This is a genomic window from Mesorhizobium sp. CCNWLY176 (assembly GCF_037153935.1).
Taxonomy (GTDB): domain Bacteria; phylum Pseudomonadota; class Alphaproteobacteria; order Rhizobiales; family Rhizobiaceae; genus Mesorhizobium_M; species Mesorhizobium_M zhangyense.
The window spans coordinates 1-55,974 of the sequence record NZ_JBBBDZ010000009.1 but is presented as its reverse complement, the minus strand read 5'-3'; the positions used below and the strand labels follow the sequence as shown (position 1 = coordinate 55,974).

General features: G+C 62.7%; 58 protein-coding genes and 1 other RNA gene (1 of these 59 only partly in view). 32 read left to right on the top strand and 27 right to left on the bottom strand.

Annotated elements, in window-relative coordinates; genetic code table 11:
• A protein-coding gene (locus WBQ96_RS16230) for a sugar-binding transcriptional regulator (protein ID WP_165119464.1) crosses the window boundary here: on the bottom strand, nt 1-286 show its start. It extends 683 nt beyond the left edge of the window; 286 of the gene's 969 nt are visible here — the first part of the coding sequence; its start codon is at nt 284-286; its stop codon lies off the left edge, out of view.
• Nucleotides 287-637: 351 nt separating this feature from the next.
• Nucleotides 638-2,962 (bottom strand): Tex family protein, encoded by a 2,325-nt coding sequence (locus WBQ96_RS16225; protein ID WP_336552057.1) that lies wholly within the window; start codon nt 2,960-2,962, stop codon nt 638-640.
• 197 nt (nt 2,963-3,159) lie between these two features.
• On the opposite strand from WBQ96_RS16225, the gene WBQ96_RS16220 reads away from it, so the two are divergent.
• Nucleotides 3,160-3,513 (top strand): DUF423 domain-containing protein, encoded by a 354-nt coding sequence (locus WBQ96_RS16220; RefSeq protein ID WP_336552059.1) that lies wholly within the window; start codon nt 3,160-3,162, stop codon nt 3,511-3,513.
• Between the two features lie 4 nt (nt 3,514-3,517).
• On the opposite strand, the gene WBQ96_RS16215 is transcribed toward WBQ96_RS16220, so the two are convergent.
• Nucleotides 3,518-4,180, bottom strand: a complete 663-nt coding sequence (locus WBQ96_RS16215) for a DedA family protein (protein WP_336552061.1) — start codon at nt 4,178-4,180, stop codon at nt 3,518-3,520.
• A gap of 109 nt (nt 4,181-4,289) precedes the next feature.
• Nucleotides 4,290-4,592 carry a hypothetical protein gene (locus WBQ96_RS16210; protein ID WP_336552063.1) on the bottom strand — a complete coding sequence of 101 codons (303 nt, stop codon included), beginning with the start codon at nt 4,590-4,592 and terminating at the stop codon, nt 4,290-4,292.
• On the opposite strand from WBQ96_RS16210, the gene WBQ96_RS16205 reads away from it, so the two are divergent.
• The 6 genes from WBQ96_RS16205 to WBQ96_RS16180 all read left to right on the top strand — a co-directional run bounded on the left by WBQ96_RS16205 (nt 4,587) and on the right by WBQ96_RS16180 (nt 10,923).
• Nucleotides 4,587-5,231: a hypothetical protein gene (locus tag WBQ96_RS16205; RefSeq protein ID WP_336552064.1), complete on the top strand. Its 645-nt coding sequence runs from the start codon at nt 4,587-4,589 to the stop codon at nt 5,229-5,231. The genes WBQ96_RS16210 and WBQ96_RS16205 overlap by 6 nt on opposite strands.
• 243 nt (nt 5,232-5,474) lie before the next feature.
• Nucleotides 5,475-6,575: a siderophore-interacting protein gene (locus WBQ96_RS16200; protein WP_336552065.1), complete on the top strand. Its 1,101-nt coding sequence runs from the start codon at nt 5,475-5,477 to the stop codon at nt 6,573-6,575.
• Between the two features lie 65 nt (nt 6,576-6,640).
• Nucleotides 6,641-8,356 (top strand): ABC transporter ATP-binding protein, encoded by a 1,716-nt coding sequence (locus tag WBQ96_RS16195; protein WP_336552066.1) that lies wholly within the window; start codon nt 6,641-6,643, stop codon nt 8,354-8,356.
• Between the two features lie 211 nt (nt 8,357-8,567).
• Nucleotides 8,568-9,584, top strand: coding sequence for a tonB-system energizer ExbB (gene exbB, locus WBQ96_RS16190; protein ID WP_442920845.1), 1,017 nt, complete (start codon nt 8,568-8,570; stop codon nt 9,582-9,584).
• A gap of 14 nt (nt 9,585-9,598) precedes the next feature.
• Nucleotides 9,599-10,048, top strand: coding sequence for a TonB system transport protein ExbD (gene exbD / locus WBQ96_RS16185; protein WP_165121455.1), 450 nt, complete (start codon nt 9,599-9,601; stop codon nt 10,046-10,048).
• A complete protein-coding gene (locus WBQ96_RS16180; RefSeq protein WP_336552069.1) occupies nt 10,045-10,923 on the top strand; it encodes an energy transducer TonB family protein in 879 nt (292 codons plus the stop codon). Before exbD ends, WBQ96_RS16180 begins: the two co-directional genes overlap by 4 nt.
• A gap of 43 nt (nt 10,924-10,966) precedes the next feature.
• Here the strand turns inward: WBQ96_RS16180 and WBQ96_RS16175 are convergent, their stop codons facing one another.
• Entirely contained in the window at nt 10,967-11,728 is a 762-nt protein-coding gene (locus tag WBQ96_RS16175) for a GGDEF domain-containing protein (protein WP_336552070.1), read from the bottom strand.
• A gap of 160 nt (nt 11,729-11,888) precedes the next feature.
• Here WBQ96_RS16175 and WBQ96_RS16170 point away from each other — a divergent pair, with 160 nt between their 5' ends.
• Nucleotides 11,889-12,599, top strand: a complete 711-nt coding sequence (locus WBQ96_RS16170; RefSeq protein WP_336552073.1) for a pyrimidine 5'-nucleotidase — start codon at nt 11,889-11,891, stop codon at nt 12,597-12,599.
• A gap of 72 nt (nt 12,600-12,671) precedes the next feature.
• A complete protein-coding gene (locus WBQ96_RS16165) occupies nt 12,672-13,556 on the top strand; it encodes a DUF817 domain-containing protein (protein ID WP_336552075.1) in 885 nt (294 codons plus the stop codon).
• A 9-nt stretch (nt 13,557-13,565) separates the two neighbouring features.
• Here WBQ96_RS16165 and WBQ96_RS16160 read toward each other — a convergent pair whose 3' ends face one another.
• The 3 genes from WBQ96_RS16160 to WBQ96_RS16150 form a co-directional block, all read right to left on the bottom strand.
• Nucleotides 13,566-14,528 (bottom strand): DUF1775 domain-containing protein, encoded by a 963-nt coding sequence (locus tag WBQ96_RS16160; protein WP_336552077.1) that lies wholly within the window; start codon nt 14,526-14,528, stop codon nt 13,566-13,568.
• A gap of 60 nt (nt 14,529-14,588) precedes the next feature.
• Nucleotides 14,589-15,008, bottom strand: coding sequence for a hypothetical protein (locus WBQ96_RS16155; protein WP_336552079.1), 420 nt, complete (start codon nt 15,006-15,008; stop codon nt 14,589-14,591).
• A gap of 306 nt (nt 15,009-15,314) precedes the next feature.
• Entirely contained in the window at nt 15,315-16,154 is an 840-nt protein-coding gene (locus tag WBQ96_RS16150; RefSeq protein WP_336552081.1) for an LOG family protein, read from the bottom strand.
• A 147-nt stretch (nt 16,155-16,301) separates the two neighbouring features.
• Between WBQ96_RS16150 and dapD the strand changes: the two genes are divergently transcribed.
• The 3 genes from dapD to WBQ96_RS16135 are packed head-to-tail and all read left to right on the top strand — an operon-like array spanning nt 16,302 to nt 18,279.
• Nucleotides 16,302-17,156 carry a 2,3,4,5-tetrahydropyridine-2,6-dicarboxylate N-succinyltransferase gene (dapD, locus tag WBQ96_RS16145; RefSeq protein ID WP_336552083.1) on the top strand — a complete coding sequence of 285 codons (855 nt, stop codon included), beginning with the start codon at nt 16,302-16,304 and terminating at the stop codon, nt 17,154-17,156.
• A 13-nt stretch (nt 17,157-17,169) separates the two neighbouring features.
• Complete coding sequence (locus tag WBQ96_RS16140) at nt 17,170-17,532, top strand: DUF805 domain-containing protein (protein WP_165121463.1); 363 nt, start codon at nt 17,170-17,172, stop codon at nt 17,530-17,532.
• 33 nt (nt 17,533-17,565) lie between these two features.
• Nucleotides 17,566-18,279 carry a hypothetical protein gene (locus WBQ96_RS16135; RefSeq protein WP_165121464.1) on the top strand — a complete coding sequence of 238 codons (714 nt, stop codon included), beginning with the start codon at nt 17,566-17,568 and terminating at the stop codon, nt 18,277-18,279.
• Here the strand turns inward: WBQ96_RS16135 and WBQ96_RS16130 are convergent, their stop codons facing one another.
• Nucleotides 18,280-19,002, bottom strand: coding sequence for an HAD family hydrolase (locus WBQ96_RS16130; RefSeq protein WP_336552085.1), 723 nt, complete (start codon nt 19,000-19,002; stop codon nt 18,280-18,282).
• 84 nt (nt 19,003-19,086) lie between these two features.
• Nucleotides 19,087-20,109 (bottom strand): 2-dehydropantoate 2-reductase, encoded by a 1,023-nt coding sequence (locus WBQ96_RS16125; protein ID WP_336552088.1) that lies wholly within the window; start codon nt 20,107-20,109, stop codon nt 19,087-19,089.
• Between the two features lie 116 nt (nt 20,110-20,225).
• Here WBQ96_RS16125 and dapE point away from each other — a divergent pair, with 116 nt between their 5' ends.
• Entirely contained in the window at nt 20,226-21,419 is a 1,194-nt protein-coding gene (dapE, locus tag WBQ96_RS16120) for a succinyl-diaminopimelate desuccinylase (protein WP_336552091.1), read from the top strand.
• Between the two features lie 4 nt (nt 21,420-21,423).
• Complete coding sequence (locus WBQ96_RS16115; RefSeq protein ID WP_336552176.1) at nt 21,424-22,020, top strand: transporter; 597 nt, start codon at nt 21,424-21,426, stop codon at nt 22,018-22,020.
• Here WBQ96_RS16115 and truA read toward each other — a convergent pair.
• From truA to def, 5 genes are read right to left on the bottom strand one after another with little or no spacing between them, the layout of a single operon-like run.
• On the bottom strand, nt 22,014-22,757 hold the full coding sequence (gene truA, locus WBQ96_RS16110) for a tRNA pseudouridine(38-40) synthase TruA (protein ID WP_336552093.1): 744 nt from the start codon (nt 22,755-22,757) through the stop codon (nt 22,014-22,016). The two genes, WBQ96_RS16115 and truA, sit on opposite strands and share 7 nt — an antisense overlap.
• A 9-nt stretch (nt 22,758-22,766) precedes the next feature.
• On the bottom strand, nt 22,767-23,267 hold the full coding sequence (locus WBQ96_RS16105; RefSeq protein WP_336552094.1) for a GNAT family N-acetyltransferase: 501 nt from the start codon (nt 23,265-23,267) through the stop codon (nt 22,767-22,769).
• Nucleotides 23,264-24,199 (bottom strand): methionyl-tRNA formyltransferase, encoded by a 936-nt coding sequence (gene fmt, locus WBQ96_RS16100; protein ID WP_336552095.1) that lies wholly within the window; start codon nt 24,197-24,199, stop codon nt 23,264-23,266. Before fmt ends, WBQ96_RS16105 begins: the two co-directional genes overlap by 4 nt.
• Before the next feature lie 2 nt (nt 24,200-24,201).
• Nucleotides 24,202-24,387 (bottom strand): hypothetical protein, encoded by a 186-nt coding sequence (locus WBQ96_RS16095; protein ID WP_336552097.1) that lies wholly within the window; start codon nt 24,385-24,387, stop codon nt 24,202-24,204.
• A gap of 57 nt (nt 24,388-24,444) precedes the next feature.
• Nucleotides 24,445-24,975, bottom strand: a complete 531-nt coding sequence (def, locus tag WBQ96_RS16090) for a peptide deformylase (RefSeq protein ID WP_336552099.1) — start codon at nt 24,973-24,975, stop codon at nt 24,445-24,447.
• Between the two features lie 103 nt (nt 24,976-25,078).
• On the opposite strand from def, the gene WBQ96_RS16085 reads away from it, so the two are divergent.
• Nucleotides 25,079-26,314, top strand: a complete 1,236-nt coding sequence (locus WBQ96_RS16085; protein WP_336552101.1) for a DNA recombination protein RmuC — start codon at nt 25,079-25,081, stop codon at nt 26,312-26,314.
• Nucleotides 26,315-26,467: 153 nt separating this feature from the next.
• Complete coding sequence (locus WBQ96_RS16080) at nt 26,468-29,128, top strand: patatin-like phospholipase family protein (protein ID WP_336552103.1); 2,661 nt, start codon at nt 26,468-26,470, stop codon at nt 29,126-29,128.
• Nucleotides 29,129-29,166: 38 nt separating this feature from the next.
• On the opposite strand, the gene WBQ96_RS16075 is transcribed toward WBQ96_RS16080, so the two are convergent.
• On the bottom strand, nt 29,167-29,571 hold the full coding sequence (locus WBQ96_RS16075; protein WP_336552105.1) for a GFA family protein: 405 nt from the start codon (nt 29,569-29,571) through the stop codon (nt 29,167-29,169).
• A gap of 30 nt (nt 29,572-29,601) precedes the next feature.
• Nucleotides 29,602-30,558 carry a cation diffusion facilitator family transporter gene (locus tag WBQ96_RS16070; RefSeq protein ID WP_336552107.1) on the bottom strand — a complete coding sequence of 319 codons (957 nt, stop codon included), beginning with the start codon at nt 30,556-30,558 and terminating at the stop codon, nt 29,602-29,604.
• A gap of 32 nt (nt 30,559-30,590) precedes the next feature.
• Between WBQ96_RS16070 and WBQ96_RS16065 the strand changes: the two genes are divergently transcribed.
• Nucleotides 30,591-30,815: a hypothetical protein gene (locus WBQ96_RS16065; protein ID WP_165121446.1), complete on the top strand. Its 225-nt coding sequence runs from the start codon at nt 30,591-30,593 to the stop codon at nt 30,813-30,815.
• Nucleotides 30,816-30,897: 82 nt separating this feature from the next.
• Here the strand turns inward: WBQ96_RS16065 and WBQ96_RS16060 are convergent, their stop codons facing one another.
• Complete coding sequence (locus WBQ96_RS16060; protein ID WP_165121477.1) at nt 30,898-31,323, bottom strand: DUF6481 family protein; 426 nt, start codon at nt 31,321-31,323, stop codon at nt 30,898-30,900.
• A 225-nt stretch (nt 31,324-31,548) separates the two neighbouring features.
• Between WBQ96_RS16060 and WBQ96_RS16055 the strand changes: the two genes are divergently transcribed.
• The 3 genes from WBQ96_RS16055 to WBQ96_RS16045 all read left to right on the top strand — a co-directional run bounded on the left by WBQ96_RS16055 (nt 31,549) and on the right by WBQ96_RS16045 (nt 34,939).
• Complete coding sequence (locus WBQ96_RS16055; protein WP_336552110.1) at nt 31,549-32,604, top strand: LLM class flavin-dependent oxidoreductase; 1,056 nt, start codon at nt 31,549-31,551, stop codon at nt 32,602-32,604.
• 112 nt (nt 32,605-32,716) lie between these two features.
• On the top strand, nt 32,717-33,871 hold the full coding sequence (locus WBQ96_RS16050) for an AI-2E family transporter (RefSeq protein WP_336552112.1): 1,155 nt from the start codon (nt 32,717-32,719) through the stop codon (nt 33,869-33,871).
• A gap of 66 nt (nt 33,872-33,937) precedes the next feature.
• Nucleotides 33,938-34,939 carry an LLM class flavin-dependent oxidoreductase gene (locus WBQ96_RS16045; protein WP_119813535.1) on the top strand — a complete coding sequence of 334 codons (1,002 nt, stop codon included), beginning with the start codon at nt 33,938-33,940 and terminating at the stop codon, nt 34,937-34,939.
• 145 nt (nt 34,940-35,084) lie between these two features.
• Here the strand turns inward: WBQ96_RS16045 and WBQ96_RS16040 are convergent, their stop codons facing one another.
• From WBQ96_RS16040 to ffs, 5 genes are all read right to left on the bottom strand, one after another.
• Nucleotides 35,085-36,272 carry a lytic murein transglycosylase gene (locus WBQ96_RS16040; protein WP_442920848.1) on the bottom strand — a complete coding sequence of 396 codons (1,188 nt, stop codon included), beginning with the start codon at nt 36,270-36,272 and terminating at the stop codon, nt 35,085-35,087.
• Nucleotides 36,273-36,549: 277 nt separating this feature from the next.
• Nucleotides 36,550-37,155, bottom strand: coding sequence for a recombination mediator RecR (gene recR / locus WBQ96_RS16035; protein ID WP_091917365.1), 606 nt, complete (start codon nt 37,153-37,155; stop codon nt 36,550-36,552).
• Between the two features lie 182 nt (nt 37,156-37,337).
• A complete protein-coding gene (locus WBQ96_RS16030; protein ID WP_336552119.1) occupies nt 37,338-37,661 on the bottom strand; it encodes a YbaB/EbfC family nucleoid-associated protein in 324 nt (107 codons plus the stop codon).
• Between the two features lie 19 nt (nt 37,662-37,680).
• The gene (locus WBQ96_RS16025) at nt 37,681-39,486 is read right to left on the bottom strand and encodes a DNA polymerase III subunit gamma/tau (RefSeq protein WP_336552120.1); all 1,806 of its coding nucleotides are present in this window, start codon (nt 39,484-39,486) and stop codon (nt 37,681-37,683) included.
• A gap of 104 nt (nt 39,487-39,590) precedes the next feature.
• Nucleotides 39,591-39,688: signal recognition particle sRNA small type (gene ffs / locus WBQ96_RS16020), an RNA gene on the bottom strand.
• 138 nt (nt 39,689-39,826) lie between these two features.
• Between ffs and WBQ96_RS16015 the strand changes: the two genes are divergently transcribed.
• Nucleotides 39,827-40,249 (top strand): HIT family protein, encoded by a 423-nt coding sequence (locus tag WBQ96_RS16015; protein WP_336552121.1) that lies wholly within the window; start codon nt 39,827-39,829, stop codon nt 40,247-40,249.
• Between the two features lie 26 nt (nt 40,250-40,275).
• Nucleotides 40,276-41,211, top strand: a complete 936-nt coding sequence (gene nudC / locus WBQ96_RS16010) for an NAD(+) diphosphatase (RefSeq protein WP_336552123.1) — start codon at nt 40,276-40,278, stop codon at nt 41,209-41,211.
• An 18-nt stretch (nt 41,212-41,229) separates the two neighbouring features.
• Here the strand turns inward: nudC and WBQ96_RS16005 are convergent, their stop codons facing one another.
• A complete protein-coding gene (locus tag WBQ96_RS16005; RefSeq protein ID WP_336552125.1) occupies nt 41,230-41,781 on the bottom strand; it encodes a dihydrofolate reductase family protein in 552 nt (183 codons plus the stop codon).
• A gap of 173 nt (nt 41,782-41,954) precedes the next feature.
• On the opposite strand from WBQ96_RS16005, the gene WBQ96_RS16000 reads away from it, so the two are divergent.
• Nucleotides 41,955-42,836 (top strand): bifunctional helix-turn-helix transcriptional regulator/GNAT family N-acetyltransferase, encoded by an 882-nt coding sequence (locus WBQ96_RS16000; protein WP_336552127.1) that lies wholly within the window; start codon nt 41,955-41,957, stop codon nt 42,834-42,836.
• A 267-nt stretch (nt 42,837-43,103) separates the two neighbouring features.
• Here the strand turns inward: WBQ96_RS16000 and WBQ96_RS15995 are convergent, their stop codons facing one another.
• Together WBQ96_RS15995 and WBQ96_RS15990 are read right to left on the bottom strand one after the other, a co-directional pair.
• Nucleotides 43,104-43,967, bottom strand: a complete 864-nt coding sequence (locus tag WBQ96_RS15995) for a prephenate dehydratase (protein ID WP_165121609.1) — start codon at nt 43,965-43,967, stop codon at nt 43,104-43,106.
• A gap of 2 nt (nt 43,968-43,969) precedes the next feature.
• Nucleotides 43,970-44,710 (bottom strand): 3-deoxy-manno-octulosonate cytidylyltransferase, encoded by a 741-nt coding sequence (locus tag WBQ96_RS15990; protein ID WP_336552130.1) that lies wholly within the window; start codon nt 44,708-44,710, stop codon nt 43,970-43,972.
• 201 nt (nt 44,711-44,911) lie between these two features.
• On the opposite strand from WBQ96_RS15990, the gene WBQ96_RS15985 reads away from it, so the two are divergent.
• The 9 genes from WBQ96_RS15985 (at nt 44,912) to WBQ96_RS15945 (ending at nt 55,089) form a co-directional block, all read left to right on the top strand.
• Nucleotides 44,912-45,589 (top strand): c-type cytochrome, encoded by a 678-nt coding sequence (locus WBQ96_RS15985; RefSeq protein WP_336552132.1) that lies wholly within the window; start codon nt 44,912-44,914, stop codon nt 45,587-45,589.
• Between the two features lie 147 nt (nt 45,590-45,736).
• Entirely contained in the window at nt 45,737-47,617 is a 1,881-nt protein-coding gene (locus tag WBQ96_RS15980) for an extracellular solute-binding protein (RefSeq protein WP_336552134.1), read from the top strand.
• The gene (locus WBQ96_RS15975) at nt 47,617-49,500 is read left to right on the top strand and encodes an extracellular solute-binding protein (RefSeq protein ID WP_336552137.1); all 1,884 of its coding nucleotides are present in this window, start codon (nt 47,617-47,619) and stop codon (nt 49,498-49,500) included. The genes WBQ96_RS15980 and WBQ96_RS15975 overlap by 1 nt, the downstream gene beginning before the upstream one ends.
• A 57-nt stretch (nt 49,501-49,557) precedes the next feature.
• A complete protein-coding gene (locus WBQ96_RS15970) occupies nt 49,558-50,661 on the top strand; it encodes a microcin C ABC transporter permease YejB (RefSeq protein WP_336552138.1) in 1,104 nt (367 codons plus the stop codon).
• Nucleotides 50,661-51,797, top strand: a complete 1,137-nt coding sequence (locus WBQ96_RS15965) for an ABC transporter permease (RefSeq protein WP_336552140.1) — start codon at nt 50,661-50,663, stop codon at nt 51,795-51,797. Before WBQ96_RS15970 ends, WBQ96_RS15965 begins: the two co-directional genes overlap by 1 nt.
• A gap of 49 nt (nt 51,798-51,846) precedes the next feature.
• Complete coding sequence (locus WBQ96_RS15960) at nt 51,847-52,095, top strand: type II toxin-antitoxin system VapB family antitoxin (protein WP_336552142.1); 249 nt, start codon at nt 51,847-51,849, stop codon at nt 52,093-52,095.
• Complete coding sequence (locus tag WBQ96_RS15955; protein ID WP_336552143.1) at nt 52,092-52,484, top strand: type II toxin-antitoxin system VapC family toxin; 393 nt, start codon at nt 52,092-52,094, stop codon at nt 52,482-52,484. Before WBQ96_RS15960 ends, WBQ96_RS15955 begins: the two co-directional genes overlap by 4 nt.
• Nucleotides 52,481-54,109: an ABC transporter ATP-binding protein gene (locus WBQ96_RS15950; protein WP_336552144.1), complete on the top strand. Its 1,629-nt coding sequence runs from the start codon at nt 52,481-52,483 to the stop codon at nt 54,107-54,109. Before WBQ96_RS15955 ends, WBQ96_RS15950 begins: the two co-directional genes overlap by 4 nt.
• Nucleotides 54,110-54,147: 38 nt before the next feature.
• On the top strand, nt 54,148-55,089 hold the full coding sequence (locus tag WBQ96_RS15945) for a 2-hydroxyacid dehydrogenase (RefSeq protein ID WP_336552146.1): 942 nt from the start codon (nt 54,148-54,150) through the stop codon (nt 55,087-55,089).
• A gap of 16 nt (nt 55,090-55,105) precedes the next feature.
• Here the strand turns inward: WBQ96_RS15945 and WBQ96_RS15940 are convergent, their stop codons facing one another.
• Complete coding sequence (locus tag WBQ96_RS15940; protein WP_336552148.1) at nt 55,106-55,504, bottom strand: ester cyclase; 399 nt, start codon at nt 55,502-55,504, stop codon at nt 55,106-55,108.
• Nucleotides 55,505-55,974: the final 470 nt, after the last annotated feature.

Here is a 55,974-nt window from a genome sequence, read left to right as displayed (position 1 = left end):
CCGGCACTTCGGCCGCGGCGTCTGGCCCGTCGCGCTCTGGCGAAACCACCCAGACGGTGTCGAGGCCGAAGGCGTCCTCGACCTCGCGCGCCAGCACGTCCTGGCTGAAAAGCTGCGTCGAAGTCGATATGGTGACGATGCCGGTATCGCGCGCCTTGCGCAGATACATGGCGACCGAAGCGCGCGAGATGCCGAGTTGCTTTGCGACCTCGTCCTGGCGAAGGCCATGCGTATAATAGAGCCATGCGGCCTTATGGATGATCTGATCTGTCGCCCGGATCGCCATCGCTCCGCTCTCCCATTTTTTACATTATTCATTGAGGCTGACAAAAGTCAATCGATCGCGCTTCTGTCGTGCGAAGGGCTGTCGCAGGTGGGTTCTCTGATGGCCCTAGCGGCGGAACCACCCCCACCCCTAACCCCTCCCCACAAGGGGGAGGGGACGATTTTCGTCGTTTTAGCCACTACGAATCTCGGTTGGCTGGGCGTGCAACAAAGTCCCCCTCCCCCTTGTGGGGAGGGGTTAGGGGTGGGGGTGCTTCCGAAGGCGATCGCTCTCATGTCGGGCGCAACATTCCAGAGCAACAAACGCCGGCAGGTTTCCCGGCCGGCGCTGCTTCATTGCGAAGTATGTGCGTTACTTCCGCTTCATCGCCTCAGCCAAAGCCGCGCCGAACGCGCCCTGCGAAGCCTGCCCGCCCTTGTCGGATGAAGGCGGCTTGCTGAACGATTTCCCACCACCGCGCGGCGGCGAGCGATCATCGCGGGACGGCGCAGCAGGTCTCGCCGCGCCATCGTCATGCTTGCGCATGGTCAGGCCGATGCGTTTGCGCTTGATGTCGACATCGACGACGCGCACCTTGACGACGTCGCCGGCCTTCACGACCTCATGCGCGTCCTTTACGAAGCGGTCGGCTAGTTGGGACAGGTGCACCAGCCCATCCTGATGCACGCCGATATCGACGAAGGCGCCGAAGGCGGCGACGTTGGTGACGGTGCCTTCCAGAACCATACCGGGCTTCAGGTCCTTGATGTCGTCGATACCGTCGGCAAAGGTTGCGGTCTTGAATTCCGGACGCGGGTCGCGGCCCGGCTTTTCCAGCTCGGCAATGATGTCGCGCACGGTCGGTAGGCCGAAGCGCTCATCGACGAAGACACGCGGGTCGAGCGCCTTGAGGGGGGCGCTGTCGCCCATCAGGGTGCGCAGGTCGCGGCCGCAGGCGGCGACGATCTTCTTGGCAACGCCATAGGCTTCCGGGTGGACGGCGGAAGCGTCGAGCGGCTCGGCGCCGTTGGGAATACGCAGGAAGCCGGCGCATTGCTCGAAGGTGCGCTGGCCGAGGCGGCTGACCTTCAACAGATCCTTGCGGCTGGCAAACGGCCCCGTCGCGTCGCGATGGGCGATGATGGCTTCGGCAAGCGAAGAGCCGACGCCCGACACACGCGCCAGCAGGGCGGCGGACGCCGTGTTGAGATCGACGCCGACGGCGTTCACCGCATCCTCAACCACGGCTTCCAGCGAGCGGCCGAGACGATACTGGTCGACGTCGTGCTGGTATTGCCCCACGCCGATGGACTTCGGCTCGATCTTGACGAGTTCGGCCAACGGGTCCTGCAAACGCCGCGCGATCGACACCGCACCGCGCAGCGACACATCGAGATTAGGGAACTCGTTGGCGGCCATTTCAGATGCCGAATAGACAGACGCGCCGGCCTCGCTGACGATCACCTTCAGTGGCTTGGGGGACGGCATGTCCGTCAGCATGTCGGCGACGAGGCGCTCGGTCTCGCGGCTGCCGGTGCCGTTGCCGATGGCGACCAGCTCGACCTTGTGCTTTGAGATCAGCCGCGCCAGTTCGGCCTGCGTGCCGCGCACATCGTTGCGCGGCGGGAAGGGATAGACCGTCGTGGTGTCGAGCAGCTTGCCGGTCTGGTCGATGATGGCGACCTTGACGCCGGTGCGGATGCCGGGATCGAGCCCCATCGTGGAGCGCGAGCCTGCAGGGGCTGCCAGCAGCAGGTCCTTGAGGTTGCGCGCGAAAACCCTAATCGCCTCTTCCTCGGACTTTTCGCGCAGCTCGCGCATCAGGTCGAGCGACAGCGACAGGGACAATTTAACCCGCCACGTCCAGCCGGCGACTTCGGCCAGCCACTGGTCGCCTGCGCCCTGCCGGCCGATGCCATAGGCGTCGGCGATCATGCGCTCGACCGGCTTGACCGGCGAAGTGTCGTCGGCATCGACTTCGATATCGAGCGACAGGAAATCCTCGTTGCGGCCGCGCAGCATGGCGAGCGCGCGGTGGCTCGGCACATTCGCCCAGCGCTCGACATGCTCGAAATAGTCGGAAAACTTTGCGCCGGCTTCCTGCTTGCCGTCCACGACCCTGGCGCGCAGGAAGGCGCGTTCCTTCATGTGGTTGCGCAGGCGTCCCAGCAGCTCGGCGTTTTCGGCAAAGCCTTCAGCAATGATATCGCGAGCGCCATCCAGTGCCGTCTTCACGTCGGGCACATCGTCGGTGAGATAGGCCGCCGCCAGTTCAGCCGGCACCGCCGCACGGTCGGCCAGGATCGCCTCGGCCAGCGGCGCAAGGCCACGCTCGCGGGCGATTTCGGCGCGGGTGCGGCGCTTGGGCTTGTAGGGGAGATAAATATCCTCCAGCTCGGCCTTGGTGGTGATGGCGGCGATTGTCGTTTCCAGTTCCTCGGTCAGCTTGCCCTGGCTGCGGATCGATTCGATGATGGTGTCGCGGCGCGCATCGAGCTCGCGGACATAGATCAGCCGCTCGGCCAGAAGCCTGAGCTGCGTATCATCGAGCCCGCCTGTCACCTCCTTGCGGTAGCGCGCGATGAACGGCACGGTCGCGCCCTCGTCGAGCAGGCCGATGGCTGCCGCGACCTGTTCGGCCCGCGCGTTGACTTCCGTGGCGATGATTGCGGCGATGCGCTTGACGTCTGCGGCCATGTCTTTCTCACTGTCGGCAATGGGGCGGCGACCATAGGTCGGTTCGCGGGCGAAAGCCAATCACACAAAAGCGCCGTCAAAATCCCGTTCCACAGGAAAGCGCCGCGACATCGTGGTCGCTCGTCGGCAGGTGCCAGCGTTCCGAGGCCGGGCTATAGCTAAGACGACCCTTCACCTGCACGCAAACGAGGCCAGTCATGCAGAAAGACCGTTTTCTTGTCGGGGCCGGCGGCCTGTGCGGCATGGCCGGCGTGGCGCTCGCGGCATCCGCTGCCCATAGCGGCGGCGCGTTCACCGGCACGGTGTCGTCCTTCCTGATGACGCATGCGCCGGTGTTCCTGGCGATCGGCCTGTTTGCCGGCGGGCGGTTCCTGCGCATCGGCGCAATCGTGCTTCTGGTCGGGCTGGTGCTGTTTGCCGGCGATCTTCTGGCGCGCGATTTTCTCGGCGGCCGGTTGTTTCCGTTTGCAGCACCCGTCGGCGGGACGCTGCTGATTGCCGGCTGGGTTCTGATCGCCGCTTCGGCTTTGCTGCCGTCCAGAGCTGAATAGAAGCCTACTCGGCTCGCGCCAATCCGCGTCTGGCGCGGCGCTTCGGCCGCCGCCCGAGAAGCTTTACGCCGACGATTGCCGCCACCGTGCCGCCGACCGTCATGAATATGGCAAGGCCGAGCCAGCCCGTCTCGGACACGCTTCCTATATTGGCCTCCATCATCCCGTGAACGGCCAAAAACCCCGGCGCGATCATCACCGGAGCCCAGACGGCGGCTGAAAACATGTTGGCCAGTTGAAACCGCCGGCTGTCCATGCCCATCATCCCGGCCACGACGGGGATGGTGCAGCGGATCGGTCCGAAGAAGCGGCCGAAAAACACCGCCGCAAAACCATAACGGCGAAAGAACAGCCGCGCCCTGGCGATGCCTTCGCGATAGTTGGACAGCGGCCAGCGATAGACAAGGCCGGGGCCGAAACGGCGGCCCAGGAGATAGCCGACGAAGTCGCCGGCCACCGCCCCGGTAAACGCGCCGAGCAGGACCGGCAGCGGGTCGACCACGCCGGAGGCGATCAGACCGCCGATCAGCAGCAGGAACGGCGTCGCCGGAATAAGCACGCCGACGATGATGGTCGATTCGCCGAAGGCGACCAGCGCCATGACGACGCCGGCCCAGGCCTTGTTGGCCTCGATGAAGGTTCCGAGATCGGCCGCTAGTTCCTGCACAGTCTTCCATTCGACGTTTCGCGAGCCAGAATGATCCGCGTTCGCGGCAGACAATCGGGAAGCGCACCCGCCGCGTCAAGGCGCCATAGGACGCACCGCCGTCGCCGACCTACCGTCGAATGCCTATCTGGAGACAGGCATAGTGAAAGGCCTGCGAAAGTGCTGCAAGCTTGACCGCCTGCCAGGAGCGGTAAGCCCGGACGAGTTCGGGGGATACCCAGCAGTCGCCCCTGTTGCTGTTCTTGGCCCAGCCGAGAAGACCGGCTTCCCGCGCCTGCCGAAAGATGCGGGCTACATGGGTTCTGGAAATGCCGTAGCGTTTGGCGAACACATTGGGCGACACCTTTCCGATCCAGATCGGGGACGTCATCTCCGCAGACGGCATGAGGATGCCGGAGATCAGATCATGCACGACGCTGCTTCCGGAATCGGAGCGGACGATTTTTGCGATGCTGGCCGGCGGCTGGCACCAGGCATCGTCGGAAAGCAGAAGCCATGCGAAACGCGGCTGTGCATATTGCAACAACTCAGGATGTTCGCGGAATTGAATATGGCGTTGTCCGTCATCGATGATGTCGAGACCCCTCAGGTGAATATCGAAATAACGCCGGATGAGTTGTTCGGTCATTTCCGTCGTCTGCATCGTCTGCTGTCTTTTGTCCGCGCTCTGCAGGGGAGCGATGAACTGGTAGCGCTTCATCTCCATCAAAAAGGCATGGATCGTGTTCCGGCTCGCAATGCCGTTTGCCGCCAGCGTCCGAACGACATTGCTATGAGAAACGGGCGGAGATTCCGGGTTGAGCTGATGCTCATAATGCATGGCGACCACAACCTGGCTGAGAAGCCATCTTTGCAGATCCGCGACATAGCGAACCTCGCGAGGCAGAGCCAGATGGGTTTCAAGAAGCCACTGTGCGGCCAAAGCAAGACCATCCGGGAGCCGATCCATCGCGACAAGACACTCGGCAGAGTAGAAAAGCGGAGATTCGGCGGGCGTCTGGAGAGGCGCGAGCATTTGAAAATCTCTGGGTCGTTTCGACTAAGTGCTTAATCCCTCATACATATCAGGCTAGTTGAATGAAACTCCTGCGCGGTAACATTTTTGGGATGCAATCTTTGGTCGAGTGGCCGGGTACGAGCGCATTGCGAGGGGTCGATCTGAAATCCACCACACCGGATGGCCGCATGCACCGCAATCAAACTTGACTTATCAACACAAGTTTTCGTAGTACTCGCCCGCTGCTCAGCCTTCGGGCCGACCGCCTCCCATTTTGCCAAGATGAAAGCCTGCCGGATGCGCAACGAACCGACCTTCAAGGCTACAGCTCGCGTCCTCCTGACGGCACCGGACGACGTCATGAAAAGGCTTTGCGACCACATGGCCGAGCATGGCGACGTCTCCTTGAGCGACCGCAAGGCGCGCATCGACACGTTCTACGGCTCCGCCGCGCTCGAGGCGCATGACGACGCGCTGACGCTTCATGCCGAGGGCGACGACGAGGTCAACTTCGCCTATGTGAAGCTGTCGCTGGCCGAGCACCTGCTGGAATTCGCACCGGGCGAAAATCCCAGCATCATATGGTCCGGCGACAGCTTTGCCGGTACGCCCCTGCCCTATTTCCGCGAAATGCGCGTCGTCGGCGCGCGCAACCTCACCCCGCATATGCGCCGCGTGACGCTTGCCGGCGAAAATCTCGCCCGCTTCGAGACCGGCGGCCTGCATATTCGGCTGCTGTTTCCGCCCAAGGGCGTCGAGACGCCGCAATGGCCGGTGACCGGCGAGGACGGCCGCCCGAGCTGGCCGAAAGGCATGGAGCGCCCGGCTGCGCGCGTCTACACCATCCGCTCCATCGACGCTGCCAAGGGTGAGGTCGAGATCGACATGGTCCTTCATGAAGGCGCGGACACGCCCGGCGCGACCTTTGCCGCCAACGCCGTTGCCGGCGACATTGTCGGCATGACCGGTCCGGGTGGCGGCTGGGTCGAGGAAGCCGACTGGCATCTTCTGGCCGGCGACGAGACCGCACTTCCGGCAATCGGCCGCATCCTCGAGCAGTTGCCGGAGACGGCCAGGGTCACCGCGCTGATCGAAATCGCCGACGCGACGGAAGAACAGCCATTGCCCACATCCGCGAAGCTCGACCTGCGCTGGCTGCACCGCAACGGCGCGGAAGCCGGCACGACTACACTTCTGGAAGATGCCATCCGCTCCCTGGAATGGCCGGCCGCCGAGGACGGCAAGCGCGCCTTCGCCTGGGTCGGCTGCGAACACAAGGCCTTCCGCGCCATCCGCAAATATCTGCGCACCGAGCGCAAGCTTGCCCGGGAAGATCACCTCGTCGTGGCCTATTGGCGGCGCGGTTTCGATGGTGACAATGCGAGGAATGAAGAATAAGGCCTGTCCGGCCGCTTTACGGACGCAGCCACATTCCAGCCAATCCGGACTGCCGAAACCGCATCATGCTTCGTCGATTCTTCTCCTACTACAAGGCCTACAAAGGGCTGTTCATCCTCGACTTCTGCTGCGCGGTCCTTTCGGGACTGCTGGAACTCGGCTTTCCGATGGCGGTGAAGCTCTTCGTCGACGAGCTTCTGCCATCGCAGGAATGGACGTGGATCATCGCCGCCTCGGCGGCACTGCTGGCGATCTATTTCGTCAACACCGGCCTGATGGCGGTGGTGGTCTATTGGGGCCATATGCTGGGCATCAACATCGAAACGGAGATGCGCCGCAAGAGCTTCGACCATCTACAGAAGCTGTCCTTCCGATTCTACGACAACCACAAGACCGGCCATCTCGTCGCCCGCGTCACCAAGGATCTGGAAGAGATCGGCGAGGTCGCCCATCACGGGCCGGAAGACCTGTTCATCGCCATCATGACCTTCTTCGGCGCTTTCGCGCTGATGTTCACCGTCAATGCGAAGCTTGCGCTGATCACGGCGGCGATTGTGCCGGTGGTCGCCTGGGTGACGAGCCGCTACGGCGCCCGCATGACGCGCAACTGGCAGGCGCTTTACGGCCGCGTCGGCGATTTCAACGTCCGCATCGAGGAGAATGTCGGCGGCATGCGCGTCGTCCAGGCCTTCGCCAACGAGGACCACGAGCGCAGCCTGTTTGCCCGCGACAACGCCAATTACCGCCGCACCAAGCTCGACGCCTACAAGATCATGGCAGCGTCGACCTCGCTCAGCTACATGAGCATGCGGCTGATCCAGCTCGTCGTCATGATCGCCGGCAGCTATCTCGTGCTGACCGGCGAACTCAGCAATGGCGGCTTCGTCGGCTTCCTGCTGCTGGTCAATGTGTTCTTCCGCCCGATCGACAAGATCAACTCGGTGATCGAGACCTATCCGAAGGGCATCGCCGGCTTCCAGCGCTACACCGCCTTGCTCGACACCGAGCCCGACATTGCCGACGCACCGGACGCCATCGTCGCACCCCAACTGACGGGCGAGATACGCTATCAGGGCGTCACCTTCGGCTACACCGGCGAGCGGCCCATTTTGAAGGGTATCGACCTGACGATCGAGGCCGGAAAGACCGTCGCCTTTGTCGGCCCCTCGGGCGCCGGCAAGACCACCATCTGCTCGCTGCTGCCGCGCTTCTATGAGGTCGATGGCGGGATGATCACCATCGACGGCATCGACATACGCTCGATGACGCTGGCGTCCCTTCGCGGCCAGATCGGCATCGTCCAGCAGGACGTGTTCCTGTTCGGCGGTACTATCCGCGAGAACATCGCCTATGGCCGCCTCGATGCCAGCGAAAGCGATATCATCGAAGCGGCGCGGCGCGCGCGCCTCGGCGAGATGATCGATGCCATGCCGCTGGGCTTCGACACGATCATCGGCGAACGCGGCGTAAAGCTTTCCGGCGGCCAGAAGCAGCGGCTGGCGATTGCCCGCATGTTCCTGAAGAACCCGCCGATCCTGATCCTCGACGAGGCGACGTCGGCGCTCGACACCCAGACCGAACGCGAAATCCAGCAATCGCTGTCGGAGCTTTCGCAAGGGCGCACGACACTGGTCATCGCCCACCGGCTGGCGACCATCCGCAATGCTGACCGCATTGTGGTCGTCGACGATACCGGCATTGCCGAACAGGGCGCGCATGAGGAGCTGGTGGCGAAGCGCGGCCTCTACAGCAGGTTGCACAAGGCTCAGCACGGAAACTGAGCCTTTAACGAACGGCGTTTTCAACATCGTTCGTATAATATGACTGATTTTATCCAGATTTTTCTTGTCGTATCGGGCAAGGCGCATTAGAGCATGAACCCGAAATGCGACGAGCGGTTTCGGGATCGAGAGCCGACGGAGGGACAAGCTCCCGATCGACACCAGCCGCCTTGCGCCGCAGGAACGAACACCTGATCGACAGGAAAAGCTTGTGTTGAGACGTCTTATTTTTGCCGCCGCCATCATCTCCTCTGCGGCCGTGTGCCTCCCCGCTGCCGGCCTCGCCCAGCAGGAACCGGTCAACCCGGCCCCATCGGCCCAGCCGGCAACGCCAGCCCCTTCGGCAGAGCAGCCGGCACCGTCGGTAGAGCCGGCACCACCGGCAATGACCGCTCCGAGTGCTCCGTCGACAGCGCCGGACGCCTCGGCATCGCCGCAACCCTCGCCGGTCGTCCAGCCCGCCGACGGCTCCGGCACCGAAACCCCTGCTGCCGCACCTGAGTCAACTTCGCCCGCGCCGGTGGGACTGAACCTGCCGCATGACCTTTCGCCCTGGGGCATGTTCATGGCGGCCGATATCGTGGTCAAAGCGGTGATGATCGGCCTGGCCTTCGCCTCGCTCATCACCTGGACCGTGTGGCTAGCAAAGTCGCTGGAGCTGGCAGGTGCCGTCATGCGCGCGCGCCGTGCTGTCGCCACCATCGTCGGCGCCCGCAGCCTGGCTGACGCGAGCCGCCAGCTGAACGGTCGCGGCGGCGCCGGCGCGCTGCTGTTGCGTGCCGCCGAGCAGGAAGTGGAAATGTCGTCCGCAGCCATCGACCACGCCAAGGGCGACGGGCTGAAAGAGCGCGTCTCCTCGCGCCTGTCGCGGATCGAGGCGCAGGCCGGGCGGCGCATGTCGCGCGGCACCGGCGTGCTTGCCACAATCGGCTCGACGGCGCCCTTCGTCGGGCTGTTCGGCACCGTCTGGGGCATCATGAACGCCTTCATCGGCATCAGTGAATCGCAGACCACCAATCTCGCCGTCGTCGCGCCCGGCATCGCCGAGGCGCTGCTGGCGACCGCGCTCGGGCTGGTCGCGGCCATTCCCGCCGTCGTCATCTACAACGTCTTTGCCCGCTCTATCACCGGCTACCGCCAGATCCTGGCCGATGCCTCGGCGGGCGTCGAGAGGCTGGTCAGCCGCGATCTCGATTTCCGCCATGTGCCTGTACGGGCCGCGGCGTAGGAAAGGCTGAGACCATGGCCGGAAAAATCCGCGAGAGTTTTGGCGACGATCTCGAGGAAAACCACGAGATCAACGTCACGCCCTTCATCGACGTGATGCTCGTCCTCCTGATCATCTTCATGGTGGCGGCACCGCTTGCCACCGTCGACATCAATGTCGACCTGCCCGGCTCGACGGCAACGCCTGTGCCCCGCCCGGAGGAACCGCTGTTCCTGACGCTGAAGGACGATCTCAGCCTCGCCGTCGGCAATGAAATCGTAGCGCGTCCCGTCTTCGGCCCGACGCTCGACCGGCTGACGAAAGGCGACAAGGAAACCCGCATCTTCCTGCGCGCCGACAAGGTCGTTGGCTATGGCGAGCTGATGGAGGTGATGAACCTCCTGCGCAACAGCGGCTACCTCAAGATCGCTTTGGTCGGCCTGGAGACGCTGCCGGCCGGCGAGGCACCGGCAGCAGCACAATGACGGCGCGGGCCGACACGCATATCGCCTTTCCGGCGCTGCCCAGCCTGCGCGAAGTCAGCCTGTGGGCGGCAGCCGGGCTGGTGGTGCTGACCACCCACGCCTCCGTGGCCTATTATCTGTCGACGCGCCCGCCGGAGCTCAGCGCCGAAGCGTCCGAGCCGGCAATGATGATCGAGCTTGCGCCACTGCCTGTGGCTGTTCCGGAAGAAGTCGAGCCGGAGAATTTGGTCGCGGAAGCGCCCAACCAGACGATCGAACCGGTTGACGAGCAGCAGGAGGAAATGGCCGAAACGCCGGTCGAAGAGCCTGTCCAGCCCGACGAGGTGGAGCCCATTGAAACGCCTGAGCCGGAAACGGTGACCGAGGCCGAACCTGTTGAGGAAATCGAGCCGGAGGTCGTAGAGGCGATAACCCCGGAAGTGGCGATCCCCTTGCCGCAGCCTCGCCCTGTGGTCCGCGAAGAACCAAAGAAGCCGGTCGAGAAGAAAAAGGAAGTCGTCAAGAAGGAGAAGCCCGCGCCGAAGAGACAGGCCGACGTTGCCGAAAAGGAAACGAAGCCGACTGAAAAGCGCGTGGTGCAGAGACAGGCTTCCACGGCCCCAAGCGTCAGCCCGGCGAAGTGGTCATCGAAGGTGCAGGCGTGGATCGCGCGGCGTGCGCGAAGAAGCTCGGCCAAGGACACCGGCACAGCACAGGTGACGTTCAGGATCGACGTCAGTGGCAATGTCGTTTCGGCGAGGCTTGCCCGTTCGTCCGGAAGCAGCGAACTCGATCAGGCGGCGGTCGACCTGATATGGCGCTCCTCTCCAGTGCCGGCACCGCCGGAACCAGCCTTTGCCAGAAACCCGATTTCCCTCCCGGTGAAATTCCAGTGAAGTGAGCGCCGATCGATACTAGTCTCGGCGCTAGCGAGCGGCGTTAAGCCGCCCTCGGCAAGCCCTGCTCTACGATCGCCAGGTTGCGGCCGCGGTTCTTCGCCTCGTACAGGCGGCGGTCGGCCACGCGCATCAGTTCCGAGACATTGGCATTGGCCGGACAGAGCGTTCCGCCGATGCTGACGGTCAGCGGAATCGTCCGCTCGTCGACGGGACGGAAACGCGTAAGCTCGACCTCGCGCCGGATCCGCTCCGCGACATGAGACGCCTCCTTGTCGCTGGCGCCGATCAGGAAGGCGCCGAATTCCTCGCCGCCGATGCGGCCGACAATGTCGCCGGCACGCACGCCGCGCGTGATCGCCGCGGCGATTTCCATCAGCGCATCGTCGCCGGTGAGATGGCCGAAGCTGTCATTGATCTTCTTGAAATGGTCGGCATCGATGATCAGCAGCGCGCCCCGGTCGGACTGGCGCCGCGTGGCGTCGAGCGTGGCAAAGAAGCTTTCGCGGTTGAGCATGCCGGTCATGTCGTCGCGGCTTGCCTTTTCCTCGAGCCGCCGATGCGCGGCGGCAAGCTGGGCGTGGGTTCTTGCAAGTTCGCGGTGCGCCAGCTTGAGACGGTCGCTCTGCCAGAACGTGTAAGCGCTGGCCGGCCAGGCCGTCGCCAGCGGACACAGGATGCACATCATCCAGGCGTTACCATCGATCACGCCGCCCAGTGCGGGAACGACTGCAAGCACGATGAGGACGGAAGCAATGGCGGCGGAAACGGCAACTATTGCCGATCTGAGAATTAGGCTCTTCATCGCGTTCCCCCGGTGACGGGCCTCGTTTGACAGGAAGCGTTGAAGGTCTCGTTTCAGGCTTGGCTAAAATTTGAACCATTGCGCAATGGGGTCTTCCTGGCTCACAAATTTTTGTCCCGAGCCTCGGCACAACCGCGCGGAACCGTGCCATAAGGCCTTCATGACACAGTCTCCCGAGCCCGCTTTCTTTGCCCATGTCACAGACTGGGTGTTCGACCTCGACAACACGCTCTATCCGCATCACACCAACCTGTTTTCGCAGATCGACGTGAAGATGACCGCCTATGTGTCGGAGCTGCTGCAATTGCCGCGCGAAGAGGCTCGCAAGCTGCAGAAGGAGCTCTATCTCGAATATGGCACGACGCTTAAGGGCCTGATGGAGCGCCACAGCATCGATTCCGACGACTTCCTCAACAAGGTCCACGACATCGATTATTCCTGGCTGAAGCCGGACCCGGCACTTGGCGAGGCGATCAAGGCGCTGCCCGGCCGCAAGTTCATCTTCACCAATGGCGACCGCGGCCATGCCGAGCGCACCGCGCGCGAACTCGGCATCCTTGAGAATTTCGACGACATATTCGACATCGTCGCAGCCGGCCTGACGCCCAAGCCCGCGCCGGAAACCTATGACCGGTTCCTGGCGCTGCACCACATCGCCGGGCCGAATGCCGTCATGTTCGAGGATCTGGCACGCAACCTGATCGTGCCCAAGACGCTGGGCATGAAGACCGTGCTGATCGTGCCCAACAATTTCGAGCCTACTTTTTCCGAAATCTGGGAACGCGACCCGGCCTTCGACGATTCGGTCGATTTCGTCACCGACGATCTCGCCGCCTTCCTGCGGACGATCGTCAATCCGGCGCAACCCTGATTCAGCCATATTGGCCCTGTCTCTGAGCGTCAGAACGGGGACGAATCGAGTGGCTCGATCGCTGCATTTCACTTGAAGCGCTTCACATCGCTGGAAGCCCGCATCGACGCCGGTGCTCATGCCGTGCTCGACCGGCTGCCGGCAAGCGGCCTTTATGGCGGGCTGGTCGAGTTTCTCGTCTTTGGATTAAAGCAGGCCTGGGCCTGCCTGTTCGGCGGCGCGATGCTGGCACTGATCATCGCAACGAAGCTGTACTGGCCCGACGGGGTCGCGCTCGCGCGCTACGATTTCCTGTTTCTGGCAGCGCTTGTGATCCAGCTTTCGATGCTGGTCTTCAGGCTCGAGACTGTCGCCGAAGCCAAGGTCATCCTGATCTTCCACATCGTCGGCACGCTGATGGAAATCTTCAAGACGTCGGCCGGCTCATGGATCTATCCCGAGGAAAGCTTCTTCCGGCTCGGCGGCGTGCCCTTGTTCTCCGGCTTCATGTATGCCGCCGTCGGCTCCTATCTGGCGCGCGTCTCGCGCATTTTCGACATGCGCTACAGCAACTACCCGCCATTATGGGCAACGGCGCTGCTGGCCGCTGCGATCTACGCCAATTTCTTCGCCCATCATTTCATCACCGACATGCGCTATGCGCTGTTTGCCGCCACGGCGCTGCTTTTTCTGCGCACGACGGTGCATTACCGTGTCTTCCGCTTTCGCCACCGCATGCCGCTGCTGCTCGGCTTCCTGCTGGTGGCGCTGTTCATCTGGTTCGCCGAAAATATCGGCACCTGGTCGCGCGCCTGGATTTATCCCGGCCAGCATGAAGGCTGGACGCCGGTATCCATCCAGAAACTCGGCGCCTGGTATCTCCTGATGATCATCTCGTTCGTGCTGGTGACGCTGGTTCACAGGCCACAACGTTACGACGCATCGACGACCGCCCTGAAACCAGCGGCCGCCGAGTAGCGCGCAAAGTTAGTGGTCGGAGTGGTCTCCACCGCCGGATGCAGCCTTGACCGGCAGCGTCACCTCGACCTTGCCGGCTTTTTCGAATTCCAGCGTGACGGGAACCGAGGCGCCTTGCTTGAACGGCTTCTTGACGGCCATGAACATCAGATGCTCGCCGCCCTGTTTCAGCTCGACGCTGCCGCCGGCGGGAATCTCCAGCCCGCCCTCGACCGGGCGCATCACCATGACATTGTCATTCATCGACATGGTGTGGATTTCGACCTTGCCTGCGGCAGGCGAGGAAGCGCCGATGAGCTTATCGGCGGCAGCACCCTTGTTGACGACAGTGAGATAGGCACCGCCGGTCGGCTGGCCGGGCAGCATGGCGCGTGCCCAGGCACCGTCGATCTCCAGATCGCCCGCCTTGACCGGAGCGGCTGCATCATGACCGGCATGGCCGCCATGCCCGCTCTCCGCGGCCAGGATGGTCACCGACGGGGCCGGATGTTCCAGCGAATGCGGGTCCTGCCCCTCAGCCGGCTCCTGATCCCAGGTCACCTGGCCCTTGTCGCAGATCTGCTTGGCCTTGAAGAACAGCGTCTGCCCTTCCTCGACGCCGGCCAGCGTGCCGCTGACGACGAACTCGTCGTAATACTCGTCCGGCAGGAAGCCGCCGCTCCAGGTCACGGATTTGACGCCGGACTTCACCTCCTGGCCGTGAAGCTTGTAGGTTTTGGCGAAATCACCCTTCTCGGTGGCGAGCGTCCAGTTCGCCTTCGGCATCGGCTTGGCGTCTATAAAACCTTCCGGGATGTCGATGCGCACGGTGGTGGTGGCCTGTCCGTCGCAGCCATGCGGGATTTTCAGCACGGCCTTGTAGGAACCGGGCGCGGCCTCGCTCTTTTCGAGCGACGCATGAGCGTGGGCGGTGATGATCGAAGCGGCCGTCAGCGCGCAGGCTGCGGCAAATGGCAATAGGATACGGCGCATTGGGTTTTCCTCTCGCGTCCAAAAACAGTTTCTCCCGCGGGCTGCGGAAGCAGGCTTGTTTCAGGCGAGAATGGAGGGCGGCGCACGGATTGCCGGCGGCGGTTCGTTCAGCCGGTCCGGCGGAATTTTCGTCGCGATCGAAGCGAACAACTCGCCGCGATTTTCGACCAGCGCCGGAAACGCCGCCACAAAGGGCGGCTCGATCTTGAGCGGTGCGGCCATGCCGGCGCATGGCCCGCCGATGCAGGTCGGGCAGTCATCGGCAGCACCAGGCGGCGGCAACTGCTTGCCGTCGGGCGTCGCCGCCTGCATCCCGAAAGTGGTGCAGATGATCCAGGCATTAGCGGTATTGGCAGCCCTCGCCTCGGCGAGTGGCTGGAACACATGCGCCACCAGAACCAGCGTTGCCGCAAGCGCAAACAGACGTCGGTCGCGCCGAAGCGCGGCAAACCATCCCGTCGATGCTTGCTTCAATCCCATGACGAAAATCTCTAGCCGAATGGGCAGACGCTTTCCAGCATTTCGCGATGCGGCATCGCCGCGCGGCCAGTTTCGGGAGGCTGCGCTTGGCTGAAATTGCCCTCTTGCCGGGTAGGTATTAGCGTTTGAACTACCCCCACCCCTAACCCCTCCCCACAAGGGGGAGGGGAACTTTGCTGCATGCTCGCCCAGCCCAATCTTCAACGTTTCTGGTGGCAAAGGCGATGAAATCGTCCCCCTCCCCCTTGTGGGGAGGGGTTAGGGGTGGGGGTGGCTCCGGTCAGTCCCCTCAGACCGACAACGCCCCTACAGCTTGTAAAACTCGGCGATAATCTCCCACGCCTCGTCGGCGGTATCGACGAAGTCGATGATGTCCTGGTCGCCGGGCGAGATCGTGCCTTGTTCTGCGAGGTAATCGAGGTCGATGGCGCGCGACCAGAATTCCTTGCCGAACAGGATGATCGGCACCCGCTCCATGCGGCCGGTCTGGATCAGCGTCAGCGTCTCGAAGAATTCGTCCATGGTGCCGAAGCCGCCGGGGAACACCGCAACTGCCTTGGCGCGCATGACGAAATGCATCTTGCGGATGGCGAAATAGTGGAAGTTGAAGCACAGCTCCGGCGTGACGTAGATGTTCGGCGCCTGCTCATGCGGCAGCACGATGTTGAGGCCGATCGATGGTGCGCCGACGTCGGCTGCGCCCCGGTTGCCGGCTTCCATGACACCCGGCCCGCCACCGGTCACCACGACATATTCGCGGTAATGGGATGCCTCGGAATGGCGCGAGCATATCTGCGCGAATTTGCGCGCTTCGTCGTAATATTTGCTGTTCTTTTCGAGGTTCTTCTTCTGCGTCTCGTCCTTGGCGGCCCACGCCTCGCCGCCCGGCTCGGGAATGCGCGCGCCGCCAAACAGGATCACCGTCGAGCGGATGCCGCGTTCGGCCAGGATCATTTCCGGCTTGAGCAGTTCGAGCTGCAGACGCACGGCGCGAAGCTCGCGGCGCGTCATGAACTCGTCGTCGTTCCAGGCAAGACGATAGGTCGCGGCGCGCGTCTGCGGCGTATCGGGAACCGCCTTTGACCGCTCCAGATCCTCGTCTGAATGCGGAAGCGGTGTCCATCCCGCCTTTTCCATAGGATTCATATGCTTTTTCCGTCCAATTCCTGCTTAAGGAGCGACCCCCGCGACAATGCGATGATTGACCCTTTGTAAGCCCTGACATAGGGTCCGCGCGACCTTAAAAACAGTCTAACGGCCTGCGCCTTAACAGCACGTATCACGGAGCCTTTCATGTCGAAAACCGACCTTGCCAGCCTCGAAGCGACAATCGAAAAGGCGTTCGAGGAACGCGAGGCGATCACCACCGCCACGCGCGGCGAAGTGCGCGAGGCGATCGAGAGCGCACTGGATCTTCTCGACCGGGGTGCTGCCCGTGTTGCCGAGCGTCAGGATGACGGCGCATGGAAAGTCAATCAATGGCTGAAAAAGGCGGTGCTTTTATCCTTCCGCCTTAACCCGATGGAAGTCGTCAAGGGCGGCCCGGCCGATTCTGTCTGGTGGGACAAGGTTCCGTCGAAGTTCTCCGGCTGGGGCGCGATCGATTTCGAGAAGGCCGGCTTCCGCGCCGTGCCCAACTGCGTCGTTCGCCGCTCCGCCTATATCGCGCCAAACGCCATCCTGATGCCGTCCTTCGTCAATCTTGGCGCCTATGTCGATTCCGGCACCATGGTCGACACCTGGGCCTCGGTCGGCTCCTGCGCGCAGATCGGCAAGAACGTGCATCTGTCGGGAGGCGTCGGCATCGGCGGCGTTCTGGAACCGATGCAGGCCGGCCCGACAATCATCGAGGACAACTGCTTCATCGGCGCGCGCTCGGAGGTGGTCGAAGGCTGCATCGTGCGCGAGGGCTCGGTGCTCGGCATGGGCGTGTTCATCGGCAAGTCGACCAAGATCGTCGACCGCGCCACCGGCGAGATCACTTATGGCGAAGTGCCGGCCAACTCCGTCGTCGTCGCAGGCTCGCTCCCGGGCAAGCCGTTCCCGAACGGCGAGCCGGGCCCAGGCCTCTACTGCGCGGTCATCGTCAAGCGTGTCGATGCCCAGACCCGTTCCAAAACCTCGATCAACGAGCTGTTGCGCGATTGAGCGGGGTATAAGGGTGGGCCGCCAGCAGTTTCTCTGGGTCTTCTTCGGCTTTTCCGGCCGAATCAGCCGGCAGGCCTTCGCGCTTGCCGGGCTGCTTCTCTATGTGATCAGGCTCTATCCGGTCTATCGCATGGTCGCGGCGGAAGGGGACGAAGCGGTGATAAGCCACTGGGCCAGCGTGTTCGTTGCGATGTTCGCCGTGCTGATCGTTTCCCATATGGCGCTCGCCGTGAAGCGGCTGCATGATATCGATCGATCCGGCTGGTGGAGCCTGCTCTTCCCCATCGGAGACATCATCGCCTTCATTCTCCTTTGCATTCCGCCGGGAACCGCTGGAGCAAACCGCTATGGACAACGCACCGACTCGGCGAATTAGAGCCAATCTGCATTCATCCATCGGGCACAGCGCATGACTGGCTACCGCACGCTCGATCCGGCCAAGATCATCGCCACGGCAGAGGCGCTGGAACTGCGTGTCGCCGAGCGTTTCCCGGATTCGGGGCTGCGAAAAGTCGCCGCCGAACTCGTTTCGCTGTCGCGCGACCTGACCGCTACCGCCAAGGCGCTCGAAGCGCCGATCTGGTGGCTGCGGGCGCTGATCGGCCTTGCCATCCTCGCCGGCGGCTCGGTCTTCCTGTTCGTCGGAACCTTCCTGTCCTTCGACCGCATCTCCACCGGCGCCTTCGACTTCGTGCAAGGCATCGAGGCGTCGCTCAACACGCTCATTCTCGCAGCCCTCGGCTTCCTGGCACTCGTCCGCGCCGAGGAACGCATCAAGCGCAAGCGCGTCTTTCGCGCCCTGCACGGCCTGCGCTCGCTGATCCATGTCATCGACATGCACCAACTGACCAAGGACCCGGTCGTGTTGTCGGCCAATTTCAAGCCGACGGCAAACTCGCCGGCCCGCATCACCAACAAGGCCGATCTCGCCCGCTACCTCGACTACTGCTCGGAAATGCTGTCGATCACCGGCAAGCTCGCTGCCCTGTTCGCACAGTCGGTCAATGACGACGTGGTGGTCGATGCCGTCAACGACATCGAGGGGCTGGGCTCGAACCTGTCGCGAAAGATCTGGCAGAAGATCACGATGATCGAGGAAACGGGCAGGACAAAAGCCGGCTAATCAGCCGGCCTTCAAATCTTCGATCAGCCCCGAAAGCTCTCCAAGATGCTCCAGCCGCCGGAACCGCGGCGCATCGGTTGGCTCCTCGACATGTTCCAGTACCCAGGTCAGGTCGTGCGGGACATAAACGCCCCAGCTTCCGGCCTCGATCGCCGGAACGACATCGGATTTCAGCGAATTGCCGATCATCATCGCACGGTCCGGCCCGTCGCCATGGCGGCTGAAAATGCGCTCATAGGTCGAGGCGGTCTTGTCGCTGACGATCTCGACGGCATCGAACAATTCGCCAAGCCCCGACTGCGCCAGCTTGCGCTCCTGATCGAACAGATCGCCCTTGGTGATCAGGATTAGGCGATAGGTTCCCGCCAGTTCCTCCAGCGTCTCGCGCACATTGGGCAAGGTCTCGACCGGATGGCTCAGCATGTCCCGGCCGGCGGCCAGGATCTCGCGGATGACGCTGGCCGGCACCCGGCCCTCGCTGATCTCCACGGCCGTTTCGATCATCGACAGCGTAAAGCCCTTTATGCCGAAACCGTAGAGGGCGAGGTTGCGCTTTTCCGCCTCGAGAAGCCTTGCATGGATGTCATGCCCCTCGGCATGCTCGGCCAGAAGCGAAGCGAAATGCTGCTCGGTCGTGCGAAAGAACTGTTCGTTCTGCCACAGAGTGTCGTCGGCATCGAAACCGATTGTGGTCAGCGGTTGTTTGGATGGCAGAATCGTCATCGGCGCAACATATGTTTGCCGTCGCCCCGGCGCCAGTGGCAGTCGCCATGCAACGCCCTGCAGCCGGCATGAAGGCGCAAAGCCCTACCCGCCGGAAACGACTTCCGGCGACAGCCCCGGCGAGCCGGCCTTTTTTGCTTCCGCGTCGCGAATGAGATCGGCCACCCGCGCATTGACCGGCGCAGGCGTTCCGGTGTTGCGCGCCAGCGCCAGCACCTTGCCTTGCAGGTGATCGATCTCGGTCGGCCGTCCTCGCGTCAGGTCTTCCCACATGGAGGAGCGCGCGGTCGGGTCTATCGCCAGCATCCGCCGCGCCAGCCGCAGGAACAGCCAGTTCGGCAGCCGCAGCAGCCTGGGCATCAGCGCCGGGGGCGGGCCAGCGATGCGCCCCGGCTTTATGCCGGCGGCGCGCATCGCCGCGAGGCCCTCCTCCATCTGCGCCGCCAGCAGCAACCGCCAGCGCCGGTCGGCAAGCAAGGCCGCGACCGGAAGATCCGATAAAGCGACGAGCGCGTTGATCAGGTTCAGCAGCAGCTTGCCCCATTGCACGGCCTTGATGTCGTCATGCCCGGCGACGGCGAAGCCTTCGACATTCAGCAAGTCGGCCAGGCCGGCAGCACCCGGCTCGATCAGCACCGTTCCGGAGGTTGCGCGGTGAAAGCGGATGGGCCTTTCGTTCTCGTCCGACTGGACCACGTTGAAAGGCACCATGCCGGCCAGCACCTTGTGTCCCGTGAGCAAGCTTCGCAGCCTGCCGGCATTGTCGACGCCGTTCTGCAGGCTCACCACCACCGCCGTTTCGGGCGCATGGGCCGCGATCAACCCGGCCATCTCGTCGGTCGCCCCGCTTTTCACCGTCACCAGCACGACATCGGCGCCGGCCAGCGCCGCCTTCGGATCGGCCGTGACACTAAAACCATCGGCCGCGAGAAGCCTGTCCAGCCCGTCGAGATCGGTGACGCGCAGGCCACCGTCCTGTATTGCCGAAACGATTCGCGGGCGCGCCAGAAGCGTGACATGGCGTTCAGCCAGCGCCAGGCAGGCGCCGGCATGGCAACCAATGCTGCCGGCACCGGCAATGACGATGGAAGCACGCTTTGAGGCCATCGAAAAATCCCCGTTGAGCCAAAGACTATACGGCGCGAAAACCATAATGTCGGCACTTGTCTGCGCCCGGCACTCGGACGGTGACAGCCCCGGAACTTTCGACTATCCCTCTCGTCATGATGCTGCCAAAGAATCCCTCTGAAAACCTCGCCGCCCTTATCCGCTGCCCGTCCGTGACGCCCGCCGAGGGCGGTGCGCTGAGTGCGCTCGAAACCATGCTGAAGCCGCTCGGCTTTACGGTCGAGCGGCCGACATTTTCCGAGGACGGCACGCCCGACATTGAAAACCTCTACGCCCGGCTTTCCGGCAATGGCCCGCATCTGATGTTTGCCGGCCATACCGACGTCGTGCCAGTCGGCGACGAGGCCGCCTGGATGCATCCACCGTTCTCCGCCGATATCCACAATGGCGAGATGTATGGGCGCGGCGCGGTCGACATGAAGGGCGGCATAGCCTGCTTCGTTGCAGCCCTTGCCCGCCATGTCGAGAAGCACGGCAATCCCAAGGGCTCGGTGTCGCTGCTGATCACCGGCGACGAGGAAGGTCCGGCGATCAACGGCACGATCAAGCTGCTCGACTGGGCCGCCGGCAAGGGCGAGCAGTGGGACGCGGCGATCGTCGGCGAGCCGACCAATCCCGACAAGCTCGGCGACATGATCAAGATCGGCCGTCGCGGCTCGATCTCCGGCATCGTCACCGTGAATGGACGCCAGGGCCATGTCGCCTATCCGCATCTTGCCGACAATCCGGTGCGCGGGCTGATGACGCTGGTCGATGCGCTGACCAATCCGGCCTTCGACAAAGGCACCAAGGATTTCCAGCCGACCAATCTCGAAATAACCTCGATCGACGTCGGCAACCCCGCCGCCAATGTCATTGCAGCGAAGGCCACGGCGGCGTTCAACATCCGTTTCAACGACACATGGACGGCCGAGACGCTGCAGGCCGAAATCCACAACCGGCTCGATGTCGCCAGCGGCCGCAAGAAATACCGCAAGGGGCGCAAGGAGCCGATCGAGTTCGACATCACCTGGCGCGACCGGCCAAGCCACGTCTTCCTGACGCGCGACGACAAGCTGATCGAAACGCTGAGCGGTTCGGTTCATGCCGTGACCGGAGCCAAGCCGACGCTTTCCGCGTCCGGCGGAACCTCCGATGCGCGCTTCATCAAGGATTACTGCCCGGTCGTCGAGTTCGGCCTTGTCGGCAAGACCATGCATATGGTGGACGAGCGCGTACCGCTTGCCGATCTCGAAACCCTGACCGAGATATATGGCAGGTTCATTCAAGACTGGTTCGAACGGGGCTGACGCGATGCCGCCCGGTGACGACATCCAGCGATATCTGGCCGGTGCCTGGCGGCTGATGATGGGCAAGCGCGACGGCGTCGCCCTGCTCGATCTTTCCGCCGACGGCTTCTGGAATTCGTTCTTCGCCATCGTCATTGCGCTGCCGCCGCTTTTCGTCGGCTGGGCCGGCACCGCAAGCGAGCTCGGCGCCGATCCCATGGCGTCGTCGAGCCGGTTTTCCTTTTTCCTGCGTCTGGCTGCGGTCGATCTGGGCGCGTGGGTTCTGCCGCTGGTAGCACTCGCCTTCATCGCGCCGATGGCCGGCATTCGCGACCGCTTCGTGCATTACGTGGTGGCCACCAATTGGGCCTCGGTAATCCTGTCCTGGCTGGTGCTGCCGGCGGCACTGCTGCGGCTGTTCACGGTATCGGACTCGCAGCTGGTCGTCGCGGCGTCCTTTGCCGTCTTCGCGCTTTCCATGGTGCTGACCTGGCGGCTAACCAATGCCATCATCGCCAAGGGACCGGCTGTCGGCAGCGCCGTCTTCGCCGGCATGTTCGTCGCATCGGTCGTCGTGCTCATCGCACTGCAATCGCTGCTCGGAATTTCGTTTCCTCAGTAATCGACCTTGGTCAGATAGAGCCCATAGGGCGGCGCGACCGAGCCGCAGGCGGCGCGATCCTTCGCCTCGAGTGCGGCCTTCACGTCGGCAGCCGTCCACGCGCCCTCGCCGACCCGCTTGATGGTCCCGACCATCGACCGTACCTGATTGTGCAGGAAGGAACGCGCAGCCGCGTGGATCTCGATCTCGTCGCCCTTGCGCACGACATCGAAGCGTTCCAGCGTGCGCAGCGGGCTTGATGCCTGGCACTGCAGCGAGCGAAATGTCGTGAAATCATGCCGTCCGACCAGAACCTGTGCTGCCTCATGCATGGCATCGGCATCGATCTTTTTCTGCACCACCCAGACCCGGTTGCGCTCGAGCGCTGCCGGCGCACGGCGGTTCAGGATGCGGTAGAGATACTGCCGGCCCGTCGCCGAAAAACGCGCATCGAAATCGTCGGGCACGGTGGATGCCGCCAGAATCGCCACCGCCGAACCCGCCATTTGCAGATGCGCGTTGATCGCATCGCGCACCGTGTCGTCGCGCCATGACTTGGCGAGATCGACATGGCCGACCTGCCCGGTCGCATGAACGCCGGCGTCGGTGCGGCCCGCACCGCGCAGCGTCACCTCTTCGCCGCAAAACCCCTTGATCGCCTGCTCAATCGCGCCTTGCACGGTGGCCGGCCCGTCCTGTCGCTGCCAGCCGGCATAGGCGGTGCCATCATATTCGATGTCGAGGCGGTAGCGCGGCATGTCCTTCGCTTACAAGGCGCGGAAGGCAGGCGCATAGACCAGCCTGCCGGTCGATGGAGCCTCGCTCCAGGCAAGCGACTGCAACGCATAGCACTGATAGTCGCTTTCGAATTTCTCGGCGTTGGAGCGGTGATAACCGAACCGGCCGTAGTAATCCGGATCGCCAAGCACGATCGAAAGCTTTTCGCCGGCCAACTTCAGCCGTTCATGTGCTTCGCGAACCAGCGCGCCGCCGATGCCCTGGCCGTGCAGGTCGGGATCGACGGCAAGCGGTGCCAGCGCCACGGCGGCAAAATCCTTGCCGTTTTCTTCCACCATCAGCCGGGAGAAAAAGACGTGACCGACGATGCGGCCTTCCTTTTCGGCAACCAGTTCCAGCACCACGTCGCCATCGGCCACCAGCCGATCGACCAGCATCGCCTCGCCCGCCTGGCCGAAGGCACGCTCCTCGACCTCGTGGATACCCGCGCGGTCGCGTTCTTCAGCCGGCCTGATCGTAAAATCGTTCATAGGAGCCTCCCGCCCTTGCCAAGTTTTGCGCCGCGCAGGAACTCGTCCACGCTGACCGCCTTACCACCGGCGCGCTGCACCTCCAGCAGTCGCACGGCACCGCCTCCGCAGGCAATGGCCAGACGCTCGTCCAGGACTTCGCCCGGCGCGCCTGAGCCATCCGCCAGCGTCGAGCGCAGCAGCTTCAGCCGCTCGGCCTTGCCGCCGGTTTCCATCTCGCACCACGCGCCCGGAAAGGGCGACAGGCCGCGAATGCCGTTGTGCACATCACGCGCCGGCTGATGCCAGTCGATGCGGGTCTCGGCCTTGTCGATCTTTTTCGCGTAGACCACGCCGTCTTCCGCCTGTGCGGTGAGCGGCAGCTTGCCTTGTGCCAGTTTTGCCAGCGCCTCGACCATCAATTCCGCGCCGACACCCATCAGCCGATCGTGCAGTTCACCCGCCGTCATATCCGGGTCGATCGTCACGCGTTCGGTCAGCGCCACCGGCCCCGTGTCGAGGCCGACATCCATCTTCATGACCATCATGCCGGTCTCGGCATCGCCGGCCATGATGGCGCGCTGGATGGGTGCTGCCCCGCGCCAGCGCGGCAGAAGCGAGGCATGGCCATTGTAGCAGCCGAGCCTCGTCCCCTCGAGAATAGGCTTCGGCAAAAGCAGCCCGTAGGCGACGACGACAGCGACATCCGCATTCAACGCCTTGAGCGCCTCCTGCTCGGCCTCGCCTTTCAGCGATACCGGCGAGCGCACTTCCACGCCCAGCCTTTCCGCCTCGCGCTGCACGGGCGACGGCGTCAGTTCCAATCCGCGCCGGCCCGCCGGACGCGGCGGCTGCGTGTAGACGCAGACGATCTCGTGCCCAGCTTCAGCGATGGCGCGAAGCGTGGGCACGGAAAAATCCGGCGTTCCCATGAAGATGACGCGAAGGGGCATCGTCAGCTTTGCAAGCCGGGAGATGTGTGCGGATGCGACAGGTTCCCTTCGGCCTGAGCAACGTTGGCCAGACCAAGTTCGATCAATCGGATAGCCTCTTCATCGACTGTGGTGCCGCGCATGCGCGCGTTTCTCTCGATCGCGCGAACAAGATCGTCATCGATGTTCTCTATCAATAAGTCAGCCACTTCGAGCACCCTTTGGGTTCACGTTCACAGGACCGCCGCCCGAAATAGCTTCGCCCCTCACCCCACCATGCGGCTTGGCGGGCGGTCCTTGGCAAGTTTCTTGAACTTCTTCACCACCATGTCGCGCTTGAGCTTGGAGATGTGGTCGATGAAGAGCACGCCGTTGAGATGGTCGATCTCGTGCTGCAGGCACGTGGCCAGCAGCCCATCGGCGGTGATTTCCTGTTCCTTGCCGTCGCGGTCGAGGAATTTCACCTGCACCGAAGCCGGGCGCTCGACCTCGGCATAATAATCTGGGATCGAAAGGCAGCCTTCCTCATAGACGGAGCGCTCATCCGAACTCTCGAGGACTTCCGGGTTGATGAAGACCTGTGGTGCCGGTTTTTCGTCTTCCTTGGCGAGATCGATCACCAGCATGCGCAGCGGCTCGCCGATCTGGATTGCCGCCAGCCCGATGCCCGGCGCGTCGTACATGGTTTCCAGCATGTCGTCGGCCAGCTTGCGCAGCGAATCGTCGACGCGCTCCAGCGGCTTGGAAAGCTGGCGCAACAGGGGATCGGGAAGGATGATCAGCGGCTTTATCGTCATGTCGCCTCACCTAAGACGTCGCAAGAAAAGCGTCAACTGTTTGCCTTTCATGATGTTCTCGTTTTGATCTGGTTTCTACAAACGAATCGCGTATCCTGCGGCAATGACAGACCTGCTATCCGAGCCGATACTGCGTCTTGGCGCCAGCGTGTTCACGCTCGGCCAGTTGCTTGCCTTTGGCGGAGCGTTGTTGCTGGCACTGTTTCTTGTGCTTGTCGCAGCGCTCTGGCGCTCGGCAAAAGCACGGGCTGAGGCAGCTCTTGAAGCAGCTAACCGCGCCGGCGAGGCAGATGCTCGGATGACCGCGATCCTGCAGTCGCAGGCCGAGATGCAGGGGCGCATGGGTGCGATGGCCGAAGTGTTCGGCTCGCGGCAGGCCGAACTCACCCAGTCGCTCAGTCAGCGCCTCGACGCCATGACCGGTCGGCTCGGCCAGACCATGACCGAACAGACCAAGTCGACGCATGAAAGCCTGGCCAAGCTGCAGGAGCGGCTGGCCGTCATCGATACCGCGCAGGGCAACATCCAGTCGCTCGCCGGGCAGGTGGTGCAATTGCAGGCGATCCTGTCCAACAAGCAGACGCGCGGCGCTTTCGGCCAGTCGCGAATGGAAGCGATCGTCGCCGACGGCCTGCCGCACGGCGCTTACGAGTTCCAGGCCACGCTTTCCAACGGCAACCGGCCGGACTGCCTGGTGAAGATGCCCAACGGCTCGCCGTCGCTGGTCATCGATGCGAAATTCCCGCTCGAAGCGTGGAATGCCATTCGTGCCGCTGAAGGCGCTGAGGCGCGAAAACTTGCCGCACAATCCTTTCGCCGGGACGTCGAAATCCACATCAGGGACATTTCGGACAAATATCTCATCAATGGCGAAACCCAGGACACGGCCTTCATGTTCGTGCCCTCGGAATCGGTGTTCAGCGAAATCCATGAGAATTTCGAGGCGCTGGTCCATCGTGCCCATCGCGCCCGCGTCGTTATCGTCTCGCCCTCGCTGCTGATGCTGTCGATCCAGGTCATCCAGGCGATCCTGAAAGATGCGCGCATGCGCGAGCAGGCCCATCTCATCCAGGGCGAGGTTACTCGCCTGATGGAGGATGTGTCGCGGCTGGACGAGCGCGTGCGAAAGCTTCAGGGCCATTTCGGCCAGACCGCAAAGGACATCGACGACATTCTTGTTTCGTCGAGCAAGGTCACCAAACGCGGCCAGAAGATCGAGGCGCTGGAGTTCGGCGACGGCCACGCCGACGAAGCAGCCGCTCCGCCCCCGCTGCCCGCACGCACCGCCGAATCCAAGACCGGGCAGCTGCGGCTGCGCGTCGTTGAAGAACGGGAATGAATTTTTTGACGTAAAGCTGTTGAAGACGGCAGTGACATGCAAGAAACAATTCCAGTATATGAATTGCATCGCATACAAATTCTCTGCACGAATCCAGTAACGACCTGACAATACTCGTTTCCGCATTTCGTCCCTCTGGAGGGAAGTGACGCAGTGAGCAGCAGCGAACCGGGCAAAGGCATCAAACCGGGCAAGATCGAGATGCCCGAAGGGCCGGGCATTGCCGCCTACCATGCCGAACATCCGGACAATTGGTGGGGCGAGAAAAACCGGATGCGCACCGACCGCCAGTCCATCCTCCAATACGAACAGCAGATCATTCGCCGGCGGCGTGCCAGGCATAAAAATGGCAGTTCTTCCGCTGCGCCAGCCGAAGGATCGCAGCCGAAGCCCGTGGTCCAGAGCCCCGTGGGCACCAAGCCGGCAGAGGACCAGCCGGGCGAAGAGCGCAAATTGCTCGACGATCTCACCGGGCTCGCGCTGTCGGGCGGCGGCATCAGAGCCGCAACCTTTTCGCTCGGCGTCCTCCAGGCCCTGGACCGCTACGGCATCATCAACCGGCTCGACTATCTGTCGACTGTCTCGGGCGGCGGCTATATCGGCAGTTCGCTCAGCGCGACATTGGTCAAGGGGAATGGCGAGTTCGCCTTCGGTTCTTCACCGCAAGGCACCTCGCTCGGCGCCAAGCCCTCCAAGATGCTCAGCGCATCCGAGCTTGCCGACAGCGACGCCGTCGGGCATCTGCGCAATTATTCGAACTTTCTCATTCCAAAGGGCCTGGGCGACGTGCTGACAGCGGCGGCGGTCGTGGTGCGCGGCCTTACCGCCAATGCAGCGCTGATCCTGTGGATTCCACTTTTGCTTGCGGCCCTGACCGTCTTTTCCAATCCGACGCGCGCCGATCTCGTCAAGTCCGACCTGTTCGGCTTCACGCTTTACTGGCCTCCCGTCCAGCATTTTGCGGTCACGCTGGTCTTCCTCGCCAGCGCCTTCATCTATTTCTTCGTCTGGGCGCTGCTGCGCTCGGCCGTGCGGGCGCAGATGCTCGCCGACGCCGTCGGACGCGCGCCGTTTTATGGTGCGCTGGTGCTGATCGCGGTGGCGCTGGCGGTTTTCATCGAATTCCAGCCGCTGGCGGTCAATGTGCTGTTCGACGCCATGGCGCCACCCAAACCCATGCCCGGCGCGCCTGTAACAGAAGGCGGCAGGAGCTTCCTCACCTGGCTCGGGCTGATGCTTGCGCCGATAACGGCCGTCATCACCTTCTTTCGCCAGACGCTGAAGTCCTATCTGGCCGATACCTATTACAGCAAGACCTATGCGGCATTGCTGGCGCGGGGAACGGCCACCCTGATCCTGTGGATCGGCGCGCTGGCGCTGCCCCTGCTGATCTGGATTTTCTACCTGCATCTCAGCTATTGGGCGATTGCCGACGGCAATGATCCGGCAACGCAGTTCGCGCACAGTCCCAACTGGTTCCTGTGGCTCAAGGAGTATCTCGGCGGGATTGCCTGGCTGCCTTATCTCGTGCTCGGCCTGCTGCTGTTCTTCTTTTCGTTCTGGCTGAAATCGAACGCCAATTCGCTGCACCACCTCTACCGCGACCGGCTGTCTCGCGCCTTCCATTTCGACCCGCAGTCGTTTCGTCCCGGCAAGCCGGACCCCGACGGCTACATCCCGCAACTGACGGAACTGGCATCGGAAGACACGCCCTATCACCTCATAAACACCGCCATAAACGTGCAGTCGTCGGCGGAGGCCAACCGGCGCGGGCGCAATGCCGATTTCTTCCTGTTCTCGCCGTTATTCGTCGGCAGCCGCGTCACCGGCTATATCCCGACGCGGGCCTATGCGCACAAGAAGATCGACAATCCGCTCGACGTGGCGACCGCGGTGGCCATTTCGGGTGCATCGGCTTCGTCCAACATGGGATCGCAGACGATAAGGGCGCTGTCGCCGACGCTTGCCATGCTCAATGTGCGGCTCGGCTACTGGCTGCGCAACCCGAGCAGCGTGTTGAAGCTTATCGGCGGCGAGCCGCTGGAAGAGGCTGCTCCGATGTCGGACATGGCCCGCAAAAGCCGGTCATTCTTGCGAAAGCTCAAGGAAATCCTTGGCACCAATGGCCATTTCTTCCTGTTCTTCGAGATGTTCGGCTTCCTCGACGAGGAGAGCAGTTACGTCTATCTCACCGATGGCGGCCATATCGAGAATCTCGGCATCTATGAGCTTCTGCGCCGGCGCTGCAAGGTCATCGTCGTGGTCGACGCCGAGACCGACCCGCAGATGCGTTTCGGCTCCTTCATCGCCCTGCAGATTCATTCGCGGATCGATCTTGGCGTGCGCATCGACCTGCCCATGGAAGCGATCCGCAAGGCGACGCTGGACACGCAGAAGACTATCTCCGCTGACGCAGCGGGCACCGCTCCCGCACCCCTGACGCCGGAAAAGGCCGCAGAAAACGGGCACGCCAAACCGTTGATGCCGCATATCGCGATCGGCCAGATCCACTACGGCAAGAACCAGTCCGGCACGCTCGTCTACATCAAGGCATCTTTGACTGGCGACGAGAATGACTATCTGCTGGACTATGCGCGGCGCAACCCGACTTTCCCGCATGAATCGACCGGCGACCAGTTCTTCACCGAAGAGCAGTTCGAGGTCTATCGCGCGCTTGGCTTCCACATCACCGACCGGTTCTTCGGCGCGAAGGATGATGCCATTGCCATGACGGCCGACAAATGCGCTGCCCGCAAGGTCAAGGACACGATGGACCCTCGCATCGCCGACATCCACAACTGCCTGCTGCCATAAGGCATCGCCGAAGAGCGCAGTGGGCAGGCGACTTATAACTACTGCGTCTCCACCGTCTCCATGGCCTCGAATTCCGGCAGCCAGTGCAGTGCCGAGCGATGCCAGAACTGCCTTCTCGGCACCAACTCCTCGCGCTGCCTCACCGTCCCTACTCGTATTCCGTAGACCTTCGGTCCCTCGTCGGCCGAGGTGGCGAAGAGATGCGAGCCGCAGTTTTCGCAAAATCCCTGCGCGCGCCGTGCGCCGTTGGCGCCGATCTTGATGTATATCTTCGGCGTTCCCTTGGTGATCTCGTACTTGTCTTCCGGTGCCCGCACGCTGACCCTAAAGGCCGTGCCGGTGAGCTGCTGACAATCCGTACAGTGGCAGATCGTCGTCTTCTCAGGATCGACCTCGGCCTGGTATGTAATAGCGCCGCAATGGCATCCGCCGTCTATTCGCATCGTCGCTTCTCCTTGGATTGGCTCGCGTGGCTATTCCTTCGCCTCGTCGACAATCGCCTTGCGCCGGCGCTCCCAGGTTCCCTTGGTCTGCGGCTTGACGAACAGGGCGGTAATCTGGGGCATCTCCTTGTGCAGCTTGGCCTCCAGGCGCTCGACGCAGGTCTCGATCTCGGGCGCCGTCATATGGTCCTCGAATTCGAGGCTAAGCGCTGCGACGATCTCTTCCGGCCCGAGGTGAACGGTCAGGACGCCGTTGGCGCGCTGCACGGCGGGGTCGGCCTGCGCCAGCGCCAGCACCGCCTTCTGAACTTCCGGCAAGGCCGGTTCGCCCATCAGCAGGCCCTTGCTCTCTCGAGCGAGGAAGATCGCCGTCGATGCAAGGATGACGCTGATGCCGATGGAGGCGACGCCGTCGAGTTCGGGCATGGCGAATATCTGCGCGCAGAAAATGCCGACGAAAGCAACGATCAGCCCGAGCAAGGCGGCGCTGTCCTCGAACAGCACCGTGAACACGCTCGGGTCCTTGCTCTGGCGGACCGCGTCGAGATAGCCGAGCCGGCCCTTGGCCTGGCGGAACTCCTTCAGCGCCACCCACCACGAACCGCCTTCGAACAGGAAGGAGAGCCCGAGCACGACATAGTTGATGGTCGGGTTGCGCACCGGTTCCGGATCGAGAATGTGGATGACGCCCTCGTAGAAGGAGACGCCGGCGCCGAGCGCGAAGACCAGCAGCGCAACGATGAAACTCCAGAAATAGAGCTCCCGGCCGTGGCCGAGTGGATGGGTTGCATCTGGCGGTCGGTTGGCCCGTCTCAGCCCGTAAAGCAGAAGCCCGCCGTTGCCGGTATCGACCAGCGAATGCACGCCTTCCGACAACATCGCCGAACTGCCGGTGAAAAAGGCAGCTATGAACTTGGTGACCGCGATGGCGAGATTGCCGGCGAGTGCGGCGTAGATGACCTTCTTGGAGCCGGAATGCGCAGCCATGGCCTGTCCCTCGTTTCACGAGAGAGTAGCGCATGCACAGCTTTGCTCAAGATGTGGCTATCGGAACCCCTTGCCCTCGCCACGATCTGTTGTTTCACTCTGTCACCCGACAACAGGAGGAGCGAATCATGGCCAAGGGTCAAATGCGCAGCAACAAGGAAGCTCGCAAACCGAAAAAGGATGCGAAAAAGCCCGTAGCCGAGCCGGCGCTGAAGGCGGCACCGGTTCAGGCGATAAGGCTGAAAGAGAAGAAATAATAGATACGCGCACGAAAGCAGCGCGGCGGCTTTGCCGTCGCGCTGCTGCCTGACATGACGTCAGGGCTGGATCAGGTTTGCCTTACGCCCTTGGCGGCAGCGGCATGCGGCCGCCGCGTGCCTTGCGCGCAGCATAGCGCGCGTCGCGCTTGGCCTTGCGTTCGGCTTCGTCGGCCAGCACCCGCGTGATGCGGTCGGTCTCTTCCGCTTCGCGGATTTTGGCTTCCGCAGCCGCGGCTTCTTCCGCAGCGATACGGGCAGCTTCAGCCGCCGCTTCGCGCTCGGCCTTTTCGATCGCCTCGCGAGCCAGTCGCTCCTGCTTCAGCTTTTCCTTTTCGGCATTGCGCTTTTCGCGCGCCTCAAGGATCGCCTGACGCTCAGCCTTGCGAGCCAGAACTTCCGGATCGTCTTCAGCCGGACGCGCCTTGAAGCGGTTCAGCAGGGCTTTTCTTGCTTCGTTTGCGGCATTGCGCCGCTCGGAGAAATCTTGTTCCTTGTAGATAGCCAATTTTCGCCTTCAATTTTTTCTTTCGTACGCGCCGCTTACATACGCACGACAGCCAAGAGTTCAAGCGCCAAATGGACATGCCTGCCATGTAATCGGTAGTTGTTGCCCTGAGGGAACGGTTCGAAGCGTCGAATCCGAGATTGACTGTTCACAGCCCGGCCACTGGCGAGCGAGCCGGGGCGTCGCTACCTGTAGGCCAACAATCCCCATTTTCGAGGACAGATCATGGAACTCGGCCTTTACACTTTCGCGGATGTCAGCCTGAAACCCGGCCCCGACGCCATCTCACCCCATCAGCGCCTGCGCAACCTCATCGAGGAAATCGAACTTGCCGACCAGGTCGGGCTCGACGTGTTCGGCCTGGGCGAGCATCACCGCCCGGACTACGCGGCTTCCGCGCCCGTCGTAGCGCTGGCGGCGGCTGCCGAGCGCACCAGGCGCATAAAGCTCACAAGTGCGGTCACCGTCTTGTCGTCGGACGATCCAGTGCGGGTCTTCCAGCAGTTCTCGACGCTCGACCTGCTCTCGGGTGGGCGCGCCGAGATCATGGCGGGGCGCGGCTCCTTCATCGAATCCTTCCCGCTGTTCGGCTACAATCTGGAAGACTACGACCAGCTCTTCTCCGAAAAACTCGACCTGCTGCTGGCGCTGCGCGACAGCGAGCGCGTGACCTGGACAGGCGAGACGCGCCCGCCGATCAACGATCGCGGCGTCTATCCCCGTCCCTTCCAGGACAAGCTGCCGATCTGGATCGCGGTGGGCGGCACGCCGACTTCTGTGGCGCGGGCCGGTGCGCTCGGCCTGCCGCTTGCTCTCGCCATCATCGGCGGCGAGCCGGCGCGGTTCGCACCGCTGTTCGACCTCTACCGTCAGGCAGCGTCGCGGGCCGGTCACGATCCGGCGACCCTTGCCACCAGCATCAACGTCCACGGCTTCGTCGGCGAGACGACCGCACAGGCGGCAGACGATTTCTACGAGCCGCAGGCCGAGGTGATGAACCGCATCGGCCGCGAGCGCGGCTGGGGTCCGACGTCGCGGGCGCATTACGACCAGTCGCGGTCCCCGAGCGGCGCGCTGTTCGTCGGCAATCCCGAGCAGGTCGCCGAAAAGATTGTCGCCAATCATAAGCTGTTCAAGAACGACCGCTTCCTGCTGCAAATGGCGATCGGCATCATGCCGCATGCCAAGATCATGAAGGCGATCGAGCTGTTCGGCACCAAGGTCGCTCCGATCGTGCGGCGCGAGACGGCGGTGAAAGAGCTTTCGCTTACCGGAAGCTGACCTTCATACATCAGGGACTGCGGAACTTTCCGACTTCAGGCGCATTGTTGCGCCTGAAGGGATTTTCGCGTCGTCAGATCGTTCTGGCGTCCGCGAAGATCGGGGATCGACAATGAAAAATGAAACGGCCAGCCCTGCCGCCGATCCGTCGGCAGCAGCACGAACAGCGTCGGACACAAGGCTCATGCGCTCGCTGCTCATCGGTATCTTCATATTCATGGCAATCTACGCGCTCTATTTCGGGCGCGATTTTTTCATGCCGGTCATTCTGGCCTGCCTGCTGGCACTGATGCTGACCCCCATCGTGCGCTTCCTGCGCAAGCGCGGCATGCCCGAGGCGGTATCGGCCACCATACTGGTCGTCGTCTCCGTGCTCGGCATCGGCCTCGCGGGCTATCTTCTCAGTGGACCCGTCATCGCGCTGGTCAACGATGCGCCGGCGATCGGACGCCAGTTGACCGAGCGCCTCGCACATCTGCGCCATCCCTTCGAACAGATGATGAGCATTTCCCATCAGGTCGAGCGCGTCACCGAAACCGCGCAGGAGCCCGGCGTGCAGAAGGTCGTCGTGGCGCAGCCCGGCATCATCTCGCAGGCCGCCGGCAATCTGCTTTCGGCCGGTACGACCACGGCAATCACCTTCGTGCTGTCGCTGTTCCTGCTCGCTTCCGGCACGATGTTTTATGAGAAGATCATCCAGTCCTTCACCCGACTCAGCGAGAAGAAGCGGGCGTTGCGCGTCGTCTACGATGTCGAGCGCGAGATTTCGCGTTACCTGCTGACTGTGGCGCTCATCAATCTTGCCCTCGGCGTCGCCATCGGACTCGGTCTCTGGGCCATCGGCATGCCGAACCCGTTCGTCTGGGGCGTCGCAGCCACATTGTTGAACTTCCTGCCCTATATCGGTGCGCTGATCACCATCCTGCTTGTCGCGGTCATCTCCATCGTCAGCTTCGACAGCCTGTCCTACGCGATGGTCGCGCCGCTCTTCGTGGTCTGCTGCAACATCATCGAAGGCCAGTTCATAACGCCGCTCGTCGTCGGAAGACGGCTGGAGATCAACGCGGTGGCGATCTTCGTCGCCGTCGCCTTCTGGTCTTGGCTCTGGGGCTTTGTCGGTGCACTGATCGCGGTGCCGCTGCTCGTCATCGTCAAGGTCTTCTGCGATCATTTCGACAGCCTGCATCATGTCGGCAATTTTCTGGCCGCCCAGCAAACCGCCGAGCCGGAGGAAGAAGAATCAGAGGAACCGGCAAAAGCGGCCTGACGCCCTTTGCGAAGCAGGCCGGGCGTTCCTATATCCGGGCTTCCTACCCGCCCGGAGACCTGCCCCGTGATTCCACTTTCCGTTCTAGACCTGTCGCCGATCACCGAGGGCAGCACCGCCTCGCAATCGCTCGCCAACACGCTCGACCTGGCCCGCCACGCCGAGCGGCTCGGCTATAACCGCTACTGGCTGGCCGAGCATCACAACATGGCGGGCATCGCCAGTGCCGCCACCTCCGTGGTGATTGCCCATGTCGCCGGCGGCACCAAGACAATCCGCGTCGGTGCGGGCGGCATCATGCTGCCCAACCACGCCCCGCTGGTGATTGCCGAGCAGTTCGGCACGTTGGCTGCCCTTCACCCCGGCCGCATCGATCTCGGCCTTGGCCGCGCGCCGGGCACCGACATGAACACTGCCCGCGCGCTACGCCGCAATCTCGAGGCCGGCGTCGACAATTTCCCGCAGGACGTGGTCGAGCTCATCAACTATTTCGCGCCTGCCGAGCCCGGCCAGCGCGTGCGCGCCGTGCCCGGAGAAGGCCAGAACGTGCCGGTGTGGATACTCGGCTCCTCCACCTATGGCGCGCAGCTCGCAGCCATGCTCGGCCTGCCCTATGCCTTTGCCTCGCATTTCGCGCCGGCGGAGCTGGAACATGCCATCGACATCTACCGTTCGCGCTTCCAGCCATCGCAATTCCTAGACAAGCCTTATGTCATGCTCGGCCTGAACGTGTTTGCCGCCGAGACTGACGCGGAAGCAAAGTTCCTGTTCACCTCGCTGCAGCAGGCCTTCGTCAATCTGCGCACCGGCCACCCCGGTCCGCTGCCGGCACCTGTCGAGAACTACGACGCCGACCTCGACCCGATGGCCAAGGCCATGCTGGCACAGGCGCTTTCCTGCGCCATCGTCGGTTCGCCGCAGACTGTGCGTACCGGCCTCGACGCCTTCATCCGCCGCACCGGCGCTGACGAGCTGATGGTGACGGCGCAGATGTTCGACCATGCCGCGCGAATCAGGTCGTTCGAGATCCTTGCGGAAGCGCATAAGGAGCTGTCGCAGGCGGCTTGAGTGCCTTTTTCCCTCGCCCCGTTTACGGGGAGAGGGTGGCCGCGAAGCGGTCGGGTGAGGGGCAGCGCAAGCCAATCAAACGTTGGCTCCGCCCCTCATCCGCCTACCGGCACCTTCTCCCCGTAAACGGGGAGAAGGAAGAAACTCACCGCATCGCCTCAACCAACCCCTTGTCCGGATAACACGTCGCCGCGCGGCCGTTCTTTGCCTGCCAGACGCCTATCGAGCGGCGCGTCTTGAAGCCGGGCAGGCCGTCGGCGCTGCCGACATCGTAGCCGGCCTTTTCAAGCCCGCGCTGCATCGCCGCCACGTCCGACCGGTAAAGCCCGCCGACCTTGCCCCAGGCACCGGAAAAACCCTTGTCGCCATGCGCGATGCGATCAGCACCATGGCCGATGAACAGCGCATAGAGATCGCTCATATTGTATTCCTTGAGCACGTAGAAATTCGGCGTGACTATGAAGGCCGGGCCGCTGCGACCCGCCGGCATCAGCAGGAAACCTTCGGCCTTCAACTCACTGGCCGGAAACGGCTTGCCGCCGATGCGGGCAATGCCCATCGCCGCCCATTGCGATATTTTCTTGCCCTGATCCGGCCCTTCGAGCGAGCAAGAGACGCTGTCCGGCACGGTGACTTCAAAGCCCCAGTCGCGGCCTTTCACCCAGCCATAGTTGACGAGGTAGTTGGCGATGGAGGCCAGCGTGTCGGGCACGGAGTTCCAGATGTCTGGATGGCCGTCGCCATCGAAATCGACAGCATGCTTGAGGAAAGACGTCGGCAGGAATTGCGGCTGGCCGAGCGCGCCGGCCCACGACGATTTCATCTGGCCGGGATCGGCCAGCCCGCGCTGGACGATCTCAAGGGCAGCCAGCACTTCCTTTCGGAACATCTCCTTGCGGGTCGCCATGAACGCCTTGGTGCCCAGCACCTCGAAGGCGTTGTAGGGGATTTTCGCCGTGCCGAAACCCGACTCGCGCCCCCATATCGCCAGCACCACCTCGCCCGGCACCCCGTAGCGCTTCTCGATCGCGGCGAGCGTCTTGGCATACTGCCCGGCGCGCGAGCGGCCGCCTGCGGTCACATTGCCGATCGGCGCGAAGTAACTTCCCGGCGAGCCGAACTCGGCCTGATGCTGCTTCTGCGGCGTCTTCGGCTTGGTGCCCGGCATGACCAGATCGGGCAGCTTCAGATTGGGCGAAACGCCAGCAAAGGCAGCGTCAAAAGTCTTTTGCGAGATGCCGCGGCTCTTGGCTTCAGGCCACAGATCGGTTTTGAGCCACGCCTGGAACTGGCCATCGATCTTGGCGGCGGCGGCGGGGGAGAGGAGGAACAGCGATGCGAGAAGTACGAATAGAAGCGCGAACGCATTCGAGATAGGCGCTCTACGTTGCCCCCCTCTGGCCTGCCGGCCATCTCCCCCACAGGTGGGGAGATTAGCAGCGTCGCCTACGCTGCCTATCCGGCAACGTTGAAGATTAGCGAAAGCAGGGATGAAGGCTGATCTCCCCACCTGTGGGGGAGATGGCCGGCAGGCCAGAGGGGGGCAACGTCGAGCACAAGACTTCAAAGGACGATCAAACTTCATAATACATCCCCTGCCCCAAATCCTGTCAAAACACCGTCCGCGATTTCAGCGCCGCAGCCAGCGTACCCTCGTCGAGATAATCCAGCTCGCCACCCACCGGCACGCCATGCGCCAGCCGTGTGATCTTGACGCCGAAATCGGCGAGCTGGTCGGTCAGATAATGCGCCGTCGTCTGGCCCTCGACGGTGGCGTTGACGGCGATGATGATTTCCTTGATCTCGCCTTCTGAAACACGGCTGACAAGCTGCTTGATGTTGAGCTGGTCCGGGCCGATGCCGTCGAGCGGCGACAGCGTGCCGCCGAGCACGTGATAGAGCGCGTTCATGGCGCCAGCACGTTCCAGCGCCCAGAGATCGGCGACATCCTCGACCACGATCAGCGTCGCGCCATCGCGGCGCGGATCGGTGCAGATCGTGCAGGGGTCGACGGTGTCGACATTGCCGCAATTGGAGCAGATGCGGACCTTGTCGACCGCTTCGCCCATGGCGTCTGCCAGCGGCACCAGCAGCTGCTCCTTCTTCTTGATGAGATGGAGCGCCGCCCGACGCGCCGAACGCGGCCCAAGACCCGGCACCTTAGCCAGGAGCTGGATCAGGCGTTCGATTTCAGGGCCGGCGATTCGCTTGGACATGAAAGTGGTTTAGCGCAAGTCCGGGCCGTCGAACCAGTGTTAAAGCTGTTCGAAAATTCGCTTGGCCGAGTCAGATGGCGTGGTTTTCGAGAACCGAAGCGGAGCGGACATTCGGGTCCGTGAGCATCGGAAGCGCAGAAAACCGCGTCAGGTGGCCGGCCAAGTAGAATTTGCGGGCGGCTTTAGAACGGCAGCTTCATGCCGGGCGGGATCGGCAATCCTGCCGTCAGCGCCTTGGTCTTTTCCTGCATCACGGTCTCGACCTTGACCTTGGCGTCGTTGTGGGCGGCGAGGATCAGGTCTTCGAGGATCTCGACATCGTCCTCCTTGAACAGCGACGGGTCGATCTTCAGCGACTTCATCTCAAATTTGCCGGAAATCGTCACCTGCACCATGCCGCCGCCGGCCTGGCCGGAAGCCTCCAGCGTGGCGATTTCCTCCTGCATGGCCTGGAACTTGGCCTGCATTTCCTTCGCCTTGCCCATAAGGCCGAGAAGATCCTTCATGATCTCAATCCTTTGTTCGTCAGTTCTCGTCGTCGTCTTCGATCGGCGGCTCCGCCGGCATGTCGGCATCGGCTTCCGTATCCGGCGCATCGGGGATGCGCACGTCGATGATCTTGGCGCCCGGGAAGCGGGCGAGGATGGCGGCGACCGTCGGGTCGGCCTTGGCGTCGGTGAAGGCGTTATCGCGCTTTTCCGTTTCCATCTCGGAAAGCGTCTGCCCGCCCTCCTCGCGCGACAGCGACACCATCCAGTGCCGGCCGGTCCAGGCCTTCAGCTTTATCGTCAGGTCGTTCAGCAGCGTCTTGGGCGCATCCGGCGTCAGGCTGACATCGAGCCGGCCAGGCTCGACCTTGACGAGACGCACGCAGCGCTTGACCTGCACCTTCAGCGCCATATCGCGGTTGGCATCGGCAAGGTTGGCGACGTCGGCCAGCGACTTGATCGGAACGCTCGGCGTTTCCTCGACCACCGGCGAAGGCACGAAGGCCGCGGGAGCCGCTTCCGGCTCGCTCGCCACCAGCCGCATCGTCTGGCCGCCGCCATTGCTCGACGGCATGCGCGCCTGCGAAACGGCGCTTGCGCCATTGCCGGGGCCTGAGGGTGCCGAAGACGCGGACGGACGCGGCGCGGCGCCATTGGAAGCTGTGCCGTCGCCAAGCGATTTCAGCGCCTCGTCCAGCGTCGGCAGGTCGGCGGCGTGAGCAAGGCGGATCAGCACCATTTCGGCGGCACTGATCGGCCGGTTGGAGGACTGCACCTCGGGAATGCCCTTGAGCAGCATCTGCCAGGTGCGCGAAAGCACCCGCACGGACAGCGTCTGCGAAAATTCGAGCCCGCGCACGCGCTCGTCTTCGGAAAGCGAGGCATCGTCTGCGGCAGAGGGCACGAAGCGGAGGCGCGTGACCAGATGGTTGAATTCGGCGAGGTCGTTGAGCACGGCTACGGGATCGGCGCCGACATCATATTGCGCGCGCAGCTCGCCAATGGCCGAGGCCGCATCGCCCTTCATGACGTTCTCGAACAGATCGACGATCCGCGCCCTATCGGCCAGCCCCAGCATGGCGCGCACCGCTTCCGCGGTGACCTTTCCGGCACTGTGGGCGATAGCCTGGTCGAAGATCGATTGGGCATCGCGCATCGACCCTTCGGCGGCCCGCGCGATCATTGCCAATGCCTGATCCTCGGCCTCGACACTTTCCAGCCCGGCGATACGGCCGAGATCGGCCTTGATCATCGACGCATCGATGCGGCGCAGGTCAAAACGCTGGCAGCGCGACAGCACCGTGATCGGAACTTTGCGGATTTCGGTGGTGGCGAAGATGAATTTCACATGCGGCGGTGGCTCTTCAAGCGTCTTGAGCAGGCCGTTGAAGGCCTGCGTGGAGAGCATGTGCACTTCGTCGATGATGTAGACCTTGTAGCGCGCCGAGACCGGGGCGTAGCGCACCTGCTCGATGATGTCGCGGATGTCGTCGATGCCGGTATGCGAGGCGGCATCCATCTCGATCACGTCAACATGGCGGCCTTCCATGATCGCCTGGCAGTGCTCGCCGGGAACGGTCAGATCGACCGAAGGCTGGTTCACCTCGGCGGTCTTGTAGTTCAGCGCGCGCGCCAGAATGCGCGCCGTCGTCGTCTTGCCGACCCCGCGAACGCCGGTCAGCATCCAGGCCTGCGCTATGCGGCCGGAGGAAAACGCGTTGGTCAGCGTGCGGACCATCGGCTCCTGGCCGATCAGCCCGGTGAAATCGTTGGGACGGTATTTGCGCGCGAGCACGCGGTAGGCGGCGGTCTTGCCTGATGGTTGGTTTCCGGCTTCGCTCATCCGCCTGGCTTGCTCCCTTGGCCGCTCGGGCGCGACCGATTCCTCGGACAGAGTTTCGCCCGCACGGCTTGACGCCGTCAATGTCGCGGAAGAAGGGCGAAGAAGGTGGGAGGCTGGAACATGACCCGTTCCGGGCTCGTTAGGGCTGCTTCCTTCCGGACCTGACCCGGTTGGCGAGTGGATCGTCCACCACCAACCTCCCGGCTCTCATATCGGCAATTGTGCGATTAATTGCAAGAGCGAAGGCAAAAGCACCCGCCAAAAGCTTTTACGGCTCATGAACCCCTTGCGGGCCGCCTGCCAGCACTCTAGCCTCCACGCAAAATTCGAGGAAACGCCAATGATGCCTGGCCTGAAGGCCGGATTTGAGCTGAACGCCCGACTGGAGGCGGACAGCGAGCCCCTGATGTGGCTCGGTCTGTGCGAGCTGCGCATCATGAATGACAGCCGCTGGCCTTGGCTTATCCTCGTGCCGCAGCGCCCCGGCATCGAAGAAGTCCACGACCTGACGCCGCTCGACCAGGCGATGCTGACCTTCGAATGCAACACGGTCGCGCAGGCCCTCAAGAAGAGTACCGGCTGCACCAAGATCAATACCGGCGCCCTGGGCAATATCGTGCGTCAGCTTCATGTCCACGTCATAGCGCGATCCGAAGGTGACGCCGGCTGGCCCGGCCCCGTCTGGGGCTACGGCATGCGTGAACCCTATAAACGGTCTGACCTGCATGGTTTTTGCGAGAAGATACGGTCGGCATTACAGTAATCTTTTGAGCCATCATCGGACCCTGCATGACTTTTCGTCTATTCGACGCGCCTGAGCGCGAAGCGAGCCAATTCGTCGGCTTTGCCGGCAACCTCATAGATCGCCAGTCGGAAAACCGCAGCGACGATTCGGCCAGCAAGGCGCTGGCCGATCCGACCGCGCGGCTGATGCTGGTGCGCGACGGGCGGCTTTTCCTGAAACTGGCGGACGGCACATTCGACGGCTATTTCAACGCCGACGAAATCCCCGCCTTCAGCCCAGTGCTGGATCAGGCGATCCTGCTCGGCTTTTCCGAGGCCGGACCGGTGCTGGCGGCCCCGGCCGGGCTGGACATCGAACAGCTTCCCGAGACGGTGAAAGCGATCGACTACCGCTCGATCAACATGCAGGGCCTCATCGACCCGTCGGCAGTGGGCGCCATGGCGCAGGCTGCCGCGCTGCTTGCCTGGCATTCGACGCACAAATTCTGCGGGCGCTGCGGCCACGAGACCGAAATGCGCGCCGGCGGCTACAAGCGTCATTGCCCGAACTGCAATGCCGAGCATTTTCCGCGCACCGATCCGGTCGCCATCATGCTGACGGTGACGCCGGAAAAATGCCTGCTCGGGCGCAGCCGGCATTTCGCGCCCGGCATGTATTCGGCCCTCGCCGGCTTCATCGAGCCCGGCGAGACAATCGAGGCGGCGGTGCGGCGCGAGACGCTGGAAGAAGCCGGCATCAGGCTCGGCCGCGTCGTCTATCACGCCAGCCAACCCTGGCCGTTTCCCTATTCGCTGATGATCGGCTGCTTCGGCGAGGCGCTGAACGAAGATATCCGCATCGATGCCGAGCTCGAGGACTGCCGCTGGTTTTCCCGCGACGAGGTCCGCGACATGCTGGCGGGCAACCACGCCGGCGGCATTCTTGTGCCACCGAAGTCTGCGATTGCGCATCACCTGATCAGGGCGTGGGCCGAGAGCTGAACCGACCGGACCTCCGGTCTATTTCGTCACGGAATACCGGACGATGAGGCTGCCGTTCGAAAGCGGCCGCGATTCGGTAAGAGTGAGCTCGTGGCGAGCCCCCTTCTTGAACAAAAGCGTGCCTGATCCAAGAAGCCGCGGCACGACGCACAACAGAATCTCGTCGACCAGCCCCTGCTCCAGCAGCGAATGGATGAGGTCGGCGCTGCCGAAGACGTAGAGATCACGCTCGGCGTCCGCCTTGAGCCTGGCGATCTCGCCGCCGATGTCGGCGGTCACCCGCGTGTTGTTCCAGGTTGATGATGTGAGCGTGCGCGATGCCACCAGCTTCGGCAGGGCGTTCATGAAGTCCTTGACTGGCCCCTCGTCCGTCGTGGTCGTCCAGTAGTCGCGCATGCCCTCATAGGTCACGCGGCCGAACACCAGGGCCTCGGCGCTGCTCCCGAACTCCAGCGACATTTTCTCGAGTTCCGGTCCCCAGGCCGTATTATGGAAATCGAGATCCCACTTCTTGTCGCCCTCGAAATAGCCGTCCAGCGTGACGAGGTTCCAAACGATAAGCTTTGCCATTTTTCCATTCCTCCAAAACCGGTTGCAAAACCAAATCGGTTTTCTTTGTAGCAAACTGATAGTGAAATGCAACCGGTTTTTACGAGCATCGAGCAGGGAATTGCGCCGGCAGATTACCTGACCAATGTCAGATAAATCTTGATCTTCGCAAATTACCTGACTAAAGTCAGGTAATGAGCAAATTGCAAGTCGACCAGATCCGCAGTTTCAACCGCACAGTGACGCGCCGCATCGGCGTGCTGGAAGACAGCTATCTGCGCCGCGGTCGCCCGCTCGGCGAAGCGCGGCTGCTTTTCGAGATCGGGCCGGAAGGTGCGGGGCTTGGTGCGCTCCGCTCCCGGCTGGGGCTGGATTCAGGCTATCTCAGCCGCATGCTGCGTTCGCTCGAAACGCACGGCCTCGTTTCCGTCGACAAGCTAGACGGCGACGCCCGCAGCCGCTTTGCCACGCTGACCGAAAAAGGCCGCGCTGAGCACGCGGCTTACGACGAGCTGTCGGACGATCTGGCCAATTCCATTCTCGAACCGCTTTCGCCGGCAGCGCAGGATCGGCTCGTTGCCGCGATGGCGGAGGTCGAGCGCCTGCTTACCGCCGCCGCCGTCACCATCGGCGAGGAAGATGCCAACAGCGCTGATGCCCAGCAATGCATGGCGCTGTATATCGAGGAGCTGGCAACGCGCTTCGAAGAAGGTTTCGACACCAGCAAGGGAAACAGCGTGAGCGGCAGCGAGTTCATCCGTCCACACGGCAGCTTCCTGATCGCCAGGCTGGACGGCAGCCCTGCCGGCTGCGGCGCGGTGCGCATGCTCGATGCCGCGACGGCGGAGATCAAGCGGATGTGGGTAGCGCCTTCCGCGCGCGGGCTCGGCGTTGCCGGCCGCATGCTCCATAAACTGGAGGAAATAGCCCGCGAGCTGGGCGCGCAAACGGTCTATCTCGACACCAACCGCGCGCTTAGGGAAGCGCAGTCGCTCTACAAGCGCGATGGCTATGCGGAAATCAAGCCGTACAACGACAATCCCTACGCCGATCATTGGTTCGCGAAGCGGCTGTAGATCATCGCCTTAGCAGGGCAATCGCGTACGGCACAGTCGACCCCCACTCCGTCGCGCTTCGCGCGCCACCTCTCCCCCTCAAAAGGGGAGAGGAAGGGGTGCCAGCCTTGCGGACGGCGTTTCCTCTCCCCCGTCGATCGGGGGAGAGGTGGCTCGGCGAAGCCGAGACGGAGTGGGGGTCGAATTCTTATGCGACAGCCCTCCGCTTTATGGGAAGGGGTTAGGGGCGGGCGGCCTTCCTATGCGATAGCCTAAGACGCCTTAAGCTCAGTCAATCGCATTCCAGCTCTGGCGCTCGTCATTCGCCGGGTAGACGCCAAGGATGCGGACTTCCTTGGAGAAGAAGCGCAACTCCTCGAGCGCGTTCTTAAGACCCTGGTCTTCCGGGTGGCCTTCGACGTCGGCGTAGAACTGCGTCGCGGTGAAGGCGCCGAGCTGGTAGCTTTCCAGCTTGGTCATGTTGATGCCGTTGGTGGCGAAGCCGCCCATTGCCTTGTAGAGCGCTGCCGGCACGTTGCGGACGCGGAAGACGAAGGTCGTCATCATCTTGGCGTCGGGGCTCGGACGCTCCACCCATTGCTTGTTCTTGGTCAGGACGACGAAGCGCGTAACGTTGCTGTCGGTGTCCTCGACATTTTCTTCCAGGATATCGAGGCCGTAGAGGCTGGAGGCGAGGCGCGGCGCCAGTGCGCCCATCGTCCGGTCCTTCACCTCGGCCACCAGCTTGGCAGCACCTGCCGTGTCACCGGCGACCACCGGCTTCCAGCCATTCTTGCGGATGTATTTGCGGCACTGGCCGAGCGCGTGGATGTGGCTGTGGATGGTCTTGATTTCCTGCCGCTTCACGCCCGGCAACACCATCAACTGGAAATGGATCGGCAGAAAATATTCGCCGACAATGTGCAGCTTCGATTCGGGCAGCAGGTGATGGATATCGGCAACGCGGCCGGCGATCGTGTTCTCGATCGGGATCATGGCGAGGTCGGCCTTGCCGGTTTCGACCGCGTTGAACGCATCCTCGAAGGTCGGGCACGGCAACGGCTCCATGTCGGGATAGACGTTGCGGCAGGCCGTGTCGGAATTCGCGCCCGGCTCGCCCTGGAAGGAAATGCGGTTGGTCTTGTCGGGCATGGTCAGGCCTTGTCTTTTCTGGACAGAATTTCGCGGGCGCGTTCGAGGTCTTCGGGCGTGTCGACGCCCAGCGGCACCGTCGCCACGATCTCGGCATCGATGCGCATGCCGGCTTCCAGCGCGCGCAGCTGCTCCAGCTTTTCGCGCTTTTCCAGCGGCGACGGCTTCAGCTTGACGAAACGCTCAAGCGCAGCGCGGCGATAGGCATAGAGCCCGATGTGATGGAAAAGCGCCCCCTCGCCCCAGGGCGCGGTGGCCCGGGTGAAATACAGCGCGCGCAGGCGATTTTCCGAAAGCGGCGAACCGACGATCTTGACGACGTTCGGATTGGTTCTTTCGTCGTCGCGGGTGATTTCCACGCCGATGGTGGCGATATCGACCGCCGGGTCCTCGAACGGCGCAAGGGCGGAGCGGATCGTTTGCGGGTCGATCGTCGGCAGGTCGCCCTGGACGTTGATGATGGTTTCAACCGCGCCGTCGGGATCAACCGTCGTCAGCGCTTCAAAAATCCGGTCGGAGCCCGATTCGTGCTCGACGCGGGTCATGACGGCCTCGAAACCATGGGCGCGCACCGCATCCGCCACCTCTACAGTGTCGGTGGCAACCACCACGCGGCCCAGTCCGCTTTCCCTGGCGCGCTCGGCGACATGGACGATCATCGGCCGGCCGCAGATGTCGGCGAGCGGCTTGCCGGGCAGGCGCGTGGCGCGCATTCGCGCGGGAATCAGGATGAGTGGTGACATGGAAGCTACAAATCGATCCGAAAGGGCGGCGGTTAAAGTGGCAAAAGGTCTCACTGGCACCGCCCTTATAGGTGTTGCAACGGTCGAGCAAAAGACCTAGTTTCCGCCCAATTCTGCCGGTCCCGACCGGTGGGGACGCAATGCCGTCGGCACCGGAAGCGACACTTCCGCTGGCAAGCCGGCCAAGGGAGACTGGGGCGAATGGACTCATTCGAATTCAACAAATTGATCGGCGGCCTCCTGGCTACCGTTTTCGTCGTCTTTTCGATCTCCCTGGCGTCCGATGCGATTTTCGCTTCGCCCGCGCCTGAAAAGCCCGGCTTCATCGTCGAGGCAGCCGAGGAAGCGCCAGCCGGCGGCGCCGCTGAAGCGCCGGCGGCAAAGCCGATCGCCGAACTGCTCGCAACCGCCGATGCCAAGGCCGGCGAAGCCGTGTTCAAGAAGTGCACGGCCTGCCATTCCGGCGAAAAGGGCGGCCCCAACAAGGTCGGCCCCGATCTCTGGGACCTCGTCGATCGTCCGGTCGGCGAGCATGAAGGCTTTGCCTATTCCGCCGGCATGAAGGACTTCTCGAAGAATGGCGGCACACACTGGACCTACGACAACCTCAACCACTTCCTCACCTCGCCCAAGGGCTTCGTGAAGGGAACGGCCATGGGTTTTGCCGGCATCAAGAAGGACGACGAGCGCGCCAACCTGATCGCCTATCTGCGCACGCTGTCGGACAGCCCGAAGCCGCTGCCTGAAGCAGGCGCCGCTCCGGCCGAAGGTGCAGCCCCGGCTGAGGGTGCCGCTCCCGCCGCGCCGGCGGAAGGTACTGCTCCGGCTCCCGCACCGGCAGAGGGTACTGCTCCGGCGCCGGCTGCACCTGCGCAGTAACGAAATAATCATCGCACAATCATGAAAAAGCCGGGTTCGACCCGGCTTTTTTGTTAGCGTTTTCGCATATGGTCGCGAATACTGGACAAACATGGTTTCCATTGCGGCGCGACGCCCTACACTGAAGACCTGACGGAAAGGATGACGATGAAGGCAGGATTGACGCGAACGATCGGCAAACTCGGGCTCCTACCGGCCCTGCTCGCGGCAAGTCTTCTTTCGGCATCGGCCGACGAATGGCGAACATCGTCCACGCTCGGCGACGACACCAAATACGGAAGCGAGTTCAAGCACTACGACTACGTCAACCCGAACGCCCCCAAGGGCGGCACGCTGAACAGCATCGCGACGGGCACGTTCGACAGCTTCAACCCCTATATCGTGCAGGGATCGCCTGCGGCCGGCTTCGCCCCCTTCGGTGGCGGCCTGCTCTATGAAATGCTGATGGAGCAGTCGATCGACGAGCCCGGCGTCAGCCATGCGATGATCGCCGAGGCCTATAAATACCCGGACGACTATTCCTCGGCGACCTACCGGCTCGATCCGCGCGCCAAATGGCACGACGGCACGCCCATCACCGTCGAAGATGTCATCTGGTCCTTCAACACGCTGAAGGCCAACAGCCCGCAATACAGCCGCTATTACGTCAATGTGAAGGAGGCGGTCGCCATCTCGGATCGCGAGGTGGAATTCCGCTTCGACCAGAAAGGCAACCGCGAACTGCCCAAGATCATGGGCGACCTCGCCGTGCTGCCCAAGCATTGGTGGGAAGGCACGGACAAGAACGGCAAGAAGCGCGACATCACCAAGCCGACGCTGGAAGCACCGCTCGGCTCAGGCGCCTACAAGATCGAGAGCTTCAAGGCAGGCTCCGAAATCATCTGGAGCCGTGTTCCCGACCACTGGTCGGCCACTGTCGGCGTCAATGTCGGGCGCAACAATTTCGACCGCCGTCGTTACGTGTACTTCCTTGACGAAACCGCCGCATGGCAGGCCTTCACCAAGGGCGGCATCGAGGACATCGAGCGGGAAGCCAGCGCGCGCCGCTGGATGACCGTCTACAACTTCCCGGCGCTCAACGCCGGCGATGTCATCAAGCGGGAATTCAAGGCGACCGGCCTGCAGAACATGCAGGCTTTTGCGATGAACCTGCGCCGACCGCTGTTCCAGGACAGGCGCGTGCGCGAGGCGCTTACCTACGCCTTCGATTTCGAGACCATGAACCGCACCCAGTCCTTCGGCCTGAACGTGCGAACCAACAGCTACTTCATCGGCAGCGAGCTTGCCTCGAACGGCTTGCCGCAGGGCAAGGAACTGGAGATCCTCAACCAGTACAAGGACAAGCTGCCGCCGGAACTGTTTACACAGGAGTTCAAGCTGCCGGTCTATGAGACGCCGCAGTCCGAGCGCGAAAATCTGCGCAAAGCGATCGCGTTGTTTGCCGAAGCCGGATGGAAGATCCAGAACGGCAAGATGACCAACGAGAAGGGCGAACCGTTTACCTTAGAAATCCTGGATTTCCGGCAGGGCGTCGAGCCGACGATCAACCCTTACATCGCCATGCTGCGCAAGATCGGCGTGACCGCCTCGCTGCGCATCGTCGACACCAGCCAGTATATAAACCGCGTCAATGATTTCGACTTCGACATGATAACCACGGTTCTTGCCCAATCGAGCTCGCCAGGCAACGAACAGCGCGATTACTGGAGCACCAAGGCAGCCGATTCTCCCGGCTCGCGAAACTATTCCGGCATCAAGGACCCGACCGTGGATGCTCTGGTGGAGCGGGTCATCTTTGCCACCGACCGCGAAGACCTCGTCGCCGCCACCCACGCGCTCGACCGGGTGCTGCTGTGGAATTATTACTACATGCCGCAGTTCAGCCGGCCGGATGTCTGGCTGGCCTATTGGAACAAATTCGGCGTCCCCGACAAGCAGCCCGACTATGTCGGTCCCGACATCGATTCCTGGTGGATCGACCCCGAGAAGGAAAAGGCGCTGGCCGCAAAATACAAGAGCGGCAATTGATGGCGGCAAGGCTCGCCCGACGAACATTTCTGGCCGGGGCCGCATCGGCCGTCGCAGCACCCCTGCTGCCCGGCCTTGCCTTCGCTGAAACGCCCACCGGCACCAGGCTGCATGGGCTTTCAGCCTTCGGCGACCTCAAATATCCGGCCGACTTCGCGCATTTCGACTACGTCAATGCCGACGCGCCGAAGGGCGGCATCTTCAACTTCTCGCCGCCCAACTGGTTCTACAATCAGAGCCCGCTGACCTTCAACACGCTGAACTCGTTCACCGCCAGGGGCGACGCGCCGCCGCGCATGGAAATGTGCTTCGATTCGCTCATGACCGGCGGCATGACCGGCGCGCTCGATGAGCCAGACGCCGTCTACGGGCTGCTCGCCCAGAGCGTGACCCTTTCGGACGACCGCAACACATTCGAATTCGCGCTGCGCCCTGAGGCGAAGTTCCACGACGGCACGCCGCTGACGGCAGAGGACGTCGCCTTCACCTTCAACATCTACAAAGACAAGGGCCACCCCGACCTGCTTCTGCCGCTGGCCCAGATGACCGAAGCCGTCGCCGTCGACGCCCGCACGCTGAAACTCAGTTTTTCCGGCAAGCAGTCGGCCCGCACGATCCTCAATGTGGCCGGCTTCCCAATCGTGTCGAAAGCCTATTTCGAGGCCAATTCCTTCGACAGCGCCAATATGAAGCCGCCGCTCGGCTCCGGGCCCTACAAGGTCGGCCGTGTCTCTCCCGGCCAGACCATCGAATTTGAGCGCGTTGCCGACTATTGGGGCCGGGACCTTCCGGTCAACCGTGGCCTCTACAATTTCGACCGCATCCGAATCGAATTCTACCAGGACCGGCAGGCCGGCTTTGAGGCCTTCAAGAAGGGCGACGTGCTCTACCGGCAGGAATTCACCGCCCGCGTCTGGGCGACGGGGTACGATTTTCCCGCCCTCAATCAGGGCAAGGTCGTCAAGCGCGAATTCCCGGCCGAGAAGCGTCCTTCCATGCAGGCTACCGCCATCAACCTGCGCCGCGAGCGCTTCCGCGACAGGCGCGTGCGGCAGGCGATCAACATGTGTTTCGACTTCGAATGGACGAAGCGCAACCTGTTCTACGGTTCCTACGATCGTTCGCAGTCCTGTTTCGAGAAGTCGGACTATCGCGCTGAAGGCACACCCTCGCCTGAAGAACTGGCGCTGCTGGAGCCGCTGCGCGGAAAAATACCGGACGAGACCTTCGGCGAGGCCGTGGTGCTGCCGGTGTCCGACGGCTCGGGACGCGACCGCAAGCTGCTTGGCGCTGCCTCAAAACTTCTGACCGAGGCCGGCTGGAAACGATCGGGCCAATTCCTCGCCAACGACAAGGGCGAGAGCCTCAGCGTGGAACTGCTCGTCGATGACGAAGGCTGGATCAGGATCGCTTCACCCTGGATCGAAAACATGAAGGCGATCGGCATCGATGCCTCGATCCGCAGCGTCGATTCGGCGCAATATGGAGCGCGGCAGGCGGAATTCGATTTCGACCTGATCGTGATGGCCGTGTCCTTCGACGCGACGCCGACGCGCGAAAGCCTCGAAGGCATTTTCCATTCGCGCTCTGCCACCCTTCCTGGCTCGCGCAATCTGCCCGGAACGACCGATCCCGGCATAGATGCCCTGGTCGACATCGCCGGCACTGCGACAGACCGCGAAACGCTGACGACGGCACTGCGCGCGCTCGACCGGGTCTTGCGCGCGCGGCAAGACTGGATTCCAAGTTGGTACCTGGCGAATCACCGGGCAGCCTTCTGGGACATGTTCGGCTACAAGGAGCCAAAACCAGATTTCGGCTTTCCGGTCGAAGCGATGTGGTGGTTTGACAAGGACAAGGCGGCAGCGATTGGCAAAGCCTAGGTTTATAGTTTTGGGAAGGGACTGCGCCCCTTCTAGTTCCTCGATGGGATTTGCCTGATGGGCGCCTATATCCTCCGGCGCATTCTGCTGATGATCCCGACGCTGCTCGGCATCATGGCGATTTCCTTTGCGGTGGTGCAGTTCGCGCCGGGCGGTCCGGTCGAGCAGGTCATAGCCAAGCTGACCGGACAGGGCGGCGATTCGAGCGACCGCATCTCCGGCGGCAGTGGCGCCGATGCCGGCGTCACCAATTTCGACGCCAGCGGCGTGACCTCATCGAAATATCGCGGCGCGCAGGGGCTCGACCCCGAATTCATCGCCAAGCTCGAAAAGCAGTTCGGCTTCGACAAGCCGCCGCTCGAACGCTTCGGCCTGATGCTGTGGAACTACGCCCGCTTCGATTTCGGCCAGAGCTATTTCCGCGATATCGGCGTGCTCGACCTCATTCTCGAGAAAATGCCGGTGTCGATCTCGCTGGGCATATGGCTGACGCTCATCTCCTACCTGATCTCGATCCCGCTCGGCATCCGCAAGGCGGTCAAGGACGGCTCTACTTTCGACACCTGGACCAGCGGCATCATCATCATCGGCTACGCGATCCCGGCCTTCCTATTCGCCATTCTGCTGATGGTCCTGTTTGCCGGCGGTTCCTTCTTCGACTGGTTCCCGCTGCGCGGGCTCACGTCCGACAACTGGGACCAGCTCTCCTTGGGCGGCAAGATACTCGACTACTTCTGGCACCTGGCCCTGCCGATGACGGCCATGGTGCTGTCGCAGTTTGCAGTGCTGACGCTGCTCACCAAGAACTCCTTCCTAGATGAGATCCGCAAGCAATATGTCGTCACCGCCCGCGCCAAGGGCCTGACGGAGCGCAGCGTGCTTTACGGCCACGTCTTCCGCAACGCCATGCTGATCGTCGTCGCCGGCTTTCCAGGCGCCTTTATCTCGGCCTTCTTCACCGGCTCGCTTTTGATCGAGAACATCTTCTCGCTCGATGGGCTCGGCCTGCTCGGCTACAAGTCGATCCTCGACCGCGACTACCCGGTGGTCTTCGCCAATCTCTATATCTTCTCGCTGATCGGCCTCTTCGTCAGCCTGCTTTCCGATCTCACCTATACATGGATCGACCCGCGCATCGATTTCGAGCGGAGGGACGTCTGATGGCCGTCATCGAGGACGTCACCACCCGCCCGGTTTCAAAGCCGTGGCTGTCGCCGCTCAACCAGCGGCGCTGGGCGAATTTCAAGGCCAACCGCCGGGGCTACTGGTCGCTGTGGATTTTCCTGGTCCTGTTCGTGCTGTCGCTGTTTGCCGAATTCATCGCCAACGACCGGCCGATCCTTGCCTCCTACAAGGGCGAAATCCTGTTTCCGGCGGTGATCGACTATCCCGAGGAAAAGTTCGGCGGGTTCTATGCCGTCACCGACTACCGCGACCCGGTGATCAGCGACGAGATCACGTCGAACGGCTGGCTCATCTGGCCGCCGATCCGCTACCACTACCGCACGGTGAACAACGAAGTCCCTGAGGCCGCCCCCGCGAAACCTTCCTGGATGTACGACAAGCAGACGCGCTGCGCACGCTACCCGAAAGGGGTCGATGACGAGAACTGCAACATCGGCAACTGGAACTGGCTCGGCACCGACGACCAGGCCCGCGACGTGCTTTCGCGTTCCATCTACGGCTTCCGCATCTCGGTTCTGTTCGGCCTGATCCTCACCGCCGGCTCCGCCCTCATCGGCGTCTCGGCCGGCGCCATGCAAGGCTATTTTGGCGGCTGGACCGACCTGCTCTTCCAGCGCTTCATCGAGATCTGGTCGGCCATTCCGGTGCTCTACCTGCTGCTGATCATCTCGGCGATCCTGCCGCCGGGGTTCTTCATTCTCCTCGGCATCATGCTCCTGTTCTCCTGGGTCGCCTTCGTCGGCGTGGTGCGGGCCGAATTCCTGCGCGCCCGCAATTTCGAATATGTGAACGCGGCCCGCGCGCTCGGCGTGCCCAACCGCACCATCATGTTCCGCCATTTGCTTCCCAACGCCATGGTTGCGACGCTGACCTTCCTGCCCTTCATCCTCAACGGCTCGATCTCGACTCTGACCTCGCTCGACTTCCTCGGCTTCGGCTTGCCGCCCGGCTCGGCCTCGCTCGGCGAGCTGCTCAAGCAAGGCCAGCGCAACCTCAACGCGCCCTGGCTGGCGCTGTCGGGCTTCGTCGTGATCTCACTGATGCTGTCGCTGCTGATCTTCATCGGCGAAGCCACCCGCGACGCCTTCGACCCGAGGAAGACGTTCAAATGATTTTTCGTTCATGGTATAATTTGGATAGTTTTCTACCATGGAGACGATCATGGGCATGAACATCAAGAGCGAAAAGGCACAGCGACTGGCGCGGCAGCTCGCCGACGAGACCGGACAGAGCATGACGGGTGCCATCGAGCAGGCACTGGAGGCCGAGATCGCACGGCTGCATCTGCAACGGGATATTGCAGAGCGCAAACGGCGCGTTCGCGAGATCGTCAAGAGCTTCGGGCCGGTTCCCGAAGGCGTCACCAGCGATCACTCCGACCTGTATGACGAATGGGGACTGCCAACGTGATCGTGGATGCGTCGGCACTTCTTGCGATCATTTTCGACGAGCCGGATGGCGAGCGCATGGAGAACATGCTCATCGAATCGCAGCGGCGTCCGGTGATGTCCCCGGTCAATTTCCTCGAAGCAACGGTTCGCGTCGATCAGATGAAGTCGGAGGCAAAGTCGCGAAAACTGGATGAGCTCTTGAAAGCCCTGGCGATCGAGATCGCGACGGTCACGCCCGAGCAGGCCTATCTCGCCCGCGAGGCCTACCAGAAGTTCGGCAAGGGCAACCACGAAGCCAGGCTCAATCTCGGCGACTGTTTTGCCTATGCGCTCGCAAAGGCGCGAAACGAACCGCTCCTGTTCAAGGGCGATGATTTCAAAAAGACCGACATCGAGGCCGCCATTTGACCTCCCCCCTCCTCTCCGTACGCGACCTTTCCGTCGCCTTCGCCCAGGGCGGCAAGGTGCAGACCGCTGTCGACCGCATTTCCTTCGACATCGCCAAGGGCGAGACGGTGGCGCTGGTCGGCGAATCCGGTTCGGGCAAGTCGGTGTCGGCGCTGTCGGTGCTCAAGCTGCTGCCCTATCCGTCGGCCAGCCACCCGTCCGGGCAGATAATGTTCGACGGCGCCGACCTGCTCGCGCTCGGCGAGAAGGATCTGCGGCGCGTGCGCGGCAACAAGATCACCATGATCTTCCAGGAGCCGATGACCTCGCTCAATCCGCTGCACACGATTTCGCAGCAGATCATCGAAATCCTCAAGCTGCATCGCGGGATGGCCGACAAGGCGGCGCGTGTCCGCACGCTGGAATTGCTCAACGAGGTCGGCATCCGCGATCCGCAGAAGCGCCTCGACGCCTATCCGCACCAGCTTTCCGGCGGCCAGCGCCAGCGCGTCATGATCGCCATGGCGCTCGCCAACGAGCCGCAACTGCTGATCGCCGACGAGCCGACGACCGCGCTCGACGTCACCGTCCAGGCGCAGATCCTCGAGCTTCTCGACGGCCTCAAGAAAAAGAATGGCATGTCGATGCTGTTCATCACCCATGACCTCGGCATCGTGCGCAAGGTTGCCGACCGCGTCTGCGTCATGACCAAGGGCAAGATCGTCGAGACCGGCCCGACCAAGGACATTTTCGCCAACCCGCAGCACGAATACACCCGCCATCTTCTGGCGGCCGAGCCCAAGGGCAAGCCGCCGCTCGCCGACGACACGGCCAAGACTGTCATGTCCGGCCGGGACATCAAGGTGTGGTTTCCCATCAAGGAGGGGTTCTTCCGCAAGACCGTCGATCATGTGAAGGCGGTCGACGGCATCGATGTGACAGTGCGCGCCGGCCAGACGCTCGGCGTCGTCGGCGAATCCGGTTCGGGCAAGACAACGCTCGGCCTGGCGCTGGCCCGCATGATATCGTCCAGCGGCAAGATCAATTTCAACGGCCGCGACATCAACCAGCTTTCCTTCAACGACATGCGCCCGTTGCGGCGCGAATTGCAGATCGTCTTCCAGGACCCGTTCGGTTCGCTCAGCCCGCGCATGTCGGTCTCCGACATCATCGAGGAAGGGCTGAAAATCCACGAACCGAAGCTCTCCGACGCCGAGCGCGACAAGCGCGTGGTCGACGTTCTCAACGAAGTCGGCCTCGATCCCGAAACGCGCTTCCGCTACCCGCACGAGTTTTCCGGCGGCCAGCGCCAGCGCATCGCCATTGCCCGCGCCATGGTGCTGAAGCCGCGCTTCGTCATGCTGGACGAGCCGACCTCGGCCCTCGACATGAGCGTGCAGGCGCAGGTCGTGGATCTGCTGCGCGAGCTGCAGGCCAAGCACGACCTCGCCTATCTCTTCATCAGCCACGATTTGAAGGTCATCCGGGCGCTCGCCAACGACGTCATCGTCATGCGCAACGGCCAGATCGTGGAATCCGGCCCCTCCCGCCAGATTTTCGAACAGCCGCAGTCGGACTATACTCGCGCCCTGATGTCGGCCGCGTTCAAGATAGAGACCGCGCCGGTCGGCGTCGTCAGCGAGTAGACAAACAAGAAAAGCAACAGAACGGGGAAACGTCTGGCATGGAGAAAGGCCGCATCCTGCTTTCGGTCACCGGGTTCAATCCGCAACGATGGCACGAGCTTTTGTCGGCGAGCCGCGAGGTGGCGCTGAAACCGGATGGGCCGGAAGACCAGTCCATCACCTATGCGGTGGTGTGGAAGCAGCCGGCCAACATCCTGGCGAAACTGCCCAATCTGCGCGCGGTCTTCTCGATCGGCGCCGGCGTCGATCATCTCTTCAACGATCCCGGCCTGCCCGATGTGCCGATCGTGCGCGTGGTGGCCGACAATCTCACCCAGCATATGGTCGAATATATCGTGTGGCGGGTCATGGATCATCACCGCCAGGGCGCGCTTTTCCGCAACCAGCAGCAGAAGAAGATCTGGCACGAGCCGCCGCAGCGGCTGGCGCGCGACATTTCGGTCGGCATCATGGGCCTGGGCGAACTCGGGCGCGCGGCGGCAAGCGTCCTGCTCGGGCTTGGCTTCCGTGTCAATGGCTGGGGCCGCACCGACCGCCCGATGGCCGGCGTCGAAACCTATCACGGCGATGCCGGGCTGGTGCCCTTCCTCAACGCCACCGATATCCTCGTCGTGCTTCTGCCGCTGACGCCGGCGACCAAGGGCATCATCGACTACGGCCTGCTGCGCCAGCTGCGGCGGCGCAACGGGCTAGGCGGCGCGGTGCTGATCAATGCCGGGCGCGGGCGGCTGCAGAAGGACGTGGACATTGTCCGCGCGCTGGAAGACGGAACGTTGAAGGAAGCCAGCCTCGACGTGTTCGAGGTCGAGCCGCTGCCCAAGACCAGCCCATTGTGGTCGCATCCCAAGGTGTTCGTGACGCCGCATTCCGGTGCGACCTCCGACCCCGCCCATCTCGCAGCCCCCATGCTGGCGCAGATGGACGCCTTCGAGCGCGGCGAGGCGTTGCAGAACGTGGTGAACCGCGAGGCGGGGTATTAGGCAGAGGCCCAGAACCTCACTGTGAGTTCGAAAGCTGCGCTTCGATGGCGGCCTTGTCGATGATCGACCATACGTTCTCGATGCGGTTCTCCCGAAACTCATAGAAGACGTTTTCGGAAAACGAGACCCTCTTCCCGTTTACGGGGAGACCGAACAGGATGCCTTTCGGGGTGCAGTCGAACTGCAAGCGGCTCGCTATGCGCGGCGGCTGCGAAATCAGCATCCTTATGTCGAAATAGAGATCCGGAATCGACCGAAAATCTCCCTCCAGCATCTCGCGATAGCCAGACAATCCGATCTGCTCGCCGTTGTAATGAACCTCCTCATGAACGAACCGCCCCAGATTCGCCCAGTCCTGCTTGTTTAGGCAGGCGATGTAGCCGCGGTAGATGTCGGAGAGGTCGGCTTTGGTCATGGAGGTGCACTCCGTGCTGCTTCAGGGTTTCTACGCAAGGTAGGGCGGCGCAGAAATTCTGCAAACGGGCTTCGATTTCGAGATAACGGAAATGAGTTCAGCGCTTCCAAGATCGACCTTGGTGATTGGCGGAGGCTGCCCTGACGTCGTCATCCCGGAAACCGTAGCGAAGCGAAGGTTATCTGGGACCCATTGGCCGCAGCATTCTGCACCGTTGTGTTCTTCTTTGAGGTTCCGGCATGTATCCCCGGGTCTCCGCCCTTCGCTTCGCTCGTGCTACGCCCGAGGATGACGAAGGGAAGGGCGATACCGCAAATCGCAAACGTTACCGCTGGCCGTAACCATGAACATCGCGGCCGGTCCCGATATTGACGCGCGTTCAGTACCGCCGAAGCTCTTCTCCATTCCGGCATGGATTCCCGACACTCTCCGCTCGTTCCTCGCTCACGAGGTCGAGAATGACGAATTGC

Coding starts and splice junctions, on each gene's coding strand:
- WBQ96_RS16155 (WP_336552079.1), bottom strand. CDS start 15,008: ATGGGATTGAAGCAAGCATCGACGGGATGGTTTGCCGCGCTTCGGCGC.
- WBQ96_RS15985 (WP_336552132.1), top strand. CDS start 44,912: ATGGACTCATTCGAATTCAACAAATTGATCGGCGGCCTCCTGGCTACC.
- WBQ96_RS16055 (WP_336552110.1), top strand. CDS start 31,549: ATGGAACTCGGCCTTTACACTTTCGCGGATGTCAGCCTGAAACCCGGC.
- WBQ96_RS16015 (WP_336552121.1), top strand. CDS start 39,827: ATGATGCCTGGCCTGAAGGCCGGATTTGAGCTGAACGCCCGACTGGAG.
- WBQ96_RS16225 (WP_336552057.1), bottom strand. CDS start 2,962: ATGGCCGCAGACGTCAAGCGCATCGCCGCAATCATCGCCACGGAAGTC.
- WBQ96_RS16135 (WP_165121464.1), top strand. CDS start 17,566: ATGACTGGCTACCGCACGCTCGATCCGGCCAAGATCATCGCCACGGCA.
- WBQ96_RS16005 (WP_336552125.1), bottom strand. CDS start 41,781: ATGGCAAAGCTTATCGTTTGGAACCTCGTCACGCTGGACGGCTATTTC.
- WBQ96_RS16220 (WP_336552059.1), top strand. CDS start 3,160: ATGCAGAAAGACCGTTTTCTTGTCGGGGCCGGCGGCCTGTGCGGCATG.
- WBQ96_RS16050 (WP_336552112.1), top strand. CDS start 32,717: ATGAAAAATGAAACGGCCAGCCCTGCCGCCGATCCGTCGGCAGCAGCA.
- def (WP_336552099.1), bottom strand. CDS start 24,975: ATGACGATAAAGCCGCTGATCATCCTTCCCGATCCCCTGTTGCGCCAG.
- fmt (WP_336552095.1), bottom strand. CDS start 24,199: ATGCCCCTTCGCGTCATCTTCATGGGAACGCCGGATTTTTCCGTGCCC.
- WBQ96_RS15945 (WP_336552146.1), top strand. CDS start 54,148: ATGGAGAAAGGCCGCATCCTGCTTTCGGTCACCGGGTTCAATCCGCAA.
- WBQ96_RS15960 (WP_336552142.1), top strand. CDS start 51,847: ATGGGCATGAACATCAAGAGCGAAAAGGCACAGCGACTGGCGCGGCAG.
- WBQ96_RS16065 (WP_165121446.1), top strand. CDS start 30,591: ATGCACAGCTTTGCTCAAGATGTGGCTATCGGAACCCCTTGCCCTCGC.
- WBQ96_RS16000 (WP_336552127.1), top strand. CDS start 41,955: ATGAGCAAATTGCAAGTCGACCAGATCCGCAGTTTCAACCGCACAGTG.
- WBQ96_RS16160 (WP_336552077.1), bottom strand. CDS start 14,528: ATGCGCCGTATCCTATTGCCATTTGCCGCAGCCTGCGCGCTGACGGCC.
- WBQ96_RS16115 (WP_336552176.1), top strand. CDS start 21,424: ATGCCGCCCGGTGACGACATCCAGCGATATCTGGCCGGTGCCTGGCGG.
- WBQ96_RS16070 (WP_336552107.1), bottom strand. CDS start 30,558: ATGGCTGCGCATTCCGGCTCCAAGAAGGTCATCTACGCCGCACTCGCC.
- WBQ96_RS16150 (WP_336552081.1), bottom strand. CDS start 16,154: ATGAATCCTATGGAAAAGGCGGGATGGACACCGCTTCCGCATTCAGAC.
- WBQ96_RS15940 (WP_336552148.1), bottom strand. CDS start 55,504: ATGACCAAAGCCGACCTCTCCGACATCTACCGCGGCTACATCGCCTGC.
- WBQ96_RS16170 (WP_336552073.1), top strand. CDS start 11,889: ATGACACAGTCTCCCGAGCCCGCTTTCTTTGCCCATGTCACAGACTGG.
- dapD (WP_336552083.1), top strand. CDS start 16,302: ATGTCGAAAACCGACCTTGCCAGCCTCGAAGCGACAATCGAAAAGGCG.
- WBQ96_RS16180 (WP_336552069.1), top strand. CDS start 10,045: ATGACGGCGCGGGCCGACACGCATATCGCCTTTCCGGCGCTGCCCAGC.
- WBQ96_RS15990 (WP_336552130.1), bottom strand. CDS start 44,710: ATGTCACCACTCATCCTGATTCCCGCGCGAATGCGCGCCACGCGCCTG.
- WBQ96_RS16175 (WP_336552070.1), bottom strand. CDS start 11,728: ATGAAGAGCCTAATTCTCAGATCGGCAATAGTTGCCGTTTCCGCCGCC.
- nudC (WP_336552123.1), top strand. CDS start 40,276: ATGACTTTTCGTCTATTCGACGCGCCTGAGCGCGAAGCGAGCCAATTC.
- recR (WP_091917365.1), bottom strand. CDS start 37,155: ATGTCCAAGCGAATCGCCGGCCCTGAAATCGAACGCCTGATCCAGCTC.
- WBQ96_RS16200 (WP_336552065.1), top strand. CDS start 5,475: ATGCGCAACGAACCGACCTTCAAGGCTACAGCTCGCGTCCTCCTGACG.
- truA (WP_336552093.1), bottom strand. CDS start 22,757: ATGCCGCGCTACCGCCTCGACATCGAATATGATGGCACCGCCTATGCC.
- WBQ96_RS16075 (WP_336552105.1), bottom strand. CDS start 29,571: ATGCGAATAGACGGCGGATGCCATTGCGGCGCTATTACATACCAGGCC.
- WBQ96_RS16125 (WP_336552088.1), bottom strand. CDS start 20,109: ATGGCCTCAAAGCGTGCTTCCATCGTCATTGCCGGTGCCGGCAGCATT.
- WBQ96_RS15970 (WP_336552138.1), top strand. CDS start 49,558: ATGGGCGCCTATATCCTCCGGCGCATTCTGCTGATGATCCCGACGCTG.
- WBQ96_RS16025 (WP_336552120.1), bottom strand. CDS start 39,486: ATGAGCGAAGCCGGAAACCAACCATCAGGCAAGACCGCCGCCTACCGC.
- dapE (WP_336552091.1), top strand. CDS start 20,226: ATGATGCTGCCAAAGAATCCCTCTGAAAACCTCGCCGCCCTTATCCGC.
- WBQ96_RS16085 (WP_336552101.1), top strand. CDS start 25,079: ATGACAGACCTGCTATCCGAGCCGATACTGCGTCTTGGCGCCAGCGTG.
- WBQ96_RS16030 (WP_336552119.1), bottom strand. CDS start 37,661: ATGAAGGATCTTCTCGGCCTTATGGGCAAGGCGAAGGAAATGCAGGCC.
- WBQ96_RS16105 (WP_336552094.1), bottom strand. CDS start 23,267: ATGAACGATTTTACGATCAGGCCGGCTGAAGAACGCGACCGCGCGGGT.
- WBQ96_RS16205 (WP_336552064.1), top strand. CDS start 4,587: ATGCACGACGCTGCTTCCGGAATCGGAGCGGACGATTTTTGCGATGCT.
- WBQ96_RS15980 (WP_336552134.1), top strand. CDS start 45,737: ATGAAGGCAGGATTGACGCGAACGATCGGCAAACTCGGGCTCCTACCG.
- WBQ96_RS16130 (WP_336552085.1), bottom strand. CDS start 19,002: ATGACGATTCTGCCATCCAAACAACCGCTGACCACAATCGGTTTCGAT.
- WBQ96_RS16195 (WP_336552066.1), top strand. CDS start 6,641: ATGCTTCGTCGATTCTTCTCCTACTACAAGGCCTACAAAGGGCTGTTC.
- WBQ96_RS15995 (WP_165121609.1), bottom strand. CDS start 43,967: ATGCCCGACAAGACCAACCGCATTTCCTTCCAGGGCGAGCCGGGCGCG.
- exbD (WP_165121455.1), top strand. CDS start 9,599: ATGGCCGGAAAAATCCGCGAGAGTTTTGGCGACGATCTCGAGGAAAAC.
- WBQ96_RS15975 (WP_336552137.1), top strand. CDS start 47,617: ATGGCGGCAAGGCTCGCCCGACGAACATTTCTGGCCGGGGCCGCATCG.
- WBQ96_RS15965 (WP_336552140.1), top strand. CDS start 50,661: ATGGCCGTCATCGAGGACGTCACCACCCGCCCGGTTTCAAAGCCGTGG.